Annotated in this window: 57 protein-coding genes and 3 other annotated features (2 of these 60 only partly in view); of the genes, 55 read left to right on the top strand and 2 right to left on the bottom strand. The window is 32.6% G+C overall.

Annotated features, from left to right (window positions below; genetic code table 11):
- The 43 genes from rlmD to HMPREF9943_RS04440 all read left to right on the top strand — a co-directional run.
- A protein-coding gene (gene rlmD, locus HMPREF9943_RS04640; RefSeq protein WP_004802499.1) for a 23S rRNA (uracil(1939)-C(5))-methyltransferase RlmD crosses the window boundary here: on the top strand, positions 1-786 show its 3' portion. 342 nt of this gene lie to the left of the window's left edge; only the last 786 of its 1,128 coding nucleotides appear in the window; its start codon lies beyond the left edge, outside the window; it ends in the stop codon at positions 784-786.
- Positions 787-855: 69 nt separating this feature from the next.
- A complete protein-coding gene (locus tag HMPREF9943_RS04635; protein ID WP_004802497.1) occupies positions 856-2,214 on the top strand; it encodes a sodium-dependent transporter in 1,359 nt (452 codons plus the stop codon).
- An 81-nt stretch (positions 2,215-2,295) separates the two neighbouring features.
- Complete coding sequence (trhA, locus tag HMPREF9943_RS04630; RefSeq protein ID WP_004802496.1) at positions 2,296-2,982, top strand: PAQR family membrane homeostasis protein TrhA; 687 nt, start codon at positions 2,296-2,298, stop codon at positions 2,980-2,982.
- A 49-nt stretch (positions 2,983-3,031) separates the two neighbouring features.
- Positions 3,032-3,538 (top strand): signal peptidase II, encoded by a 507-nt coding sequence (gene lspA / locus HMPREF9943_RS04625; protein ID WP_004802494.1) that lies wholly within the window; start codon positions 3,032-3,034, stop codon positions 3,536-3,538.
- Positions 3,511-4,419 (top strand): RluA family pseudouridine synthase, encoded by a 909-nt coding sequence (locus HMPREF9943_RS04620; RefSeq protein WP_004802493.1) that lies wholly within the window; start codon positions 3,511-3,513, stop codon positions 4,417-4,419. Before lspA ends, HMPREF9943_RS04620 begins: the two co-directional genes overlap by 28 nt.
- A 9-nt stretch (positions 4,420-4,428) precedes the next feature.
- Positions 4,429-4,905 (top strand): deoxycytidylate deaminase, encoded by a 477-nt coding sequence (locus tag HMPREF9943_RS04615; RefSeq protein ID WP_004802491.1) that lies wholly within the window; start codon positions 4,429-4,431, stop codon positions 4,903-4,905.
- Complete coding sequence (locus HMPREF9943_RS04610; protein WP_004802488.1) at positions 4,898-5,785, top strand: DegV family protein; 888 nt, start codon at positions 4,898-4,900, stop codon at positions 5,783-5,785. Before HMPREF9943_RS04615 ends, HMPREF9943_RS04610 begins: the two co-directional genes overlap by 8 nt.
- Positions 5,785-6,645: a PHP domain-containing protein gene (locus HMPREF9943_RS04605; RefSeq protein ID WP_004802486.1), complete on the top strand. Its 861-nt coding sequence runs from the start codon at positions 5,785-5,787 to the stop codon at positions 6,643-6,645. Before HMPREF9943_RS04610 ends, HMPREF9943_RS04605 begins: the two co-directional genes overlap by 1 nt.
- 43 nt (positions 6,646-6,688) lie before the next feature.
- Positions 6,689-6,964 carry a hypothetical protein gene (locus tag HMPREF9943_RS04600; RefSeq protein WP_004802485.1) on the top strand — a complete coding sequence of 92 codons (276 nt, stop codon included), beginning with the start codon at positions 6,689-6,691 and terminating at the stop codon, positions 6,962-6,964.
- Positions 6,965-6,979: 15 nt separating this feature from the next.
- Complete coding sequence (locus tag HMPREF9943_RS04595) at positions 6,980-7,237, top strand: hypothetical protein (RefSeq protein WP_004802483.1); 258 nt, start codon at positions 6,980-6,982, stop codon at positions 7,235-7,237.
- 15 nt (positions 7,238-7,252) lie between these two features.
- Complete coding sequence (locus HMPREF9943_RS09830) at positions 7,253-7,435, top strand: IS3 family transposase (RefSeq protein ID WP_026624510.1); 183 nt, start codon at positions 7,253-7,255, stop codon at positions 7,433-7,435.
- A gap of 191 nt (positions 7,436-7,626) precedes the next feature.
- Positions 7,627-7,835, top strand: a binding site (T-box leader).
- A 52-nt stretch (positions 7,836-7,887) separates the two neighbouring features.
- The gene (locus HMPREF9943_RS04590; RefSeq protein ID WP_004802481.1) at positions 7,888-8,655 is read left to right on the top strand and encodes a transporter substrate-binding domain-containing protein; all 768 of its coding nucleotides are present in this window, start codon (positions 7,888-7,890) and stop codon (positions 8,653-8,655) included.
- A gap of 18 nt (positions 8,656-8,673) precedes the next feature.
- Positions 8,674-9,357: an amino acid ABC transporter permease gene (locus HMPREF9943_RS04585; RefSeq protein WP_004802479.1), complete on the top strand. Its 684-nt coding sequence runs from the start codon at positions 8,674-8,676 to the stop codon at positions 9,355-9,357.
- 10 nt (positions 9,358-9,367) lie between these two features.
- Positions 9,368-10,096, top strand: coding sequence for an amino acid ABC transporter ATP-binding protein (locus tag HMPREF9943_RS04580; RefSeq protein ID WP_040402666.1), 729 nt, complete (start codon positions 9,368-9,370; stop codon positions 10,094-10,096).
- Positions 10,096-11,199: an aminotransferase class I/II-fold pyridoxal phosphate-dependent enzyme gene (locus HMPREF9943_RS04575; RefSeq protein ID WP_004802475.1), complete on the top strand. Its 1,104-nt coding sequence runs from the start codon at positions 10,096-10,098 to the stop codon at positions 11,197-11,199. The genes HMPREF9943_RS04580 and HMPREF9943_RS04575 overlap by 1 nt, the downstream gene beginning before the upstream one ends.
- An 80-nt stretch (positions 11,200-11,279) precedes the next feature.
- Positions 11,280-11,582, top strand: a complete 303-nt coding sequence (locus HMPREF9943_RS04570) for a post-transcriptional regulator (protein ID WP_241431579.1) — start codon at positions 11,280-11,282, stop codon at positions 11,580-11,582.
- A gap of 33 nt (positions 11,583-11,615) precedes the next feature.
- Positions 11,616-13,232, top strand: coding sequence for a single-stranded-DNA-specific exonuclease RecJ (gene recJ, locus HMPREF9943_RS04565; RefSeq protein WP_004802471.1), 1,617 nt, complete (start codon positions 11,616-11,618; stop codon positions 13,230-13,232).
- A 119-nt stretch (positions 13,233-13,351) separates the two neighbouring features.
- On the top strand, positions 13,352-14,545 hold the full coding sequence (locus HMPREF9943_RS04560; protein WP_004802469.1) for an SPFH domain-containing protein: 1,194 nt from the start codon (positions 13,352-13,354) through the stop codon (positions 14,543-14,545).
- A 1-nt stretch (position 14,546) separates the two neighbouring features.
- A complete protein-coding gene (locus HMPREF9943_RS04555) occupies positions 14,547-16,013 on the top strand; it encodes a TFIIB-type zinc ribbon-containing protein (protein WP_004802467.1) in 1,467 nt (488 codons plus the stop codon).
- Positions 16,014-16,124: 111 nt separating this feature from the next.
- Positions 16,125-17,624, top strand: coding sequence for an alpha-amylase family glycosyl hydrolase (locus HMPREF9943_RS04550; protein ID WP_004802465.1), 1,500 nt, complete (start codon positions 16,125-16,127; stop codon positions 17,622-17,624).
- A gap of 91 nt (positions 17,625-17,715) precedes the next feature.
- Positions 17,716-18,228: an adenine phosphoribosyltransferase gene (locus HMPREF9943_RS04545; protein ID WP_004802463.1), complete on the top strand. Its 513-nt coding sequence runs from the start codon at positions 17,716-17,718 to the stop codon at positions 18,226-18,228.
- Between the two features lie 154 nt (positions 18,229-18,382).
- On the top strand, positions 18,383-20,599 hold the full coding sequence (locus HMPREF9943_RS04540) for a RelA/SpoT family protein (RefSeq protein WP_004802461.1): 2,217 nt from the start codon (positions 18,383-18,385) through the stop codon (positions 20,597-20,599).
- A gap of 47 nt (positions 20,600-20,646) precedes the next feature.
- Positions 20,647-20,836 (top strand) — a binding site (T-box leader).
- A 37-nt stretch (positions 20,837-20,873) separates the two neighbouring features.
- The gene (hisS, locus tag HMPREF9943_RS04535; protein ID WP_004802459.1) at positions 20,874-22,142 is read left to right on the top strand and encodes a histidine--tRNA ligase; all 1,269 of its coding nucleotides are present in this window, start codon (positions 20,874-20,876) and stop codon (positions 22,140-22,142) included.
- A gap of 1 nt (position 22,143) precedes the next feature.
- On the top strand, positions 22,144-23,904 hold the full coding sequence (aspS, locus tag HMPREF9943_RS04530; protein WP_004802457.1) for an aspartate--tRNA ligase: 1,761 nt from the start codon (positions 22,144-22,146) through the stop codon (positions 23,902-23,904).
- On the top strand, positions 23,888-24,967 hold the full coding sequence (locus HMPREF9943_RS04525) for a M24 family metallopeptidase (RefSeq protein WP_004802455.1): 1,080 nt from the start codon (positions 23,888-23,890) through the stop codon (positions 24,965-24,967). The genes aspS and HMPREF9943_RS04525 overlap by 17 nt, the downstream gene beginning before the upstream one ends.
- Before the next feature lie 88 nt (positions 24,968-25,055).
- On the top strand, positions 25,056-26,357 hold the full coding sequence (locus tag HMPREF9943_RS04520) for a fused HPr family phosphocarrier protein/2-hydroxyacid dehydrogenase (RefSeq protein ID WP_004802453.1): 1,302 nt from the start codon (positions 25,056-25,058) through the stop codon (positions 26,355-26,357).
- 136 nt (positions 26,358-26,493) lie between these two features.
- Complete coding sequence (ald, locus tag HMPREF9943_RS04515; protein WP_004802452.1) at positions 26,494-27,612, top strand: alanine dehydrogenase; 1,119 nt, start codon at positions 26,494-26,496, stop codon at positions 27,610-27,612.
- 138 nt (positions 27,613-27,750) lie between these two features.
- Positions 27,751-29,067 (top strand): UDP-N-acetylmuramate--L-alanine ligase, encoded by a 1,317-nt coding sequence (locus HMPREF9943_RS04510; protein ID WP_004802449.1) that lies wholly within the window; start codon positions 27,751-27,753, stop codon positions 29,065-29,067.
- A 1-nt stretch (position 29,068) separates the two neighbouring features.
- On the top strand, positions 29,069-29,365 hold the full coding sequence (locus tag HMPREF9943_RS04505; protein ID WP_004802447.1) for a DUF948 domain-containing protein: 297 nt from the start codon (positions 29,069-29,071) through the stop codon (positions 29,363-29,365).
- Positions 29,366-29,379: 14 nt separating this feature from the next.
- Positions 29,380-29,853: a YtxH domain-containing protein gene (locus tag HMPREF9943_RS04500; protein WP_004802445.1), complete on the top strand. Its 474-nt coding sequence runs from the start codon at positions 29,380-29,382 to the stop codon at positions 29,851-29,853.
- A gap of 1 nt (position 29,854) precedes the next feature.
- Positions 29,855-30,862, top strand: coding sequence for a LacI family DNA-binding transcriptional regulator (locus HMPREF9943_RS04495; protein WP_004802443.1), 1,008 nt, complete (start codon positions 29,855-29,857; stop codon positions 30,860-30,862).
- Between the two features lie 53 nt (positions 30,863-30,915).
- Positions 30,916-32,199 (top strand): chloride channel protein, encoded by a 1,284-nt coding sequence (locus HMPREF9943_RS04490; protein ID WP_004802441.1) that lies wholly within the window; start codon positions 30,916-30,918, stop codon positions 32,197-32,199.
- A 49-nt stretch (positions 32,200-32,248) separates the two neighbouring features.
- Positions 32,249-32,941, top strand: coding sequence for a deoxynucleoside kinase (locus HMPREF9943_RS04485; RefSeq protein WP_196793790.1), 693 nt, complete (start codon positions 32,249-32,251; stop codon positions 32,939-32,941).
- A 14-nt stretch (positions 32,942-32,955) separates the two neighbouring features.
- Positions 32,956-33,155 (top strand) — a binding site (T-box leader).
- Between the two features lie 33 nt (positions 33,156-33,188).
- On the top strand, positions 33,189-34,415 hold the full coding sequence (gene tyrS / locus HMPREF9943_RS04480; RefSeq protein WP_004802438.1) for a tyrosine--tRNA ligase: 1,227 nt from the start codon (positions 33,189-33,191) through the stop codon (positions 34,413-34,415).
- Between the two features lie 69 nt (positions 34,416-34,484).
- Positions 34,485-35,321: a tRNA pseudouridine(55) synthase TruB gene (truB, locus tag HMPREF9943_RS04475; RefSeq protein ID WP_026624396.1), complete on the top strand. Its 837-nt coding sequence runs from the start codon at positions 34,485-34,487 to the stop codon at positions 35,319-35,321.
- Positions 35,321-36,262, top strand: coding sequence for a riboflavin biosynthesis protein RibF (gene ribF / locus HMPREF9943_RS04470; RefSeq protein ID WP_004802434.1), 942 nt, complete (start codon positions 35,321-35,323; stop codon positions 36,260-36,262). Before truB ends, ribF begins: the two co-directional genes overlap by 1 nt.
- 87 nt (positions 36,263-36,349) lie before the next feature.
- The gene (gene rpsO / locus HMPREF9943_RS04465) at positions 36,350-36,616 is read left to right on the top strand and encodes a 30S ribosomal protein S15 (RefSeq protein ID WP_004802432.1); all 267 of its coding nucleotides are present in this window, start codon (positions 36,350-36,352) and stop codon (positions 36,614-36,616) included.
- A 70-nt stretch (positions 36,617-36,686) separates the two neighbouring features.
- A complete protein-coding gene (gene pnp, locus HMPREF9943_RS04460) occupies positions 36,687-38,819 on the top strand; it encodes a polyribonucleotide nucleotidyltransferase (RefSeq protein ID WP_004802429.1) in 2,133 nt (710 codons plus the stop codon).
- Complete coding sequence (locus HMPREF9943_RS04455) at positions 38,812-39,372, top strand: Maf family protein (RefSeq protein ID WP_004802428.1); 561 nt, start codon at positions 38,812-38,814, stop codon at positions 39,370-39,372. The genes pnp and HMPREF9943_RS04455 overlap by 8 nt, the downstream gene beginning before the upstream one ends.
- A gap of 37 nt (positions 39,373-39,409) precedes the next feature.
- Positions 39,410-39,571 (top strand): hypothetical protein, encoded by a 162-nt coding sequence (locus tag HMPREF9943_RS10055; protein WP_004802425.1) that lies wholly within the window; start codon positions 39,410-39,412, stop codon positions 39,569-39,571.
- A gap of 60 nt (positions 39,572-39,631) precedes the next feature.
- Complete coding sequence (locus tag HMPREF9943_RS04450) at positions 39,632-40,354, top strand: D-2-hydroxyacid dehydrogenase (RefSeq protein ID WP_004802422.1); 723 nt, start codon at positions 39,632-39,634, stop codon at positions 40,352-40,354.
- A 66-nt stretch (positions 40,355-40,420) separates the two neighbouring features.
- Positions 40,421-41,599, top strand: a complete 1,179-nt coding sequence (locus HMPREF9943_RS04445) for an MFS transporter (protein ID WP_004802421.1) — start codon at positions 40,421-40,423, stop codon at positions 41,597-41,599.
- 68 nt (positions 41,600-41,667) lie between these two features.
- Positions 41,668-42,705, top strand: a complete 1,038-nt coding sequence (locus HMPREF9943_RS04440) for a 3-deoxy-7-phosphoheptulonate synthase (RefSeq protein WP_004802418.1) — start codon at positions 41,668-41,670, stop codon at positions 42,703-42,705.
- 7 nt (positions 42,706-42,712) lie between these two features.
- Here the strand turns inward: HMPREF9943_RS04440 and HMPREF9943_RS04435 are convergent, their stop codons facing one another.
- Complete coding sequence (locus HMPREF9943_RS04435; RefSeq protein ID WP_004802416.1) at positions 42,713-43,552, bottom strand: hypothetical protein; 840 nt, start codon at positions 43,550-43,552, stop codon at positions 42,713-42,715.
- 150 nt (positions 43,553-43,702) lie between these two features.
- On the opposite strand from HMPREF9943_RS04435, the gene HMPREF9943_RS04430 reads away from it, so the two are divergent.
- The 9 genes from HMPREF9943_RS04430 to HMPREF9943_RS04390 all read left to right on the top strand — a co-directional run bounded on the left by HMPREF9943_RS04430 (position 43,703) and on the right by HMPREF9943_RS04390 (position 53,025).
- The gene (locus tag HMPREF9943_RS04430; RefSeq protein WP_004802414.1) at positions 43,703-46,273 is read left to right on the top strand and encodes an ATP-dependent Clp protease ATP-binding subunit; all 2,571 of its coding nucleotides are present in this window, start codon (positions 43,703-43,705) and stop codon (positions 46,271-46,273) included.
- Positions 46,274-46,345: 72 nt separating this feature from the next.
- Positions 46,346-46,831: a hypothetical protein gene (locus HMPREF9943_RS04425; protein WP_004802413.1), complete on the top strand. Its 486-nt coding sequence runs from the start codon at positions 46,346-46,348 to the stop codon at positions 46,829-46,831.
- 62 nt (positions 46,832-46,893) lie between these two features.
- Positions 46,894-47,628 (top strand): RsmE family RNA methyltransferase, encoded by a 735-nt coding sequence (locus HMPREF9943_RS04420; RefSeq protein ID WP_004802410.1) that lies wholly within the window; start codon positions 46,894-46,896, stop codon positions 47,626-47,628.
- Positions 47,625-48,365, top strand: a complete 741-nt coding sequence (locus tag HMPREF9943_RS04415; protein WP_004802408.1) for a hypothetical protein — start codon at positions 47,625-47,627, stop codon at positions 48,363-48,365. The genes HMPREF9943_RS04420 and HMPREF9943_RS04415 overlap by 4 nt, the downstream gene beginning before the upstream one ends.
- 4 nt (positions 48,366-48,369) lie before the next feature.
- Positions 48,370-49,677: a tRNA (N(6)-L-threonylcarbamoyladenosine(37)-C(2))-methylthiotransferase MtaB gene (gene mtaB / locus HMPREF9943_RS04410; protein WP_004802407.1), complete on the top strand. Its 1,308-nt coding sequence runs from the start codon at positions 48,370-48,372 to the stop codon at positions 49,675-49,677.
- On the top strand, positions 49,661-51,130 hold the full coding sequence (locus HMPREF9943_RS04405) for a Mur ligase family protein (RefSeq protein WP_004802405.1): 1,470 nt from the start codon (positions 49,661-49,663) through the stop codon (positions 51,128-51,130). The genes mtaB and HMPREF9943_RS04405 overlap by 17 nt, the downstream gene beginning before the upstream one ends.
- Positions 51,120-51,758: a deoxyribose-phosphate aldolase gene (deoC, locus tag HMPREF9943_RS04400; RefSeq protein ID WP_004802402.1), complete on the top strand. Its 639-nt coding sequence runs from the start codon at positions 51,120-51,122 to the stop codon at positions 51,756-51,758. Before HMPREF9943_RS04405 ends, deoC begins: the two co-directional genes overlap by 11 nt.
- 88 nt (positions 51,759-51,846) lie before the next feature.
- Positions 51,847-52,032 (top strand): 30S ribosomal protein S21, encoded by a 186-nt coding sequence (gene rpsU / locus HMPREF9943_RS04395; protein ID WP_004802400.1) that lies wholly within the window; start codon positions 51,847-51,849, stop codon positions 52,030-52,032.
- A gap of 45 nt (positions 52,033-52,077) precedes the next feature.
- Entirely contained in the window at positions 52,078-53,025 is a 948-nt protein-coding gene (locus HMPREF9943_RS04390; protein ID WP_004802397.1) for a PhoH family protein, read from the top strand.
- A 13-nt stretch (positions 53,026-53,038) separates the two neighbouring features.
- Here the strand turns inward: HMPREF9943_RS04390 and HMPREF9943_RS04385 are convergent, their stop codons facing one another.
- Positions 53,039-54,043 (bottom strand): A/G-specific adenine glycosylase, encoded by a 1,005-nt coding sequence (locus HMPREF9943_RS04385; RefSeq protein ID WP_004802394.1) that lies wholly within the window; start codon positions 54,041-54,043, stop codon positions 53,039-53,041.
- Positions 54,044-54,157: 114 nt separating this feature from the next.
- On the opposite strand from HMPREF9943_RS04385, the gene HMPREF9943_RS04380 reads away from it, so the two are divergent.
- From HMPREF9943_RS04380 to HMPREF9943_RS04370, 3 genes are all read left to right on the top strand, one after another.
- Positions 54,158-54,484 carry a cyclic-di-AMP receptor gene (locus HMPREF9943_RS04380; protein ID WP_004802393.1) on the top strand — a complete coding sequence of 109 codons (327 nt, stop codon included), beginning with the start codon at positions 54,158-54,160 and terminating at the stop codon, positions 54,482-54,484.
- A gap of 35 nt (positions 54,485-54,519) precedes the next feature.
- Positions 54,520-56,085 carry a glutamate ligase domain-containing protein gene (locus HMPREF9943_RS04375; protein WP_004802391.1) on the top strand — a complete coding sequence of 522 codons (1,566 nt, stop codon included), beginning with the start codon at positions 54,520-54,522 and terminating at the stop codon, positions 56,083-56,085.
- A 64-nt stretch (positions 56,086-56,149) separates the two neighbouring features.
- Positions 56,150-57,671: the 5' portion of a DEAD/DEAH box helicase gene (locus HMPREF9943_RS04370; RefSeq protein WP_004802387.1), read on the top strand. Its footprint extends 38 nt past the window's final position; only the first 1,522 of its 1,560 coding nucleotides appear in the window; its start codon is at positions 56,150-56,152; its stop codon lies off the right edge, out of view.

The following is a 57,671-nucleotide window of genomic DNA, read 5'->3' as shown; positions in this document are numbered from 1 at the left end:
AAAGGTGAAATCAGACATGTTTTAATAAGACGATCGTATACTACAAAGCAATATATGATTGTCCTTGTTTCAACAAAGACTATGTTGAAAGGCTCAAGAAATTTTTCTAGAGAGATTGTTAAAGAGTTTCCTCAAGTCAAAACGATTGTTTTAAATACTAATACAAGAGATACTGTTGTTGTATTGGGAGAAAAAGAAACAGTGCTTTATGGAAAAGGATTTATTATTGATTATCTATGCGATTTGTCTTTTAAGATTTCAGCAAAATCTTTTTATCAGATTAATCATGAGCAATGTGAGATACTTTATAAGAAGGCTTTATCCCTTCTTTCTATTAGAAAAGAGGATATTATCTATGATACTTATTCCGGAATTGGAACAATTGGTATGATTGCTGCAAAATATGCTAAACGGGTTTATTCTATTGAAAAAAATAAACAAGCAGTCAAAGATGCGAAAATCAATCAGGCTTTTAATAATCTGATAAATGTATATCTGATTCAGGATGATGCTGGTGAATATATGATTCATCAAATAAAACAAAATGTTTCTGCAGATATAATCATTATGGATCCGCCACGAAGCGGTTCTTCTTTAGAGTTTATTCAGGCTTCCTGTCAATTGGGACCAAGAGAAATACTCTATATTTCATGTAATCCTGAAACACAGATAAGAGACTTAAAAAATTTTAAAAATTATGGATATTATTTTAGGGATATTTATAGCGTAGATATGTTTCCCTTTACAAATGGAATAGAAAGCATAACAGTTTTAAGAAAACACTAAGAAACACTACCTTTTTAAATTTGTTGTGATATAATATACTTCGTTTAACAAATTTTATGAGGGGGATTTATGGAAAGAGAAAAACTTGGGTCTAGATTAGGCTTTATTCTGCTGAGTGCAGGATGTGCGATAGGAATAGGAAATGTCTGGAAATTTCCATATATGACAGGACAGAATGGTGGGGGCTTCTTTGTCCTGTTTTATCTGCTTTTTTTAGTATTATTTGGTGTACCCATTATGGCTATGGAATTTTCAGTGGGGCGTGCTGCTCGGAAGAGTCCTGTAAAAATGTTTCAGAAACTAGAAAAGAAGGGAACATTCTGGCATTTTCATGGATATATCTGTATGCTTGGTAATTACCTTTTAATGATGTTTTATACTGTTGTTGCCGGCTGGATGCTTTATTATGTCTATGCTTCGATAACCGGTCTATATCATAGTATGAATAATAAGCAGATTGTAGATGTATTTAAGGGATTACTAAATAATCCGATGATTCTATTTATCTGTACATGTACAATTATTATTTCCGGCTTTTTTATTCTTTCTATTGGATTGGAGAATGGACTTGAAAAAGTAACAAAGATTATGATGCTTTTTTTGATTGTTTTAATTATTATTCTAGCTATTCATAGTCTGTTCTTAAAAGGCGGAATGAAAGGACTCGCCTTTTATTTAAAGCCGGATTTTAAAAAATTAGCCGAAATTGGTATTGGAAATGTTGTTATTGGTGCGTTAACACAAGCGTTTTTTACATTAAGTATAGGTATGGGTTCAATGGCTATTTTTGGAAGTTATATTAATAAGGAACATACATTATTAGGAGAATCTATTAATGTGGCATTTTTAGATACTTTTGTTGCTTTATGTTCAGGATTAATTATTTTTCCTGCCTGTGCAGCTTATGGTGTTGATGTAGATAGCGGACCCGGCTTATTGTTTATAACACTGCCGAATGTTTTTAATCACCTTCCACTAGGAAATATCTGGGGAAGTTTATTCTTTTTATTTATGCTTTTTGCAGCTTTTTCAACAGTTTTAGCCGTTTTTGAAACTATTACAGCCTGTTGTATGGATTTATTTCATTTAAATCGGAAGAAGGCCTGTATGATGAATATTATTTTAATGATTTTATTAGCATTGCCTTGTTTATTAGGTTTTAACATCTTATCAGGAATTCATCCTTTAGGAGCAGAAAGCAGTATTTTGGATTTAGAAGATTTCATTGTAAGTCATCTGATTCTTCCTATAGGATCAATGATATTCTTAATTTTTTGTGTTTCAAGGTATGGCTGGGGATGGAAGAATTTTATTAAAGAAGTCAATACAGGGGAAGGACTTCAATTTAAAAAATGGATGTATCCTTATTTGAAATATATTTTACCGATTATTATTTTTATTGTTTTTATAATAGGTATTATAAAATAGTATAATGATCTAGTATCAAAAACTAAATATATTGACATTTGTAACTAATAATGTTACCTTTTGGTTATGGAGGTGTCTAATATGCGAACGAAATTATCTGACAGAGAGCTGCCTCATTATACTAAAGGTGAAGAAATATTTAATATGGTAACTCATATTATTGGCGGTGCTTTAGGGGTTGCAGCATTAGTTTTATGCATTGTCTTTAGTGCTATGCATCATAATGGCTATGCTTTAGCTTCTTCTATTGTATATGGTATTTCAATGATTCTCTTATATACAATGAGTAGTCTTTATCATGGCTTATCGCCGCGCTTTGACAAAGCCAAGAAAATTTTCCAGATTATGGATCATTGTACAATTTTTATTTTAATTGCCGGTACATATACACCTATTTTATTATGCTCTATTAGACCTGTTTCACCGATATGGGCTTGGACTTTATTTGGAATTGTTTGGGGAGTATGTATAGTTGGCATTATCTTAAATGCAATTGATATTTCCTCATTTTCTAAATTATCCATGTTTTTATATTTAACATTGGGATGGTGTATTATCTTTAAATTTAATCTGCTTCCCGGAACAGTAGGAATGAAAGGTGTTTTACTGCTTGTTGGTGGTGGAATTGCTTATACAATAGGAACGATTTTTTACAAACTAGAGGATAAATATAGATATATGCATTCAATCTGGCACATATGGATTCTTGTTGGCAGCATTCTGCATTTTCTTTGTATTTTTCTTTATGTTATAAACTCAATTCAATGAATTGAGTTTTTTCTGTTTTATGGGTATAATAGCACATAGAGGTTAATATATGAAATTGAAAATATCTATTAAATATCTATTATTTTATATCATTACTTTTATAGTGGTGATAGCAGGAGATCTGCTTACCAAAGAAATTATAAATACTCAAATGCAGCTAGGCAGCAGTTATGAAATTATCCCGGGATTTTTTAATTTTACCAATGTTCATAACACCGGGGCAGCCTGGGGATTATTGTCGGGACATATAGAATTGTTTTTGTTTGTTGCTTTACTTGCAGGAGGTGTTATTATTTATTATTTTGTCCGTTCAAAGCCGGAAGAACAGCTATTAAGGTTTGGTCTTGTTCTGGTCTTTGCAGGAATGCTGGGGAATGTGTATGACCGTGCTGTTTTTCAGTATGTGAGAGATTTTATTGATTTTATTATATTGGGTTATGATTTCCCCATTTTTAATATTGCGGATATGGGAGTAGTGATTGGTATGTTTTGCATTATAGCCGAAGTGGGAATAGGAGAGTATAAACAGTGGAAATTCAATCAATTGAACTCATAGAACAAGATTTTTATCAGCGTCTTGACAAGGTGATTTTAAATCATCATGAGAATGAAAGCAGAACATCTGTTCAAGGATGGATAAAAGCCGGTTGTGTATTTGTGAATGATAAAAATGAAAAATCAAGCTATAAGGTGCAGCCCGGTGATTATATTAGAGTTGAATATCCTAAGCCGGTAAATACTGATATTCTTCCTGAAGATATCCCTTTAGATATTGTTTATGAAGATAAAGATGTTATTGTGGTTAATAAGCCATCAGGAATGATTGTTCATCCGTCATCCGGTATTTATAGTGGAACATTAGTCAATGCTCTTCTTTATCATTGTCATGATTTATCAGCCATTAATGGCGTGACAAGACCCGGAATTGTTCATCGTATTGATAAAGAGACCAGCGGACTGATTATGGCTGCTAAAAATGATTTATCTCATCAATCTTTATCAAAACAGCTTGAAGAACATACTGTTATCAGGAGATATATAGCTTTAGTCCATGGTGAGATTCCTCATACTAAAGGTCGTATTGTTGCACCTATCGGCAGAGATCAACGTGATCGCCAGAAGATGAATGTAACATCTCATAATGGAAAAGAGGCTATTACTAATTTTACTGTATTGGAGCGGTTTAAAAATATGACATTGGTAGAATGTCGTTTAGAAACCGGACGTACACATCAGATTCGTGTTCATATGAATTATATTGGTTATCCGGTTTATGGTGATCCTAAGTATGGATACAGAAATGATGATATATCTCATGGTCAGTATTTGCATGCAAAACTATTAGGTTTTAAGCATCCGGTTACAGGAAAAGAATTATTATTTGAATGTAAGCTTCCTGACTGGTTTGAGAATAAACTCAATGAATTGAGAGGATAGATAGGTTAAATGAATAGAATAATTAGTTGGGATCAGTATTTTATGGGAGTAGCAAAGCTTTCTTCTTATCGTTCTAAAGATCCTAATACACAAGTCGGGGCCTGTATAGTTAATAAGGAAAATAAAATTGTTGGTGTAGGATATAATGGAATGCCTTGGGGATGTCAAGATAATCAGTTTCCCTGGCAGCAAAGAACAGGAGAATTAAATGAAACAAAATATGCTTATGTAGTACATGCAGAACTTAATGCTATTTTAAATTCAACAGCTTCATTAGATAATTGTCGTATTTATGTTTCATTATTTCCTTGCAATGAATGTGCTAAAGCCATTGTTCAGTCAGGCATTAAAGAAATTATCTATGAGGATGATAAATATAAGGGAACAGCAATGGATATTGCCAGCAAGCGTATTTTGCATGCTGCGGGAGTAACTTACAGGAAAGTACCATATTTTGGGATTAAAGTGGAGGATGAACATGTATAAGATTATGAGCGATACGTCATGTGAAATGACATTAGCACAAGCACAAGAAAGAAATATAGAATTGATAAGCTTTTATATGTCGGCAAATAAGAAAGATTATAAAAAAGAAGTCCGAGAATGGGCAGTTAGAGATTTTTATCAATTTATGGTGGACCATCCTCGTATTTTTCCAACCACATCTATGCCAAGTACTGATGATTATTATAGTGCTTTTAAAGAAGTGCTAGATCAGAATATGGATATTATTTGTATCTGTACCAATGCTCAATTTTCAGGCTCTTATAATGCGGCCAGATTAGCTGGAGAAATGGCTTTAGAAGAATATCCTGATAGAAGGATTGAAGTTATTGATGCTACTTTTAATACTGTTTGTCATCGTTTACTTTTAGAAGAAGTGGTTAGATTAAGAAATGAAAATACAGATTATGATGAATTGATCGATAGAATAAAGATTGCCCTGCCTACAGGTCATATTTATTTTACAGCCGGTAATATGGATTATTTAATTGCCGGCGGCAGACTGAATAAAACTGTAGGAAAGGCAGCCAACGGATTATCTATTAAGCCTATGCTTCATTTAAACAGCGGTAAGCTAAGTCTTACCGGAATTGCCAGAGGAAGAAAAGGTTCAATGAATAAAGCTTTAAAACAATGCATTGAGTATTTTAAAAAAGAGAACCTGAATACTGATGACTATTTGTTTATTATAGGATATGGTTATGATATCAAAGAAGGAGAAGATTACTGCTCTTTTGTACATGATGCTTTCTTATCTGAACTCAATCATAATATTACAATTACTACAGGACAGATTGGAGCTACAATTGCGGTTCATACAGGACCATATCCTATTGGTATTGCTTTTTTGAGGAAATTGTAATGAATTCAGATATTGATTTGCATATTCATACAGCGGCCAGTGATGGAACAGATCAACCTCTAGAATTAATTGAAAGAATAAAGAATGCTCATATTCATATCTTTTCAATTACTGATCACGATACTATTCAAGGTGTTATGCAAGTTAAGGATCAGATACCAAAAGATTTAACATTTATAAAAGGGATAGAATTTTCTACAATTACTCCTATTAGACAAGCTCACATTCTAGGTTATGACTATGATGAGAATAATGCTTTGTTTCAAGCTATAATCAAAGAGGGTAATATTTTAAGAAAAAATAAAATGCTTCAAAGATTAGATTATCTTAAGGATATTCATCATATTATCTTTAATAATTATGAATTAAACTATCTTTATTCATTAAACAGTGTTGCTAAGCCACATCTTGCTTCTTTAATTGTTAAAAAAGGCTATGCTTCTACAATCAGTGAAGCTATTGAAAAATATATCAATGGAATTCCGGGAGAAACTGAACGAATAGATGCTAAAGCGGCTATTGAGGCTATTAAAGAATCCGGAGGCATTGCAATATGGGCACATCCCTTAGGAGGAGAAAATGTTAAAAGACTGTCAGAAGAGGACTTTATGAAACAATTTCATTATCTTTTAAATGCCGGTATACAAGGTTTAGAAGTCTATTATTCACGTTATGATGATAATGAACAGAAATATTTATCAGATCTTGCTTTAAAATATCATCTTTTGATAAGCGGAGGCAGTGACTATCATGGACAAACAAAAAATATTGAATTAGGGACTTTAAATAAGAATCATCATTTTATTGATACTGAAAATCTTAGTCTTCTTAAATTATTAAAAAAGAGGAATAAAAATTAGTCAAATAGCTTTTTATTTTGTATAATGAGAAAGAGGAGCAATTATGAGTGGTTTAGATAGATTTGATGATGAAATTTATGATTTTGCAAGGGAAGAGGGTAAAGAAATAGGTTTTGTTATGGGTGCATCAGCGATGTATGACTTTATTTTTAACAATTTAGAAAATGCTGAATTTAAAGATAATCCGGATGCTCTTTATGAAGATTTCTTAAAGAAAATAAATAATGATCCCGACTTCCTGAGCTTTTATTTAGATGTTTCCGAATTTGTTGATGATTTTTCATCATATCTTGATGAAGAAAATGAATTATTTAACTAAAGGAGTGGTAAAATAATGGATACAGTAAGGTGTATTATTTTTATACTAGCCGGGTTATTATGTCTTTTCGTAGCAGTTAAAATAATATTTGTGATGCAGGAGATTAATCTAAAAAAGAAACAGACAATGTTTAATCTGAATAATCAGATAGATCAGATTAATGGATTAGTAGAACAATTCAGACAGACACTGACTAAAAGTGAATCAGCAATAAAAGCTCTTCATAAAACGAGTGAGAAAATCTTGTCATTTTTTAATAAATATAATAATTAAAAAGAGACATTTATTGTGGGTTTATTGGAAAAAAAGAATGAGATGTATTATGGTTGCGAGAAGGATTATGATTCATTTGAGAATTTCTCCAATGCCATTGATGAATATATAAGTTATTACAACAATGAAAGAATTCAGAGCAAAACAAAATGGATGCCACCTGTAAAGTACAGGATAGCATCCATGTGTTCAGCTTAATTCGCTAATGAATGTGTCCAGGATTCCGGGTACATATCAAGATGATATTAAAAATCGGAATAAAGAAAATTAGAAGATATAGGTGAGAAAAGATAAAATTACTATTTGGGAAATATAATTTATTTTTTTATATATTTTTTTAAAAAATATTGACAATTGCAGAAATACATATTAATATATTTGTCAATAACATAAACTTGATGACAAAGAGAGTAGTCTTATCAGATTTCAAGAAGCGAGCTGAAAGAATGGTGAAAGTTTAGCAAAGAAGATAAGATGAAGCGCACTTTCGAGAGGATTGTCTGAATTCATAGGACAAAAGGTTGGATCCGCCTTAAGGATGAGAGAGGGTAATTCTATTATCAAGAAGAGTGGTACCGCGTAAATATACGTCTCTTGCATATGCAAGAGACGTTTTTGTTTTCAAGATGTTATAAAAGGAGGAATGGATTATGAAGAAATTTTTAAGTATGGTTCTAGCAGGCATTGTGGCAGTAGGGTTAGCAGGATGTGGCAGCAACACAAAAAAAGATGGCAAGAAAGTTGTAGAAATCAATGTTGCGGTTTCACCGGATTATGCACCTTATGAATCTAAGGATAAAGACGGAAACATTATTGGTTTTGATGCTGATATGGTGAAGTTATTCCCATCTTATTTAAATACTGATACAACAACATATAAGTTTAAATGGAATTCTATGTCTTTTGACAATATTGTAACTCAGGTCCAGGCAGGACAGGTAGATTTAGGAATTTCTGGCTTTACTTATGATGAGAAGAGACAAGTAGAGTGGTCTAAGCCTTATACTGCATCAGCACAGGTTGCTGTTGTTAATAAAGATAGTAATATTAAAACTGTTAAAGATTTAGAGGGAAAGAAACTGTTGGCACAAAGTGGAGCAACCGGTGAAGCGGCAGCTAAGGCGGTAAAGAATGCTAATGTAACAACAGTTAAAAATGTTCAGCAGATTTTCTCGGCATTAACAGCAAAACAGTATGATGCTGTCATTGTTGATTTAGCAGTTGCTAATAATTATGCAAAAGCACAGGGATTTAAAGTACTAAGTGAATCATTATTAGATGAGAAGAATTATATTATTGCTAAAAAAGGAAACAAAGAAATGATTGACCTTGTTAATAAGGCATTGGAAAAGTTCTTAGCTAGTGATGATTATAAAAAATTAACTGATAAATATGGATTAAAGAAGTTAGAAAAATAATGTTTAGGAGGGGTACATATGTATGCAGGTTTAAATAAAATACTGACAGCAGAGAATCTCTTATTTCTATTAAAATTTGCAATTGTATCATTAGGTCTGGCAGGTGTATCTCTTTTACTGGGCTTGGTTATTGGTGTAATCTTTGCATCTTTTAAAATATCTCAGTCAAAAATTTTAAGAATTATAGCTAATATCTATATTGAATTAGTACGTGGTACACCAATGTTACTACAGATTATGATTATCTTTACGGTTATACCAATGTTTATTAGCAGGATAGTAGGCTTTGTCGTAAGACCGGATTATTATCTGATTGGTATTATTGCAATGAGCATGAATAGCGGAGCATATCAGGCTGAATATATTCGAGGTGGAATTAATGGAGTTGACAAGGGACAATGGGAAGCATCAGCTGCCTTAGGCTTATCAAGATGGCAGATGATGAAATTTGTTATTTTGCCACAGGCATTTAAATTAATTGTTCCTACTGTTGTCAGTGAGTTTGTCACTCTTATTAAAGATTCTTCTCTTATTTCGACTATTGGTGCCAGTGAATTATTATTCGCTGCCAGTCAGCTTGGAAATGAGAATTATGATTATATGTCAGCCTATACATTAGCGGCAGTTTTTTATCTTATTATGACTTTAACTATCTCATACTTAGATAAAAAGCTAGAAAGGAAGTTAGCAAGCAGTGATTAATCAAGAACTTATGATCAAGGCTGATCATGTCACAAAAAAATTCGGAAGCTTAAAAGCTTGTAATGACGTTTCATTGGAAATAAAAAAAGGTGAAATAGTTTGTCTGATAGGACCGTCAGGATCGGGTAAGTCAACTTTTATTCGCTGTCTTGACGGCTTAGAAAAGCCTGAAAAGGGAGATATTTATATTGAAGGAGTTAAGCTGGATAAGAAGGATAAAGAAAACTATGCATTATTAAGAAGAAAAATGGGATTTGTATTTCAGCATTTCAATCTTTTTCCTAATATGACAGTATTAAAAAATCTTACTCTAGCTCCTGTTAATGTCTTAAAAAAGAGTGAAGAAGAGGCAAAGGAACACGCTATTAAATATTTAAAGATTGTTGGTTTGGAAGATAAAAAAGATGAATATCCTAATAATCTTTCAGGCGGACAGAAACAAAGAGTAGCAATCGCAAGAGCATTATGCCTAGAACCGGAAGTAATGCTTTTCGATGAACCTACAAGCGCTCTTGATCCGGAAATGGTTGAAGAGGTTTTACTGGTCATGCAAAGATTAGCTAAAGAGGGAATGACAATGATTATTGTTACTCATGAAATGGGATTTGCTAAAACGGTAGCTGATCGTGTTGTTTTTTTAGAAGATGGAAAAATAGTAGAGGAAAATAGTTCTGAAGAATTCTTTGATCATCCTAAAACAGATCGAGCAAAGCTATTCTTAAGCAAAGTAATGCACTAATGAATATTAAAGAGTTTATAGTAGAAAAATGGATGACAAATCATGAAAATGATTGTCTTTATAATCTTACAGATACATGTATATCTCCTCTTACTATTAAGCAGATAGAGGAAATAAGTCAAACAGATATTATCGGTGAGTTAAGTCAGATTAAGCTTGATTATGGACCAATTACTGGAAGTATCAGATTAAAAAGAGCTATTCTTTCTCTTTATCAGCAGGGTGATATGGAGAATATCTCTATTACTAATGGAGCCTCAAGCGCCAATGAACATGTCATGAAAGCTTTACTTTCTTCCAATGATCATATCATCACTTTTTTTCCTTCCTATCAGCAGTTTTATAGCTATCCTGAAATGTTGGAATGTAAATGTGATTTAATTGAACTTAAAGAAGAAAATCGTTGGCAGACTTCTGTTGATGAGATTGTTTCTCATATTGTTCCAGAAACAAAAATGATTATCATGAATTCTCCTAATAACCCGACAGGAACTTTGTTAGACAAGAATTTTCTATTAAAACTCATAGATGTATGTAAAGAACGTCATATTTATATATTAATAGATGAGATTTATCAGGGATTATATGAAATAAACAGTATTAGTGACCTTTATGAATATGGTATCAGTACATCTTCATTATCTAAGATTTATGCCTGTGCAGGATTAAGATTAGGATGGATCAAAGCATCTAAGGATGTTATTCAAATTATTGATAAGTGGAGGGATTATACACTGATTTCAACAGGCATGATAGATGATTATCTGGCATCTTTTATATTAGAACATAAAGAACTGATTATTGAGAGATCAAGAAAGATCTGTGAGGCTAATAAGAAAATTTTAGCTGATTATTTAAAAAAAGAAAAAAGAGTCAGCTGTATTATTCCTAAAGATGGAACTGTTTCTTTTTTAAAATATTATTTGCCTATTCATAGTATTCAGTTATGTGAAGGACTGCAAAAGGAATATGGTGTATTCTTTGTTCCGGGTGAAGCTTTTGGGTGTGATTATCATTTAAGAATGACTTTTACCGGCTCTCCGGAGAAAACCAAAAAAGGTTTGGAATTATTAAGTAAATATTTTAATAAGTTTAATTTTTGAAGTCTCACTATGAGACTTTTTTGATATAATTTAAAGAATTTTATCTTTTCATTTATCGCATACTCCTATATAATGAGTAAATGAAAGAGAAGTGTGAGAATATGTATAGTATTAATCGATTACCAAAAGATATTCATTTTTTGATTCATTCTAAAGCTTTTGAATTTGGCAATGAAGGTATTCAGAAAATTGATGCTCAGGATATTAAAGATTATTTATATAACGTGACTTGGAAGAATAAATCAGAACTTGAATACTGTGATATAATTGATGATATTATGTCATTAAGTTTTTCTGTTGTGTTTGACTATTTAAAGACAAAAGTTATTATTGAGGCAAAAAATAAGAATATATCTGATTTTAATGATCTGATTTTTAAATAACTGATTCCAGTTATTTTTTATTAAGGAGAAAATATGTTATATCATAAAATATATTTGGAACATACTGATGATATTATGCATGACTATCATGTGAATCCATTACTTGCAAAAGTAATAGAAGCAAAAAAAATGGATATTGATACCTATCAGCAGATGATCAGTCATCGGCTGATTTATCATCAGTATGATTTATTTTCTGAAGCAGAAATGGCTTTAGAACGTATCCATGAAGCATTGGATAATGATGAAAAAATATGTATATATGGTGATTATGACTGCGATGGCATACTAGCAACAGCAATTATGGTACAAGCGTTTAAAGATTTAGGCAAAGATGTCGGTTATCACATTCCTAATCGTTTTATAGATGGCTATGGTCTTAATAGTATGCGTGTCAAACAGATGGCTGAAAAAGGATATACACTAATTATTACTGTAGATAATGGGGTTAAAGCTCATGAAGCAGTGGAAGAAGCCAATCGTTTAGGAATAGATGTTATTATTACTGATCATCATACCTTTAATGAAGAAGAGGATCTCCCTGATGCTGCCAGTATTATTCATACCAAGCTATCTGCTGATTATCCTTTTAAAGAAATATGTGGAGGATTTGTAGCTTTTAAGCTGGCAAGCGCTTTAACCGGTATGAATGATAAATATCTTTATTCACTTGCTGCCATAACAACAATTTCAGATATGATGCCTTTATTAGATGAGAATAGAAGTATTGTTGAAAAAGGATTGGAATTTATGTCTGAGAATCATTATCGCTCTATAGAATTATTAAAAGGAGAAAAACAGCCATATAATGTTACAACAATAGGATTTACCATAGCTCCTAAGATTAATTCATTTGGCAGGCTTCCGGAGAATGTTAATCCTAATCATTTAGTTAAGTATTTCCTGAAGGATACAGATCCATCTTATCAGAATAAAATAGCTGCCTATGCTTCTAAAATCAATAGTCTTCGTCAGACAATGAGTGATCAGGCTTATCGTAAAGCATTAGAGATTGAACATGAAAAATGTCTTTATTATGCATCTAAAGATGTTCATGAAGGTATTATCGGACTAATTGCGGGCAAATATACCAGGGAATATGAAAGACCTGCTTTAGTAATGCATTATGATGAAACAAAACAAATCTATCGGGGCAGTGCCAGAGGTATTGAAGGCTTTAATATTTATAAATTTTTTTTGAAACATGATAATCTTTTAGAACAGTTTGGCGGTCATGCTATGGCAGGAGGATTTAGCGTATCAAAAGAGCATTTTAAATCACTTCATCAGGCTTTATTGGAAGAACTTAAAGATCAGGAATTTAATTCTTCACAGGATGTTATTGTGATTCAGAAAGAAGATCTGACAATAGATAATGTAGAATCACTTTCTCAGCTTGAACCTTATGGAAAGTCTAATGAAGAACCCCTATTTATGATTGAAAATCTAACAATTGATCATTTTATTGAATTAAGCGGAGGCAAGCATTTAAAAATGACTGTCGGTAATTTATCATTACTTTACTTTTTTAATGGTGATAAGAAATCTATTATTGCTTCTTCTCCTACACATACATTTGTCGGCACTCTTTCTATTAATGAATTTAGAGGTGTTAAGAGTATAAATATGATTATAAAAGATATCTTATGATGTCTTTTATATTGTGAAAATATTGACTCATGGTTTAAAGACATGATAAACTTATACTATAAAATAGGCAGTTATGCCAAGAAAGGAAAATTGAACAAATTGTTCAATGAAGGGAAACTATGGGTTTTATTCAAGCAGCAGCTGGTGCAATAGGTGGCACTTTAGCTGATCAATGGGTTGATTTTTATGCTCCTGTAGGGAATGTTTCTCCTACAGCAGCCATTTTTCCAGGTGTTCTGATGGGACAGAATAGCGGGAGAGGATCAAATGTACGTGGAAGTCAGAATATTATTACAAATGGAAGTAAAATAATTGTTCCTGAAGGTACTGCTTTAGTAACAATTCAGGAGGGAGCTATTACCGGTATTATTACTCAGCCGGGAGGATATGAATATCGTAGTAATGATCCTCATTCACAATCTATCTTTACAGGCGGCGGTCTTATTGATTCTCTTGTAAAACAGTCTTGGGAGAGATTCAAATATGGTGGAATTCCAGCTGCTCAGCAGCTTATTTTCTATGTGAATTTGAAAGAAATTCCAAATAACAGATTTGGAACACAATCAGAAATTTATTGGGATGATGCTTATTTTGGAACACAGGTAGGCGCACTTACCAGAGGAACTTATACTTTACAGATTACTGATCCGATTATGTTTATTAAAAATTTTGTACCAGTAAAGTATGTATCAGCAAATGCTCCTCAATTTGATTTTGCTGATATGGATAATTCAGCAGGAGAGCAGCTTTTTAATGAAGTTGTTGGCTGTCTTTCAGCAGCTTTCTCACAATATACAAATGATCCATCAAAAGGCAATAGAATGTCTAAGATTCAGTCTGATCAGATTGGTTTTGCTGCCTGTCTTTCACAGGCTGTAGAAACAGCTTATCAGTGGAAAACTTCTAGAGGATTAGAAATTGTTAAAACAGCTATTTTATCAATTGAATATGATGAAGATACAAAGGTATTAATGAGCGATGTCAAAAAAGCAGATGCTCTTTCCGGTGCCAGAGGAAATGCTTTCTTCCAGCAGTCAGTAGCTCGAGGCATGCAAGCGGCTGGTGAAAATGGAGGCGGTACAGGAATGGCTTTCATGGGAATGGGCATGAATGCTGCCGGCGGTATGATGCAGGGAATGCAACAACCAAATGTTCAGGGTGCTTATACACCTAATTTTAATCAACAACAGACTGCTCAGCAAAGCACTGAAGATCCGACAGAAAAATTATTAAATGCTAAAAAATTGCTTGATGCCGGTGTTATCACACAGGAAGAATTTGATCAGATGAAGAAGAATCTGTTAGGGTTGTAGTATGGATGACGTATCACTTTTTGAAATTTATAAGGATGCTAAAGATGGACAAATAAAATGTCCTAAATGTGGAGCTACTGATATTGTATCAAATCCTAAAACCGGTAAACTGATTTGTCAGTTTTGTCGTCATGAATTTTTATTAGATGTGATTGAAGATGATGAAGATATCAGTCAGTTAGAAGGCGTTAAGGCAGCTACCGGAGCCGCTGATATAGACAGAGAAGCTGATAATACTGTAACTTTAAAATGTGAGAGTTGTGGAGCTGAAGTTGTTGTTAATACTGAAGCAGCAACACAATCACGCTGTCCGTGGTGTCGTAATATTTTATCTATTAACAGGAAGATTCCTAATGGTGCAGTATGTGATGCGGTTTTACCATTTCATTTGTCTAAGGATGATGCCAGAAGTGCAATTGAAGATTTTGTTAATAAAAGGAAATTTTTTGCCCATCCAACATTTGTTAGAGAATTTACAACAGAAAATATTTGTGGTGTTTATTTTCCTTATATGATTGTAGATATTAATGCACATCATAATTTAACAGGTATTGGAGAACATCTTGTACATAGCTATACAGAAAAAAACGGTAAAGACTCAGAGACTTATTATGATGCAGATGCCTATTATGTAGGAAGAGATTTTGATATTATAATTGATGATCTCACAATTGAAGCAAGTGCTGATAAATTAGATGTTTCTAATACTACAAAGACGACGAATATTATAAATTCCATCATGCCTTTTGATACAAAGAACTGTGTCAAATTTAATGCCAATTATCTTAGAGGGTATACATCTCAGAAAAGAGATATTGATATTAAAGATATTCAGTCTATTGTGAATGTACAGGCAGCTGATATTTCTAGAATAGCTATTAATAAAACTCTTACTAATTATGATAGAGGGGTCGCTTGGCAAAATGAAAATTTTGAAATTAAGGGATCAAAATGGATTTCTGCTTATCTTCCGGTATGGCTTTATAGTTATCTTCAGACAAGCGGGGGTAAAAAGCAGCTTCATTATGTAGCAGTCAATGCTCGTACTAGAGAAACAATGGGAAGTATTCCTATTAATATGACGAAGCTGATTCTTGTTTCCATTTTAGTTGAATTATTTGGAGCATTGCTGCTGATGTTTGTGAATGATCGTGTTCATTCTCATATTAAATGGCTTCTTTTATTACCTGGTATTGTGTTCTTTGGTATTATGTATGCCAGATATCGTAATGCCGGGGCAAGACATACTTATGAAAGTGAAACTATGCATCAGATGTCAGATATCAAGGGATATGATAATTTTATGGAGCATCGTAGAAGACTGAGAAGCTCCACAATTGAAGGAATGAATAATACTTCATTAAAGGGTACAAATACTTCACTTACAAATAGTGTTATTGAGCATTTAAAGGATAATGGATTACCAATTGATTTTCTTCAAGAACAAGCAAAACGCTTAGATGAATAACCGATATATTTTGTATCGGTTATTTTTTAATAAATGTGAAATAAAACGAAAGGATCTTATCTTTTTAATAATCCGATATTTGATAAAATAGATATGAAAGGAGTATTGTCAATGAAAAGGAAAATTATTGTTTTTTTACTCAGTTCTTTTATATTAATAGGATGTACATCAGAAACTAAGCCAAAAGAAGTCTCATTTTATGAAAATACTGAGGAAACAAAACTAAAGAAGTCGGGAACATACTATGAGATATTTGTAAGATCTTATGCTGACAGTGATGGAGATGGTATTGGTGATCTTAATGGGATCAGAGAAAATCTTAAGGAGCTTTCAGAATTAGGAGTTGAAGGCATATGGCTGACACCTATTTTTCAATCACCAAGCTATCATAAATATGATGTAACTGATTATTATAAAATAGATAAGGAATATGGAACTATAGAAGATCTTAAAAATCTTGTTAAAGAGGCTCATGATAAAAAGATTAAGGTTATTATTGATATGCCTATTAATCATACCAGTCATCAGCATTCATGGTTTAAAGATGTTTTAAAAAATAAAGATAGCCAGTATAAGTCATATTATCGTATTACTGATAAAGATAATAAGAAGATTAATACAAAGTCTATTGAGATGGGACATAAATCATGGAATAAGCTTAATGATCAAGAGCTCTATTATGCTTTATTTTCTGAAAGTATGCCCGATCTGAACTTCAGCAATCAGAAAGTTAGAGATGAGATGAAAAAAATAGGGCAGTATTGGCTTAAGGAGACAGGACTGGATGGATACAGATTAGATGCAGCAGCACATATCTATGGAAAAGCTGAATATTCCAGTGAAATTGATTCATCAAAAGAGAATATTAACTGGTGGGCTGAATATAGAGAAGCTATGAGGAAGACAAATAAGGATGTATATCTTGTAGGCGAAGTATGGATGAACAGTAATATTGTCTCACAATATTATAAAGTTTTTGATTCTAATTTTAATTTTGATTTATCAGAAAATGGTATTACTAAAGCTATTCTAATGCAAAGTGCCGGCGGTCTTTCAACAAAGATACCACTCATTTATGATAGCTATAAACAAGAAACAAAGAATTATATTGATGCTCCGTTTTTAAGTAATCATGATCAGAATAGAATTGCCCAAACATTAGAGAGTCTTTCTCAACAAAAACTTGCAGCTTCAATACTGCTGACATTACCCGGCAATCCTTTTATTTATTATGGTGAAGAATTAGGTATGAAAGGGCAGAAGCCTGATGAAAATATTAGAGAAGGATATGTATGGGGGAATAAGTACCAGACTAAATGGCAGGCTTCTTTATATAATAAGCAGACAACCTCTTTATTAGCACAGAAAAAGAATGCCCAGTCATTATATAATCATTATAAAAAAATGATTCAATTGAGAAAATCAAATAGCGCTTTAAAATATGGTGATTTTTTAATTGCTGAGACAAAAGATGACCAAGTACTGGCATTTTATAGACAGTACAAAGATAAAAAATCTTTAGTTGTCCATAATCTTTCTGATAAAGAAAAGAGTATTGAAATTGATAATAAAAATATTAAGCTTTCTGCTTATTCAACTCATATTTTATAAAATACAGATATCTTTATAGACTTCCTATAAAGATATCTTTTTTTTATAAATAAAATTTGATATAATGACTTATGTTATAGGAGGAATCGTTATGGATTTAAAAAAATATGTAGCAGATATTCCTGATTTCCCACAGAAAGGAATTATATTCAGAGATGTAACGCCGATGCTACAGGATGGAGAAGCTTTTGCTGAATCTATTCGTCAGATTACTGACTTTGCGAAAAATAAAAATATTGATATTGTTGTTGGACCTGAAGCTAGAGGCTTTTTGTATGGCTGTCCTACGGCTATTAGCTTAAATGCCGGCTTTGCTCCTGTCAGAAAACCCGGTAAGCTGCCTAGAGAAACAGTAAGTCGTACTTATGATTTAGAATATGGTTCAAATGAAATATTTATGCATAAAGATTCAATTAAACCGGGACAGAAAGTTTTACTGGTAGATGATTTACTTGCTACCGGCGGAACTGTTAAAGCGGCAATTGAACTTGTTGAAGAAATGGGCGGAGAAGTTGCTGGCTGTGCTTTTGTGATTGAATTGCTAGATTTACATGGCAGAGATCTTTTAGAAGGCTACGACATTTTTTCTATTTTAACTTATTAAAAAGAGACACCTGTCTCTTTTTTCTTAAATGACTTAAGATTATTCCTCAGGTATAACATCAAAAAATTTATTTAGTGTAGTAAAATAGAATTTCTTTTTAAATAGTATTATAATATTTGTTATAAATAAATTATGTAAAGGAGGTGCTATAGATATGGATACTATTAAAGGTGCACATGACCAGGTAAGCTATGAAGACGTATTAATGCTTGCTAAACAATATATCACAAATAAAGATGATTTGGATCTAATGAGAGGCGCTTATGATTTTATTATGATAAAACATGCGACTCAGAAAAGAAGAAGCGGAGAACCTTATACTGTTCATTTAATCTGGGTGGCTTATATTCTTGCAACCTTACAGACTGGTCCTAAAACTATAGCTGCCGGCTTCTTACATGATGTAATGGAAGACTGTAATGTTCCTCATGATGAGATGGTGGAACGGTTTGGTGAAGAAATCACAACTTTAGTAGAAGGTGTTACTAAAATTAATAAGATGCCTTATATGGAAGAAAGTGAAATTTATGCTGAAAATCATCGTAAGATTTATATTGCGATGGCTAAGGATATTCGTGTGATTCTGATTAAGCTTGCTGACAGGCTTCATAATATGAGAACTCTTCAGTTTATGCCTTCTGAAAAGCAGCAGAGAATTTCTCGTGAAACACTGGAAGTCTATGCTCCTATTGCTCATAGATTAGGTATAAATGATATACGTATTGAATTAGAAGATTTATGTCTTTCTTATTTAGATCCAAAAGCTTATAAAGAAATAGCTGATTTACTGGAACAGAAAAGAAGCGAAAGAAAAGAAGCTGTTGATCATATGCGTGAATCAGTTGAAAAACTATTACAGGAACATCATATTGAATATCGTATTAAAGGAAGAGCAAAGCATATTTATTCTATATATAAGAAAATGGTTATTAAGCATAAGAGATTTGATGAATTGTATGACTTAAATGCTTTAAGAATTATTTTGAAAAATAAAGTGGAATGCTATGAAGTATTGGGTATTATTCATGAAAAATATCGTCCATTGCCAGGACGTTTTAAAGATTATATTGCGATGCCTAAACCTAATATGTACCAGTCTTTGCATACCGCAGTTATTGGTGAAGGCGGACAGATCTTTGAAATACAGATACGTACTGAGGAGATGGATGAACTTGCTGAAAGAGGTGTTGCCTCTCACTGGCGTTATAAAGAAGGCAGTAAGTATTCAGCTAAAGAAGAACAAAGAGAAATTGGCGAGAAGTTACAATGGCTTTCTGATTTTATTACTATTTCTGATGAGGTTAAGGATGAAAAAGCTCAGGAATACTATGACACTTTAAAAAGAGATATCTTTGAAGCTAATGTTTATATTTTAACTCCGCAGGGCAAAATAGTAGAACTTCCTAATGGATCTACACCAATTGATTTTGCTTACCGCATTCATACTGAAGTAGGACATCATGCTACCGGAGCAATTGTTAATAATGTCATGGTGCCTATTGATACAAAACTGAAAACAGGAGATGTCTGTAAGATTCTGACTCAGAATAATGCACATCCTAGTGAAGACTGGCTGAAGTTTGTCCGTACAGGAAGTGCTAGAAATAAGATTAAAGCTTATCTTACTAAAAAAGAAAATGAAAACAATAAGGAAATTATTGAAGAAGGATATCGTATTTTGAAGGCGGAAGTGACAAGACGCAGTCTTGATGAAAAAGTTTACTTAGATAGTGAAGTTTATAAACCGTTCTTTAATACTTTAGGAGTTAAAAATTTTGATGAGATTCTGATGGTTATCGGTAAGAAATCAGCGACACCATCTGCTTTGCTTGACAAGGTTATTCCTCAAAAGAAAAGTATTTTTGATAATCTATCAAAAATGTTAAAGAAAAATAATAATGCGATTGCTCATCAGAATAAGAAAAAGAGTATTGGCATAAGCGTAAAGAATGTTTCAGGATTAAAAATGTCCATTTCTAAATGCTGTTCACCAATACCGGGTGATCAGGTGGCAGGCTTTGTATCTAAAGGACAGGGAATTAAAGTTCATCGTATTGATTGTCCCAATATAGTGAATGCTGATCCGGCTAGACTGATAGATGTCTATTGGGATTATACAAATCTTGATAATAAGCGTTATACTGTTGATTTACAGATACTGGGATTGGATAGGCCTAATTTATTAAATGATGTTGTAACAATACTTGGAACAAGTAATGTTAGTATTTTAAATATTAATGCCTCTGTTAATGATCTGGATGCAGATATTAAGGTAAGTGTATCTGTTGAAAATGCTGAAATACTTCAAGTAACGATTGATAATTTAAATAAGATTCAAGGAATATCAAATGTAAAGAGAGTTATTCATTAACTCTCTTTTATAGCTTGAAATATTTCGTATTTTGATTTATAATCACATCATATTCAGTGAAAAAGATTAAATAGTAAATCTTTTATAGAGACATTATGGCTGGTGGAAATAATGATAGAAATACTATGGGACACTTTGGAGAATGCTCTAAACAAGCACGTTATCTCGCGTTAAGAGAATAAAGTGTGTATTGAAAAATACAAACTAAGGTGGTACCGCGTGAATGACGTCCTTAGAGGATGTCTTTTTTTATTTAAAAATAAGGAGGAAGTATATGAAATATATTGCACCAAGAGGAACTGTAGATATTCTTCCGGATAAGATTGATGGATGGATCGGATTGGAGAATATTTTACGTACAATTGCTGAAAATTATAATGTAAAAGAGATGAGAACACCAATTTTTGAACATACAGAACTATTTAACAGGGCGGTTGGTGATACTACAGATGTTGTTTCCAAAGAAATGTATTCTTTTGAAGATAAAAAGGGAAGAAGTATAACTTTAAGACCTGAAGGAACAGCCGGCATAGCTAGGAGTTATGTGGAAAATAAGATGTACGCCTTACCTGAAAAGCTTCAGAAAGTTTTTTATATGGGACCAATGTTCAGATACGAAAGACCGCAAAGCGGACGGCAAAGACAGTTTCATCAGTTTGGAGTAGAAATGCTTGGTATTGAATCACCGTATGTTGATGTAGAATGTATGATGATGGCATTAAATATTGTTCAGGCATTAAATATTAGAGATGTTACACTACATATTAACTCATTAGGTGATGAAGCATCAAGAGATGCATATAGAGAAGCTTTGAAAGACCATTTTAGACCTCATCTAAAGGAATTATGTTATGACTGTAATACACGATTTGAGAAGAATCCTTTACGTATTCTTGATTGCAAGACTGATAAGGATCATCCTGCTATGAAAAGTGCACCATGTACAATTGACTATCTGACAGAAACAGCAAAAGCACATTTTGATAAAGTGTGTGAATTATTAGATGCTTTGGAAGTCAAATATGTAATAGACCCTAATATGGTTAGAGGACTTGACTATTATTCACATACGATATTTGAACTTATATCTGACGCTTCCGTGCTTGGTGCCGGAAGTACTATCGGTGGCGGTGGTCGTTATAATGGCTTAGTAGAAGAACTGGGAGGACCTGCTACTCCCGGTGTCGGATTTGCATTTGGTATGGAAAGACTGATCATTGCAATGAACAATAATCATTTAGAGAGTCAGCATATAGATGTTTATGTTATGCCTTTGGGAGAAGAGTCAAAAGATTATTCTATGCAGCTGATGGCGGCTTTACGAGCAAATGGCTATTGTGCAGATATGGATTTTGCTGATCGAGGATTAAAAGGACAATTTAAATCTGCTGATCGTTTTGTTGCCCGCTTCTCATTTATTATTGGTGAAGATGAAGTAGAAAATGAAACAATTACTGTAAAGGATAATATAACAAAGGAACAAAAACAAATAAAAGTAGAAGAAATTATTGATTTTTTAGATAGTAAATTAGGAGTAAGATAAAATGGAAAGAACGCATAATAATGGAGAATTGAGATTAACGGATGTCGGCAAGAAGGTTACATTAATAGGATGGGTCGCTAAAAAAAGAAATATGGGAGCTATTGTATTTATAGACTTAAGAGATCGTTATGGCATGACTCAGATTGTTTTTAATGATCAATTTGCTGAGAGCTTAAAAGATGTTAAAAATGAGTATATTTTACAAATAAAAGGGGAAGTTGCTGAAAGAAGCTCCAAGAATCCTAAAATGCCAACAGGGGACATTGAAATCAATGCAGAATCTTTTAAAGTTATTAATACAGCTAAAATTCCTCCTATTATCATTGCTGATGAAACAGATGCTAGCGAAGAGACAAGATTAAAGTATCGATATCTTGATTTAAGAAGACCTGTTTTACAGAATAAAATAATAACTCGTGCAAAGATTGTTAAGGCAATTCATGAATTCTTGGATAATGAAGATTTTATTGAGATAGAAACACCGTACTTAAATAGATCAACACCGGAAGGAGCAAGAGATTTCTTGGTTCCATCAAGAGTTCATCGTGGTAAATTTTATGCTCTTCCTCAATCTCCTCAGCTTTTTAAGCAGTTATTAATGATTTCAGGATTTGAAAAATATTATCAGATTGCCCGATGTTTTAGAGATGAAGATTTACGTGCAGACAGACAGCCTGAATTCACACAGGTAGATGTTGAGATGTCATTTATGTCAACTGATCAGATTCTTTCTCTTGGCGAGAGATTAGCTGCAAAGATAATGAAAGATGTAAAAAACATTGATATTACTCTACCATTGCGTCGCTTAACATGGCATGATGCTATGGAAACATATGGAACTGATAAGCCGGATACACGCTTTGACTTAAAACTTGTTAATTTGAATGAAACAGTTAAAGATGTCGATTTTGCAGTATTCAAGAATGTTTTAGAAACTAATGGATATGTCAAAGGAATAAATGTGAGAAATAAAGCAGACTATTTTTCTAGAAAGAAAATAGATGCATTAACTGAGATAGCTAAGAAGTATAAAGCAAAAGGATTATCTTGGTTAAAAGTGAATGAAGAAGGTATTCAGGGTCCGATTGCTAAATTTTTTGATGATCAGCAAAGTGAAACTTTATTAAAGGTAATGGATGCTCATAATGGTGATTTACTGTTATTTGCAGCGGATTCTCATTATATGATTGTCTGCAATGCATTATCAGCAATTAGAAATTATTTAGGTAAGGAATTGCATTTGTATGATCCTTCTACATTTGATTTCTTATGGGTTATTGATTTTCCAATGTTTGAATATGATGAAGAAGAAGGGCGATACTATGCTATGCATCATCCATTCACAAGACCAAGAGAATCAGATTTAGATAAGATTGATACAGATCCGGCACATTGTCTTGCTGATGCATATGATATTGTTTTAAATGGTTTTGAACTTGGCGGAGGAAGTCAGAGAATATATGATGAAAAGCTGCAGGAACGTGCTTTCAATGCATTAGGATTTACTAAAGAAGCTATCAGAAGTCAGTTTGGATGGTTTGTTGATGCATTCCAATATGGTGCTCCTCCTCATGGCGGCTTTGCTTTAGGACTTGATCGTATTGTTATGATTCTCACTGAAAGTGATTCATTAAGAGATGTTATTGCTTTTCCTAAGAATACCAGTGCGTCTGATCCTGTAACGGATGCACCCGGCACTGTTTATGTAAAACAGCTGGATGAGCTGGGAATAGAGGTAAAAGATAATGCTTCACAGGAATAGAATAGAAAAAATCACTGATAAAATGATAAAGTCAGGCTGTGATTATTTATTAATCACAGATCCTGCTTCTATTGATTATTTATTAGATTATTATAATGACCCTCATGAAAGAACCTATATGATGGTTCTTGCTAAAAATCATCATCACAAACTTTTTTTAAACAAACTGTTTTATCTAAAAGAAGATTTAGATCTATCAATTGAATGGTTTAGTGATACAGATGATTCTTTAGGAATGATTGCTGATTTTATTAAAGAAGGAAAGTTAATTGGTGTAGACAAGAATATGCCGGCAAGATGGCTGATTCCATTAATGAATACTTGTCAATTATCACATTTTATTGTTGGTAGTTATATACTTGATGAAGTAAGAGGAATAAAGGATCATGAAGAGCAGAAATTAATGATTCAGTCATCAAAAATTAATGATAAGGCTATGGATCAGATGAAGCATTGTTTATCACTAAATTATTCAGAAAAAGAAATGGAGCCTCTTTTGCTTGATACTTATCTATCAATGGGAGCTTCCGGTCATTCTTTTGAGCCGATATTTGGATATGGCAAGAATGGAGCTGATCCTCATCATATAGGAGATGATACACATTTAAAAGCAGGAGATTCTATTATTGTAGATATGGGCTGTATTTATAAAGGATATTGTTCTGATATGACAAGAACATTCTTTTATAAAGAAGTATCCGATAAGCAAAGAGAAGTTTATGAGCTTGTTTTAAAAGCACAAACAGCAGCAGAAGCTGCTGTTAGACCGGGAATAAAATTAAAAGATATTGATCAGATAGCAAGAGATATTATTACTGAGGGCGGATATGGTGCTGAATTTAATCATAGACTTGGTCATTTTATTGGACGATTATGTCATGAAGCAGGAGAAGTATCCGGCTCTTCTGAGATTATTGCTAAAGAAGGTATGATTTTTTCTATTGAACCAGGAATTTATATTAAAGGTGAATTTGGTGTAAGAATTGAAGATCTTGTGATGGTTACAAGAGATGGCTGCCGGGTTTTAAATTCTTATCCTAAAGAATTGACGGTTATAGATTAAATAATTTTTTAGAAAACAATCATATTTTTACATATATTCAGTGATTTTGTGATAGACTATAATTATAAATGAGGAGGAATGATTAGAAATGAAAGAAATTAGTTATGTTGTTGAGAATCAAATGGGGATTCATGCACGTCCAGCCGGTTTACTAGCCAATTTATGTGTTAATTTTAGGAGTGCAGTTTCTATCAAATTAGGTGATAAGACTGCTGCCGGTAATAATGTATTACAAATTTTAGCTTTGGGGGCTCAGAAAGGTGATACACTTATTGTAACAGCTGAAGGTGCTGATGAAGAAGAAGCAATTGTAAAAGTAGAAGAATTACTAAAAGGAGAATTTGCTGAGAAAGCTCCTACAAAGATATTAAAGATTGCTTTCTTTGGAACAAAGGATTATGATCGTACATTCTTTAGTGAATTAGTAAAGGATAAAGGTCCTGGCACATATAATTCAGATATTAGATATTTTACAGTAAGATTAACTCCAGAAACAGCTTCATTAGCTAAAGGATATGATGCCGTATGTATCTTTGTAAATGATGAAGCACCTAGAAGTGTTGTAGAGGAATTAGCAAGAGGCGGGGTTAAGTTGATCTTATTACGCTGTGCCGGATTTAATAATGTTGATTTACAGGCTGCTAAGGAATGCAATATTAAAGTGGCTCGTGTACCTGCTTATTCTCCATATGCAGTAGCTGAACATGCAATGGCAATTATTCAGGAAGCAAACAGAAGACTTGGAAAAGCTTATAATAAAGTAAGAGATAATAACTTTGCTTTATCTGGGTTGCTTGGCTTAGACTTACATAATAAGGTTTGTGGTGTTATGGGGACCGGTAAGATTGGTCAGTGCTTTGCTAGAATTGCTAAGGGATATGGCATGACTGTTATTGGATGGGATGCTTATCCTAATCAGTCTTTAGTTGATGAAGGTTTATTAACTTATGTAAGCAAAGATGAATTACTAGAAAAAGCTGATCTTATTTCTTTACATGCACCATTAATTATGGGAGAAGGTGGAACTTATCATTTAATTGATAGTGAAGCTATTTCTAAGATGAAAAATAATGTTATGCTGGTTAATACAGCACGTGGTCCATTAATTGATGCAGAAGCATTAATTGCCGGCTTAAGAGCTGATAAGTTCCATGCAGTAGCTTTAGATGTTTATGAAGGAGAAGATGAGAATGTCTATACTGATAGATCTGATGAAGCACTTCATAGTTCTATTACAGCTCGTTTACAAATGTTCCCTAATTTAGTCTTAACTTCACATCAGGCTTTCTTTACAAGAGAAGCTTTACAGGCTATTGCAGTTGTTACAATGGAAAATGCTCGTAATTTTAATGAAGGAAATGACTTAGGATTTGCTGAGGTAAAAGCATAATAAGAGTAAAAGAGAGGTGAGTATCATCTCTCTTTTATGCTTATATAATCAAATGAATTATGTTTGCATTCATATTCATTTTATTTTATAATATGATCATATTTTTTGTATAAAAAAGAAAAATGGAGGAAATATAATGATTATAGGATGTGTTAAAGAAATAAAAAATAATGAATACAGAGTAGGATTAACACCTGATAATGTTAAAGAGTATGTCAGCAAAGGCCATATTGTTTATATTCAAAAGGATGCCGGAATAGGTTCGGGATTCAGCAATGAAGAATATAATAGTGCTGGAGCACAAATTATTGAGGATGCCTCATTAATTTGGGAAAAATCAGAAATGATGGTAAAAGTTAAAGAACCTTTAGAAGAAGAATATAATTATTTCCATGAAGGATTGATCTTATATACTTATTTTCATTTAGCAGCTGATAAACCTTTAATAGATGCTCTTTTAAAGGCAAAAGTAACAGCAGTTGCTTATGAGACGCTGATTGAAAAAGATGGCAGCATTCCTTTGCTTGCTCCAATGAGTCAGATTGCCGGTCGCTTATCAGTTCAGGAAGGTGCTAAATATCTTGAAAAGAAATATGGTGGTGAAGGAATTCTTTTAGCCGGAGTACCCGGGACAGTTAGAGGCCATGTTGTTATTTTAGGAGGCGGAACAGTAGGACTTAATGCCTGCAAAATTGCAGTAGGTATGGGAGCAAATGTGACTATTCTAGATATTAATTTAAAGCGATTAGAATATATTGATGAATTATATGGAACACAGGTACAGACATTAGTTTCTAATAATATTAATATCGAAAAATCAGTCAGAGAAGCAGACTTGGTAATAGGTGCTGTTTTAATTCCCGGTAAATCAACACCTAAGATTTTTAAAAGAGAATATTTAAAAATCATGAAAAAAGGTTCAGTTTATGTAGATGTAGCAGTAGATCAGGGAGGATGCGGTGAATCAACACGAGTAACAACTCATGATGATCCGATCTATGTAGAAGAAGGAGTTGTTCACTATTGTGTAGGTAATATGCCTGGTGCTGTCTCAAGAACATCAACAATTGCACTAACAAGTGCGACTATCCATTATGGCTTACAGATTGCTAACAAGGGATTTTCTCAAGCGTGTCAAGAGAATGATGTTATTTATTCAGCAATCAATACATATAATGGCGAATTAACTTGTCTTAATGTCGCAAATAGCTTTGATGATTATAACTATCATGATATCAAAGAATTAATTTTATAGGATGAAAAAACAGCTATTAAGCTGTTTTTTAAAAAAGAATATCATTTTTCTTATATTTATGAAAATATTTTCAAAATGTATGAAAATAAATGAATACTTGTGAAGAATATGTTAGAATAGTACAAGAGGTGAAAGCTTATGTATTATTTTATTGGAATTAAAGGATCCGGAATGTCAAGCTTAGCTAGAATACTTTATGATTTAGGGTATGAAGTAGCCGGCAGTGATATTGATAAATACATATTTGTAGAAGATGGACTAAGACAAAGAGGGATTCCTATTTATTCTTGGAATCCGAATAATATTAAAGATGGCTATGATGTTATTATTGGAAATGATTTTCATAGAGAAACAAATGAAGAGGTAGCTGCTGCTTTAGATAATCCCAATGTTAAAACACATACATATTTTGGATTCTTAGGTGAATTTATGAATAAGTTTATATCTATGGGGATTGCCGGTACACATGGTAAAACGACTACAACGGGGATGGCTTATCATTTATTTAAAGAGTATAAGCCTACATCTGTACTTATTGGTGATGGTACCGGCTTTGCTGTAAAAGATGCTCACTATTTTATTTTTGAAAGCGATGAATATATGGATCATTTCCTATCTTATTATCCTGATTATGCCTATATTAATAATATTGAATTAGATCATGTTGATTATTTTAAAAGTCAGCAGGATTATGATCACTCATTTGAAGAATATGCCAATCATGCTAAAAAGGCTGTTGTTGTATGGGGAGATGATAAACGTCTTTCTAAACTACACTATAATAAGCCTGTTTATAAGTTTGGCTTGAATGATGATAATGATATACAGGCTAGAAATGTAATCAATAGTGAAAAGGGCTTATCATTTGATGTTTATATTCATAATGATTTATTTGGTCATTTTTCGTTACCGTTATATGGTATGCATACTCTTTATAACCTTCTTGGTGTTATTACATTAGGTTATCTGGAAGGTATGAATGCTTCTTATATTGAAGAAAGAATGAGCAGTTTTGAGGGTGTTAAGAGAAGGTATACTGTTCAGGAGATAGGCAATAATATTTATGTAGATGACTATGCTCATCATCCAACAGCTATTAAGTATGTATTGGAGGAGACACGTATTCGTTATCCTCATAAAAAGATTGTAGCGGTTTATCAACCCGATCGCTTTTCTAGAGCTAAGAGATTTGCGAAAGAATTTGCTGAAGTTATGAATTTAGCTGATTATCCATTCTTTGTGGACTTCCCTGAGAATGCTCATAAAGAGAAAGGAATAGATATTGATGTTACTGAAATTACGCAATATATACCTAGAGCAAATGTTATTAAAGAGGATTTACAGGGAGCGCAGCTTTTAGCTGAATATGATCATGTTGTTTATGTCTTTATGAGTCCTAAAGATATATATAAGTTAAAAGATTTAGTAATTAAAGCGAAAGGAGATAAAAAATAATATGAAAGCAATAGATATTTGTCTTTGTTTTTTAACTGTTTCTGGAGCATTTGCTTTAATCAGTCTTGGTGTTCTGTTTATTAGAATTGCCGGGACATTAAAGGAGGTCAATGTTTTATTTCCGCGTGTTGATGAGACAATTACGAAGATTAATTCAACTATTGATGATGTAAATTATAAGCTGGATCAGCTCAATGCACCTGTTGAGCTTATCAATAGAACATTTTCTAAAAGACATACATCAGGTGGTATTTTAGGTTTTATTACAAAATTATTAGGATTAAGAAAGAACAAATAGGAGGAGAGCAGACAATGAAATTAGGAAAGTTTATTTTTGGCTTAGGATTAGGAGCATTAGCCGGTGTTTTAATGGCACCAAAGAAAGGCAGTGAAACAAGAGAAGATATTAAAAACACTGCTACAAAGACATATGAAAAAGTAAAGAATATGTCAAAAGAAGATGTTCAGGCAATGATTGGTGAAACAATCGAAAATGTAAAGAAAACTGTTGACGAATTTGACAGCGAAGCTTTTAAAGCTTCTACTAAAGAGAAGATCGTTCAGCTACAGGAGAAGCTGACTGTTTTGGCTAATAAAGTTAAAGAATCAGAACAATATGAGAAAGTAGCTGAAAGTGTAACTCAGGCAGCTGATACTTTAAATGCCAAAATTGAGGACGTTAGAAAAAGCTTAAATAATAAGACAACAAACTCTGATAAGATTGAAGCTGAAATTGATGATGTTGAAAATGAACTTGATGAAATGATTGATGAAATAAGCGATTAATATGAAAAAGACCACTATTTATGATGTTGCTGAAGAAGCGGAAGTTTCACTGGCAACTGTATCAAGAGTAATTAATAATTCAAACGTCGTCAAAAAAGAAACTAGAGAAAGAGTTCTAGCAGCTATTGCCAGATTGGATTTTAAGCCTAATCAGGTAGCCAGAGGTTTGGCTACCAGCAAATCAACTACGATTGCAGTTATTTTCCCACAGTCTATCTTTGCCAGAGTGAAAGATATGATTAGCGGTATTGGAGATACCGGGAGAACATTAGATTATAATCTGATGATGTATACAACGGATGAACTGGGGGATGAAGACCCGGTTGATGATGTTATTGAAAGAGTTGTTAAAGCAAGGGCAGATGGAGTCATATTGTTTAATAATGATAAGATCATCCAGGAATTAGAACTGATGAAAAAATATAACATGCCTACAGCTGTAATTGGCTATAAAGCATCAGATGAACATCTTTGCAGTGTTTTTGTAGATGCACATAATATCGGATATACTCTAACAAAGAATTATCTTGATAAAGGGATAGATGATATTGTTTTCTTAAAGCCAAGACAGAATCTTTTAAGTCTTGATGATGCTATCAGCGGTATTAAGGATGCTTTTAAAGATGCAGGTAAGAAGTTTGATGATAAGAAGGTATTAAGCGTATCAACACATTTTTCTCAGAATTATCCTTTCTTTATGGACTATTTGAAGGAAAATAAGCCTAGAGTTGTTATAGCAGGATATGATAAAGAAGCTGTTTCTATGATGTATGCTGCTCAGGATTCACATTTAAGTGTTCCTGATGATATAGAAATTATTGGTATGGTTGATACAACTTATGCTAAGATGGCTAGACCATCATTGACATCGGTTTATCTGCCTGTATATGATATGGGAGCTATTGCTGTTAGACTGATCACTAAAATGCTGAATGGAGAAGGCATTGATAATCGTGAAGTCAATATGCAGTATAGTATCAATATTAGAAATACTACAAAACTATTATAGAGGTCTTAATTGACCTCTATTTTTATGCTATAATAGCTAAAGGAGGAGAATTTATGATTGAGACTGTAAAAAGACAAGCTGCCAGTTCTAAATGGTATATAAAAACGGCTTTTAAATGGAGTCTGATTGCTTTATTGATAGGGATAATATGCGGAGCTGTAGGAGCAGTATTCTCTATTTCTATTTCAAAGGTTACTGTTTTACGTATAAGCTATCCGTATCTGTTATATATGCTTCCATTAGCCGGTATAACAATTGTTTTTATTTATAAGAAGTTTAATGTATCAGGGTTAGGAACAGATGAAGTTATTGTAGCTGCAAGAGAAGGCAGTAATATGCAATTTTTACAGGTTCCGGCTATTTTTATTGGTACGATTTTGACACATTTATGTGGCGGTTCTGCCGGTCGAGAAGGAGCAGCTCTACAGATAGGGGGAGGCATTGCAAATAAGCTTAGCAGGATTCTAAAACTTAATCAGAATGATACTAAGATTCTAACTCGTGTAGGCATGGCAGCTTTTTTTAGTGCTCTATTCGGAACACCGGTAGCAGCCACTGCTTTTGGAACAATGGTTGTTAATGTCGGAACCATTCCTTATAGTGCAATTTTCCCCGGTCTTTTAGCTTCTATTATCAGTGCTGATCTTGCTGCTTTTTTAGGTGCTTCTCCAGAAAGATTTCATGTAGCTGCTCCTGTATTTTCTCATGTTATGCTATTAAAAGTTGCAGTATTAAGTGTTTTATGTGCTGTGGTTTCTGTATTATTTATTAATATTCTCCATTTTGTTGGAGAATTATATAAGAAATATTTTAATAATGCCTACTATAAGGTTATCTTTGGTGGATTTTTGATTATTATACTAACGATAATATTGCAGACAGGAGATTACAATGGGGCAGGTGTTAATGTCATTGAAAGGGCGATTGAGCATGGGCAGGCTAACCCTTTTGCTTTTCTTATCAAAATTCTTTTCACTGCGATTACTTTAGAAGCAGGATTTAAAGGTGGAGAAGTTGTTCCTTCATTCTTTATTGGAGCAACCTTTGGCTGCTGGATTGCACCTCTGCTTGGTATTCCTGCAGGATTTGGTGCTGCTATCGGTATGATTGGTGTTTTTGGTGGAGCTACAAACAGTTTTCTTTCACCGTTATTTCTATCAGTGGAAGTCTTTCAGTCAGCAGGATTTTTATATTTTGCTGTTGTCAGTATTATTTGCTATTTATTTTCCGGTTATTCTGGTCTTTATTCAAGTCAGAAAATTGTTTATTCAAAATTAGGTATTGAACAGATTGATGCTCATCCTAATCATTATCATGAAAGTGAAAATAAAAGATAAATCTTTTATATTATATATGTTATGATTTTAAAGCTAAAAGGAGAAAACAATGATGATTATAATGAGTGGAAGTATTGGCGCCGGAAAATCTGAACTAACAAAAATAGTAGCTGATCATTTGGGAACAGTTCCTTTCTATGAACCGGTTGAAGAAAATCCTATTCTGCCTTTATTTTATAAAGATCCTAATAGATATGCTTTCTTGCTACAGATTTATTTCTTAAATAAGAGATTTAAGTCTATCAAACAAGCTATGCAGGATGATAATAATGTCTTGGATCGTTCTATTTATGAGGATAGTTTATTCTTTCATATGAATGCAGAGATGGGACGTGCTAATATGCAGGAAGTTCAGGTCTATGATGATTTGTTTAAGAATATGATGGAGGAGCTGCCTTATGCAGCACATAAGAAGGCACCGGATTTATTAATACATATTGAAGTGTCTATTGATACTATGCTAGATCATATCTCAAAAAGAGGAAGAAGCTATGAACAGGTGGATCAGGATCCGTCATTGATTGCTTATTATCAGAATCTGATTGATCATTACATACCTTGGTATGAAGCGTATGATGTTTCACCAAAGATTAAAATAGATGGTGATTCTGCAGATTTTGTAAATGATATTGAAGATCGTAAGAAGGTATTGAAACAGATAGATGATAAGTTACGGGAGATAGGTAAACTTACTCAAAGTGATTATGATGAATTAATGATTAAGCTTGACAACTTAAAATGAATCATGTAGTTTATAGTAAAGCGTTGAAGAAGATAAGTAATTATTATGTTTTATAAAGAGAGATTCTGATTGGTGGAAAGAATTTAAAAGATAATAATGAATACACTTTGGAGCAGCTAAGTGCAAAGCTTAGACGGTGCATCACATCGTTAAAATAATGAGTGTGTATAGAAATATACAAATAAAGGTGGTACCGCGAGAATTCGTCCTTTAGTGATGGATTCTTTTTTTGTAGGAGGATATATGAATGGGTATTTATGAAGAATTAGAATGGAGAGGCTTGATTAAGGATATTTCTTCTCCGGAATTAAAAGATAAACTGAATAATGGAGGAATGACTTTTTATATTGGCACTGATCCAACTGGGGATAGTCTGCATATTGGTCATTTTTCATCATTTTTAATTTCTAAGAGATTAAAAGATGCCGGACATTATCCGATACTGCTGGTTGGCGGAGGGACAGGATTAATTGGTGATCCTAAACCAACTGCTGAAAGACCTATGATTACTTATGAACAGGTTAATCATAATTTTGAATGCTTAAAAGCACAGGCAGAAAGAATATTCGGTTTTGAAGTCGTAAATAATTATGACTGGTATAAGGATATGAATTTTATTGATTATTTAAGAGACTACGGTAAGTATTTTAATATTAATTATATGTTAAATAAGGATGTAGTAAGAAGAAGACTTGATGAAGGAATTACTTACTGTGAATTTTCTTATATGATTATGCAAGCTATGGATTTCTATGTTCTTCATCAAAATAAAGGTGTTAATTTACAGGTTGCAGGACAGGATCAGTGGGGCAATATTACTGCCGGTATAGAATTAACAAGAAAGAAGAGCGGAGAAGAGCTTTATGGCATTACAATGCCTTTACTTACTAAGTCCGATGGGACAAAGTTTGGTAAAAGTGAAGGAAAAGCTATCTGGCTTGATCGAGAAAAAACATCTCCATATGAGATGTATCAATTCTTCTTAAATAGCGAAGACAGTAAAGTTATAGATTATCTTAAATTTCTGACATTCTTATCAAAAGAAGAAATAGAAGAATTGGAAGAATCTAATAGAAATGAACCTCATTTAAGAAAAGCTCATAAAGCGCTTGCGAGAGAAGTTATTACCTTCCTTCATGGTAAAGAGGCTTATGATGAAGCTCTTGAAATATCAGAAATGCTTTTTAGTGGTCATATTGAGAATTTGACTTATGAACAAGTTAAAGCATGTTTTAATGGTGTTGAGTCTATTGATACTGATGAAGATCTTCAGATTTTAAATGCTCTAGTTAAAGCTGGAGCAGCTTCATCCAATAGAGAGGCAAGACAGTTTGTGAAGGGTGGATCTGTACTTGTGAATGGAGTTAAGATTACCGATGAAAAGTTCCTTGTTTCTAAAAAGAATGCCTATGGTCATAAAGCAACTGTTATCAGAAGAGGAAAGAAAAAATATTTTGTTATTAATCATAAGTAAGGTATCATCAGATACCTTTTCTTATGGTGCTTAAACTGATAATCTGATAAGGTAAAGATGGTGATGAAAATGGATGGAATAATTGTTGTTAATAAAGAAAAGGGAATGACTAGTCACGATGTTGTTAATATTGCAAGAAAAGCTTTGCATACTAAAAAAGTAGGGCATGCAGGAACTTTAGATCCTGATGCTACCGGAGTTTTGGTTTTAGCAGTTAATAAAGCTACTAAGGCATTACAGTTTTTAGCAGCAGATATTAAAGAATATAAGGCGGTATTATCGCTTGGTATAGCAACTGACAGCTATGATAGGTCCGGTAGAATTATTGATCAGAAAGAATTTATCGGATATACGAATTTAGAGAAAACTATTAAAAGTTTTAAAGGGGATTCTATGCAGATGCCGCCTATTTATTCTGCTATTAAAGTCAATGGAAAAAAGCTTTATGAATATGCCAGAAATAATGAATATGTTAGAATAGAGCCAAGACCTATTAAAATATATGAAATAGAGATTCTTAAGACATATGATCATTATATAGAATTAAGAGTTCTTTGTTCTAAAGGAACATATATACGTTCTTTATGTTTTGATATTGCTAAAAAGCTTGGCTATCCGGGACACATGTATGCTCTGGAAAGAACATGTTCAGGTCATTTTACTATTGCTCAGGCATGCAGTATTGAACAGCTTAAAAATAATGATTTTCAGTTAATATCTTTAGAAGATGCTTTCAGCTCTATGGATTCGCTTATATTAGAGGATAGATCTATCGCAATTCATGGAAAGAAGATCTTAAGTACAATAGATCATAATGTTGCTGTTTATGATACATCTCATCATTTACTCGCTATTTATGGGCCTGATGGAGAGGGGCACTTAAAAAGCTTAAGGGGGCTTTTTTAATGAATACTTATCTATTAAAGCATAATGAGAAGCTTTTGCTTAAAGGAAAATATGTTATAGGAATAGGATTTTTTGATGGATTACATTTAGGACATCAGGCTTTAGTTAAGGAAACTGTTAAAATTTCTAAAGAAACAAATCTTATTCCGGCAATTATGACTTTTGATCATTACCCATTATCGGTTATAAAAGGAGTCTCTGAAACTTATCTATTATCAAAAAAAGAACGTAATTTTTTATTAGAAAAGATGGGAATAGAGACTATCTTTGAAATAGAGTTTACTGAAGTTGTATCAAGGTTAAATCCTGAAGATTTTATTAGAGAATATATTATAGCTAATCAGATAAAACATGTAGTTGCGGGATATGATTTTCATTTTGGATATAAAAATAGCGGTGATATTGATACTTTAAAGAATGACATGTTCTCATTAAGCATTATTGCTCCTGTATTATATAATCAGCATCAGAAGATATCTTCTACGCTTATTAGAAATTTATTGAAGAATGGAAAAATAGAAGAAGCTTCATGTCTTTTAGGCAGACCCTACAGCATTAGAGGAAAGGTTATTCATGGAAAACATCGAGGGACAGTTTTAGGTTTTCCTACAGCTAATATTAATATAGATAAATATTTAATTCCACAAAGAGGTGTTTATGGAGTTGTTTTAGAGATGGATCATAAAGCTTATTATGGAATGGCTAATATAGGTGTTAATCCTACTTTTAATGATTTATTATCTGATTCCTTAGAGGTTTATATTTTTGATTTTGATAAAAATATATATAATAAGACTGTTAAAGTAAACTTTTTATTTTTTACAAGACCGGAAATAACTTTTAAATCATTGGATGATCTGATTAAAAAGATGCATCAGGATAAAGAAGAAATCAGTGGAAAACTTAAAAATAGTTTGACAAATACATATAAACTTTTATAATAGAGTTTGCGGCAAGTACTAGGAGGTTTGTACCTCTTACAGCTTTCTTGGTTTTTGCTAAGTTAGGATTTAGGAGGAAAATAAAAGATGTTAACTAAAGAAGAAAAAGCAGCTATCATGAAGAAATATGCACGCGGAGAAAATGATACAGGATCTCCGGAAGTACAGATTGCTTTACTGACAGCAGACATTAATAAGTTAAATGATCATTTCAAGGCTCATCCAAAGGATAATCATTCTAACCGCGGATTATTAATGAAAATCGGTAGAAGAAGAGATTTATTAAGATATTTAAGAAGAGAAAATCTTGAAAGATATTCTGCTTTAGTAGAATCATTAGGCTTAAGAAGATAATGACTAAGGAACATTGATTTTCAATGTTCCTTTATCATTATAAAATAAATATACAGGTAGGAGTGAAAAAATGGTAAAACAAGTTTTTGAAATGGATTTTTATGGGAGACATCTTTCTGTTGAGACGGGAGAACTTGCTAAACAGGCTAATGGCAGTGCTTTGATTAGATATGATGATACTGTTGTCTTATCAACCGTTTGTGCTGGAAAGACACCAAAAGATGTTGATTTTTTCCCGTTAACAGTCACTTATGAAGAAAAGCTTTATTCAGTAGGAAAGATACCGGGCGGTTTCTTAAAGAGAGAGGGCAGACCGTCAGAGCATGGGACATTAACTGCTCGTATGATTGATAGACCAATCAGACCATTATTTGCAGATGGGTTTAGAAATGAAGTACAGGTTGTTAATACAGTTATGTCAGTAGATCAGCAGGCTACACCGGAGATGACAGCAATGCTGGGTGCATCTATTGCTTTATGTATTTCAGATATTCCATTTAACGGACCTATTGCAGGGGTTAATGTAGGACTTATTGATGGTGAGTTTGTGATTAATCCCGGACCTGAAGATAAAGAAAAATCTTTAATTAATTTAGAGGTTGCAGGCACAAAAGATGCTATTAATATGGTAGAAGCAGATGCTAAAGAAGTGGATGAAGAAACTATGCTAAAGGCATTAATGTTTGGCCATGAAAAGATTAAAGAATTAATTGCTTTCCAGGAAACTATTGTAGCTGCCTGTGGTAAAGAAAAAATGGAAATTCCTTTATTTGAGATTGATCAGAATATTGTAGATGCAGTTACAGAGACAGCTGATGAAAAAATGAAAGCAGCTATCTCTATTCCCGGCAAATTGGAAAGATATGCTGCAATTGATGCTATCAAAGAGGAAGTTGTAAACAGCTACGAAGAAAAGGAATATGATGATTTAGGGCAGCATGATCAGACGCTTAAAGAAGTAAAGATGGTTCTGGATGATTTGGAAAGAAATGAAGTCAGAAGACTTATTACTGATGAAAAGATTAGACCTGATGGGCGTCAAGTTGATGAGATCAGACCATTGGATGCTCAGGTAGACTTACTTCCTAGAGTTCATGGCAGCGCCTTATTTACACGTGGAGAAACACAGGTTATGTCAGCAGTAACCTTAGGTGCACTGGGTGAAGTACAAAAAATAGACGGACTGGATGATACAACAGAAAAGAGATGGATGCATCATTATAATTTTCCGCCATATAGTGTTGGTGAAACAGGAAGAATGGGGGCACCCGGACGTAGAGAGATTGGACATGGTGCTTTAGGAGAAAGAGCCTTAAAGCAGGTGCTTCCTTCAGAAACTGATTTTCCATATACAATCAGAGCTGTTGCTGAAGTATTAGAATCAAATGGATCTTCTTCACAAGCTTCAATTTGTGCATCTTGTATGGCTTTAATGGCTGCCGGTGTTCCTATTTCTGCACCTGTTGCCGGAGTAGCTATGGGATTAGTTAAAAAAGGTGATAATTATACGATTTTAACTGATATTCAGGGAATGGAAGACCATTTAGGAGATATGGATTTTAAGGTAGCCGGTACGCCTAAAGGAATCTGTGCTTTACAGATGGATATTAAAATTGATGGTATTACAGAAGAGATTTTAAGTGAAGCTCTGACACAGGCTAAAAAAGCAAGAGCTGAGATTATGAGTGTTATGCTAGGAGCTATCAGTGAGCCAAGAGATCATTTAAGTGAGTATGCGCCTAAATATGCAACACTAAAGATTGAACCGGATCAGATTAAAGATGTAATTGGTAAAGGCGGAGAAACGATCAATGATATTATTGCTCAGTGTGATAATATTAAGATTGATATTGATGATGAGGGGAATGTTGCTATTTACCATTTCAATCAGGAAGTCATTGATAAGGCTATTGAAATCATTAAGGCTATTACTAGAAAAGCAGAAGTCGGTCAGATTTATGATGCAAAAGCGGTTCGCGTAGAAGATAAATATGCTTTTGTAGAGTTATTCCCCGGTACTAATGGATTCCTGCATATTAAGGATATTGCCTGGGATCATACTAATAAAGTATCTGATGTAATTAAATTAGGAGATATTGTAAAAGTTAAAGTTACACAGATTACGGATAAAGGAGTCAATGTATCTAGAAAAGCCTTACTTCCTAAACCGGTTATAAAAAAAGAAGAAGATAAAGGTGAGTAAGATTATTCTTGCCAGTACATCTCCAAGAAGAAAAGAATTATTAGAAAGAGAAAGCATCGACTTTATAATCGATGCTTCTTGTCTTGATGAAGTTCTTGATGAGTCTTTAGAAATAAAAAAAAGACTTGAGAAACTGGCTTTTGAAAAAGGTAACCCCATTCATCAAAAATATCCTTTAGATACTGTTATATCTGCTGATACTGTAGTTTATCACCATGGAAAAGTTATTGGAAAACCTAAAGATTCCAGTGAAGCTATAAAAATACTTAATGAATTATCTGATGAAACTCATATTGTATATACAGCTGTTTCTATCTGGTCAAAAGATAGATATACAGTCTTTACTGATGAAACATCAGTAACATTTAAGAATATAGAAACAATGATACCGGACTATATTCATTCCTATGAATGGGAAGGAAAAGCAGGAGCTTATGCTATTCAAGGCATTGCTTCAATTTTTATTGATGAGATAGAGGGAGATATTGATACAGTTATTGGTCTTCCTGTAAAGAAAGTGAAGGCGATTCTTGAGGAGTGGAAGATTATTTAACAATAATCTTTTTTATATTTTATAAGAGGAGAAAACCATGAAAAGAGTATTAATAGAAGGACCATTTGATGAAAAAATCCAAGCGGAAATTAAAGCTTTGGATTCAAATACAGAGTTTATATCTAAAAAAAGAGATGAAATCAGCTTAGAAGATTTACAGAATATTCAGGCTTTAGTGGGGAATGTTAATCCTTCGTAGCTTCAATCATGCCCAAATTTAGAATGGATACAATTAGTCAGTGCCGGAGTCCATCAGTATATGGACGGTATAATTCCTGAACATACGATTTTAACCTGTATGTCAGGAGCATATGGTGTTGCAGTTGCAGAGTATCTGATTACTTATATGTTGATGATTATGAAGAAAATCCCTTCTTATATGGATAATCAAAGAGAAGGTCTGTGGCATAATGAAGGAACTGTCATTTCACCGATAGGAAAAAGAATACTTGTCTTAGGAACGGGTAATATTGGCAAGGAATTTGCGATACGAGCAAAGTCTTTAGGCGGCTATTTAGTAGGTATGCGAAGACGAAGCGGTCATCTTGAATACTTTGATGAGGTTCACTCTATTAAAAATTTAAAAGAAGAAGTAAGTAAAGCAGATGTGATTGTTATTGTATTGCCTGGGACTAAAGAAACATATCATTTGTTTGATGATCATATTCTTTCATCATGTAAGCAGGGAAGTATTTTAATGAATGCAGGAAGAGGAAATATTATTGATAGAGGTGCTTTGGTAAAGAATGCATCACGCTTTAAGGGTGTTTATTTGGATGTTGAAGAAAATGAACCGTTAAAATCAGATGATCTATTATGGTCTATAAAAAATATTTATATTACTCCTCATATTACAGGAGGCTATCAGCTTGATTTTACTGTTAATAAGATTACTGATATCACAAAACACAATATTAAGGCATGGCTTGGCGAAGGTGAGTTTATCAGTGTGGTTGATTTAAAAAGTGGCTATGCAAAATAATTTTCATAAACAGAATATTTATTTTAGAAAACATTTTTCATGATAAGATGATTTCCGGAGGAAATTATGAAACATTTACAATTACGTTATAATCTGTTGCAAATTTTTTATTGGCTGACTTCATGTACTATTTATGGATATACTGCTGTTTTTTTACAGTATAAAGGATTAAACAATACACAGATAGGAATAGTGACTGGATTAGGTGCATTTCTATCTATTTTTAGCAGTCCATATATTTCATCATTAGTTACAAGAATTAAAATGCTGACAATCAGAAAACTAATGCTTGTTACGTATATTATTATGTTCTGTATATGGATTATAATGATTGTTGTTCCTTTACCTTCATATGTATTAATAGGATTATTTATTCTGATTATTAATATGATTGTTTCCAATGTTCCTTTATTATCAATGATTTGTATGGATTATTTAAAATCAGGACATTACTTAAACTTTGGGCTGGCTAGAGGGGCGGGTTCTGTATCTTATGCTGTTTCTGCAGTCCTGTTGGGACAATTTATTGATTTGCTGAATCCATCGGTATTAGCTATTGCTCATACAATAGGTGCTATATTTTTATTCACTGATCTTTTTACGATGCCTGATATCAGTATTTCTTCTGCTAAAGATAATCAGAAGGATTCTATTTCTATGTATCATTTTATTCTAAAATATAAGAGATTTTTTATGATTTTATTGGCTTTTGGATTTCTTTTCGGTGCTTCTTCAACCTTGGCTACTTTTCTGGTTAATATTGTAAAAAAATTGGGAGGAAATACATCTGTTTATGGTATAGCCATCTTTTGTATGGCAGCCAGTGAAATGCCTTTTATGGCAATTGCTCATTCTCTAATGAAAAGAATAAGAACAGAATCAATATTACTATTTGCTTCATTGATGTATATCTTTAGAAATTTTTTGATATGTTTTGCTCCATCATTATCTGTCTTACTGATAGGATTAGCTTTTCAAGGTATCTCTTATGGTCTTTTTACTGCTGCTATTACTTATTATGTGAATGAAGCGGTTGAAGAAAAGGATACGATGATGGGACAGACAATGATTGGTGTTCTGACGACAGGAATGGGAGCAACTATTGGAAATTTTTTAGGAGGTTATCTTCAGGATTGTTTCGGTCTTCCTGTGATGCTTGCTTTTGCCTTAGTATTAACGGTGATTGGTGTTTTATTGATGATAATAATTATTGCAGTTAAGAGACAAAAAGATACTGCTTTTTAAATATTTTATTGATATTTTAAGGATTTAAGGTATTATATAGGAAAATTATACTTTAGGGGGATCTATATATGGAAATGCAAATGGAATTCATTAGAAAACTGCCTATACCGGCAGAAGTAAAAAAACAATTTCCTTTAGATGATCATTTAAAAACTATCAAAGAAAGAAATGATCAGGAAATTATAGATATTTTAACTGGAAAAAGCAATAAGCTTTTATTAATTATTGGACCATGTTCAGCGGATAATGAAGATGCTGTATTAGAGTATATGCATCGTTTAAGAAAAGTAGCTGATTTAGTAAAGGATAAAATATTTATTGTGCCAAGAGTCTATACTAATAAGCCAAGAACTATTGGTAAAGGCTATAAAGGAATGTTACATCAGCCGGATCCCGAAAAACCGGAGGATATGCTTTCAGGTTTACTGGCTATCAGGCATATGCATACAAGAGTCATTAGGGAAACAGGATTTACATGTGCGGAAGAAATGCTCTATCCTGAAAATCATCGTTATTTATCTGATCTGCTTTCTTATGTGGCAGTAGGAGCAAGGTCAGTAGAAAACCAAGAGCATCGTTTGGTTGCCGGTGGAATAGGCATACCGGCCGGTATGAAAAATCCAACTGGTGGTGATCTAAGTGTTATGATGAATTCTATTATAGCAGCACAGTCTCCGTCAACTTTTATTTACCGAGGATGGGAAGTTAAATCACCGGGAAATCCATATGCTCATGCGATTTTACGTGGCTATGTAGATAAATTTGGGAATTCACATCCTAATTATCATTATGAAGATTTAAAAATTGTCTATAATCTTTATCAGAAACTGGGTTTACAGAATCCGGCAGCTATTGTTGACTGCAATCATAATAATTCAGGAAAGAAATATCAGGAACAGATTAGAATAGCTAAAGATATTATGCATTCAAGACATCAGTCAAGAAGAATCCGCAGTCTTGTAAAAGGTTTAATGATAGAGTCTTATTTGGTTGATGGATGTCAAAAAATTGATGAAGGAATTTACGGCAAGTCTATTACTGATCCATGTCTTGGCTGGGAAAAAACAGAAAAGCTTATCTTTGATCTTGCCAATCAGATAGATTAAAAGGGCATCAGTTCAGCTGATGCCCTTTTCTTTGCTTATAAAAATAATTAATAAAAGATATACTCAGAAATATTATTCCACATATTATAAATTGTAAGCCAATCATCTGTGTTTTAGAGATATTAAGATCAGGTGTCATTCCTATATACATATTAGTATATATATCACTATAATGACTGATAAGAAATGGAAATAATAATGCCTGAATCATACCGCTTATTAATAATAGAAAACCTTCATTTTTTAAAAGAATGCTAAGTTTTTTAGAAATCATAAATAAGATAAAACTAAAAAGTAAAATGAAAACAATACAAATAAGACTTAAATATCTAATCAGTATACCGTATATCAATATAAGCAATTTTAATTGTGAATTTTCCTGTAAAGCATAGTCAATAGCTGTTCCTATCTGATTATTAAGAATAGTTCCCCATGTATATATGTCAGTTATGATTTTTTCTTTTTGAGTCAGCAATAAAGGAGCACTATATTTCTCAATTAATGATATAACTTCATCAGCATATTCTTTGATTTCCTGTTGCATAGAAATTTTTGTGACAGCCTTATTGAATAGCAAGGAATCACTTATTTTATAAAGTGTATGATCAGTAAAATTATAGATTATTTTAGACTGTGTTAATTCTTTTTGAAATAGAATCATGTCATCATTACTCATATCAGGAAGATCGTTTTCAATCACTGTCAGAACACCTTGTGTAGTTACCTGCCCAATAATTCCTTCGGAGATAATCTGAGTTATAATAGGGCGAATGGAGAGACTTAATCCAAGGATTAAAGAGACTGAGAAAATAAAAAATCCAATAAGTAAAGAAAGTATTTTTTTCATAATTATTCACCTGTGATCTATATTAACATTGATTATTAAAAAAATCTATGATAAACATAAATAATTAGCACTCATCTATTGACAGTGCTAGAAATAATGATATACTGGTTTTAGCACAAAGATTAAAGGAGTGCTAAAGGAGTGATGTTTATGAATGATAAATTTACAGAAGCTATGCAGAAAGCTTTTAGTCAGGCTGCCAGTCAGGCAATGAATCTTAACCATCAAGTTATTGATATTGATGATCTGCTTTATGCCTGTCTTGAAGATTCTTCGGGAATATTTTATCGGATTCTTACGAAATTGAATATAAGTATCAATGATGTAAGAGATTATTTAAATGCTCATATTAATCAGAAACCTTCAGTTTCTCATGTCAATGAAGAAGAATTAAGAATCAGCTATGACCTTAATACATTACTTTCTAATGCTCGTAAGATTATGAATGATTATAAAGATAGCTATTTATCTGTTGAACATTTGATTCTTTCTTTGTTTGATACAAATAGTGCTTTTCTTAAAGAGTTTAATAATCACTTTCATTTGGATAAGAAACAAATCAAAGATATTATTGATACAATGAGAGGCGGTCATACTATCGATAATCCAACACCGGAAAACAATTATGAAGTACTGGAAAAATATGGACGTGATCTTATTAAAGACGTAAGAGATGGAAAGCTTGATCCAATAATTGGCAGAGATGATGAGATCAGAAGAGTTATTCAGATACTTTCTCGTAAAACAAAAAATAATCCTATCTTAATTGGTGAACCGGGGGTTGGTAAAACCGCAATTGTTGAGGGTTTGGCATGGCGTATCTATAAGAATGATGTTCCTGAAACTTTAAAGGATAAAACATTATTTGAATTAGATCTTGGATCACTTGTTGCCGGAGCAAAATATCGCGGGGAATTTGAGGAAAGATTAAAAGCTGTTTTAAATGAAATTAATAAATCAGAAGGACATATTATTTTGTTTATTGATGAAATCCATCAGCTTGTTGGTGCCGGTAAAACTGATGGAGCAATGGATGCAGCCAATCTGTTGAAGCCAATGCTTGCTCGTGGTGAGTTACATTGTATTGGCGCAACGACACTTAATGAATATCGTGAATATATTGAGAAGGATGCTGCCTTAGAAAGACGTTTTCAAAAGGTTTTAGTTGCTCAGCCGGATATTGATGATACAATCGCAATTTTAAGAGGGCTAAAAGAATCTTTTGAAACACACCATGGCGTACAGATTACTGATAATGCTATTATTGCAGCTGCTCATATGAGTGATCGTTATATTACTGATCGTTTTTTACCTGATAAGGCTATTGATTTGATCGATGAAGCCTGTGCTTCTATTAGAATGGAAATTGACTCTTTGCCGGAAGAACTGGATACTTTAACACGTGATAAGAATAGACTTGAAATGGAAAGAATTTCTATTGAAAAAGAGGATCAGACTAATGAAACAAGAAATCGATTAGAAGATATTAGAGCTCATATTGCTTCATTGGATGAAAAAATTCAGGGTCTTACTGATAAGTGGAAAACAGAGAAATCTTCATTAGATCATGTTAAAGAATTAAAGCATCAGAAACAAAGATTGGAGCAGGAAATGGCTCAGGCTGAAACAGAAGGTAATCTAGAAATAGCTTCTCGTATAAAATATGAGACTCTTCCTCATATAAGCAAGGAAATAGAAACATTGCAGGCACAGGAAAAAGAGGATGCATTATTACAGGAAAAAGTAACTGCTGATACAATCAGCGAAGTTATTTCCAGATGGACACATATTCCGGTATCAAAGCTTGTTCAATCAGAAAAAGAGAAGCTTTTAGGACTGGAAGCGGCTATTAAAGAACGAGTAATTGGTCAGGATATGGCTGTAAGTAAAGTTGCTGATGCTATTTTAAGGAGCAGAGCAGGAATTAATGATGTGAATAGACCAATTGGTTCTTTCTTATTCCTCGGTCCTACCGGTGTTGGTAAAACTGAAGTAGCTAAGAGTCTTGCAGAACAGCTTTTTGACAGTGAAAAGAATATTGTACGTATTGATATGAGCGAATACATGGAAAAATTCAGTGTCTCAAGGCTTATTGGTGCACCGCCAGGATATGTTGGATATGATCAAGGCGGTCAGCTTACTGAAGCAGTAAGAAGAGCTCCTTATTCTATTGTTCTTTTAGATGAAATAGAAAAAGCTCATCCGGATGTTTTCAATATTCTGCTTCAATTATTAGATGATGGACGTTTAACTGATTCAAAGGGAAATGTTGTTTCATTTAAAAATACAATTATTATTATGACATCTAATATCGGCTCACAGTATCTTCTTCAAGGTAATAATGATGAGACAAGAACAATGGCAGAAAATGATTTGAAAGCGCATTTTAAACCGGAATTTTTAAATCGAATTGATGAAATTATTATGTTTAATTCTCTTGATAACAGAGTTATTTATAAAATTATTGATAAGTTTATAAAAGAATTAGAGAATAGATTGGAAGAACAGAAGATAACTGTTGAAATTACTGAACAGGCTAAAAGTCAGATTGCTAATGATGCCTTTGATATAACCTTTGGAGCAAGACCTATTAAGAGATATATTCAGTCTCATATCGAAACTATGCTGGCTAAAGAAATTATTAAAGGTACTATTAAAGCAAATAGTCATATTATTGTTGATTATGATCATGGGTTTGTGATTCATGATGGATTGAATTAGGATGAAGAATATTCTTCATCCTTTCTTATTTTATTAAATGTTATTCTTTAGCTTTTTGTGTATAATAGAGATATGAATAAATATATATATGTGAACAAAGATCAGAAGAATCTTTATTATTATGATTCACAGCACAAAAGAATTTTACAATTGAATAATAAATACTTAAAAGCAATGATTCCTTTATTTATCTTATCTTTTCTTTATTGTATGATTATTGTAAGTATTATTCAGATTAATCTTCATAATACTTATTTTTCATCAATTATCAGAACACTTATTTTCATTATTGGTGAGATGATAGGAATAGGAGGATGTTATCTTATTTTTAGTGATAAACTTCATACTCTTATTCATACATATAGTAATGTTATAAGTGAGCCTATGAAAAGGAAAACAAATATTTTTATGTATCTTTCAATTGCTTTTATTGTGTTATTATGTATTACAACAGGTTGCTATTTATTTATTTTTCATGGCATTTGTTATGTTTTACTCACTGTAATAGCATTAGTTCTCTATTTGTTTGGTGTGTTTCTCTCTTTTCTTATAGTTTAAATAACTTGCAGCAAAAGAGAAATAGATTATAATATTTGAAGAAAGAATTAAAGGGTTTTAAAATGCAGAGATATTTTATTAAAAACGATAGCCATAAAGATGGTGTTATTCAGTCAACTGATAATATGATTAGACATATGAAAAAAGTTTTGAGATATAGTAATGGTGATCAGGTTATCTGTGTTGATGAGAATGCAAATGTTTATTTATGTACGATTGCAGACATTGATAAGGGGATTCTCATTCGTGAAAAAGGACTGCAGGAGTATAATGAATTAGATGTTGATGTAACATTGGTTTATGGACTTCCTAAAGGTGATAAATTTGAGTTTATTCTACAAAAAGCTACAGAACTAGGTGTTAAGAGAATAGTGCCTTTACGTACAAAAAGGAGTATTATTCGTATTGATGATAAAAGATTTTTAAAAAAGTATGAACGATATAATCGTATTATTACAGAAGCCTGTGAACAATGTGAAAGAGAGACTAAGCCGATCTTAGAACCGCTAACAGTTATTAGCAAGCTTGGTCAATATAGAAGTGATGTTAATCTAGTGGCTTATGAAGAATCTTCAAGAGAAGGAGAAAAAAGTGTACTAAAGAAGGCTTTAGATAGAATAAAAACCTCTATCACGATTGTGGTAGGTCCTGAAGGAGGATTTGATCCGTTAGAAATTAAAGAGATGAATAAATTAGGTTTTGAATCATGTTCTTTAGGAAAGCGAATATTGCGTACAGAAACTGCACCATTGTATATGCTGAGTGTTATCGGATTTGAAAGAGAGCTTAGTAAATGAAAAAATTAAGTCAGCTATTAAAGAAATACAATAAGATTAATTTAGAAAAAAATAGTATTTATGATAAGCTTTTAGAATATCATCAATTATTTGAGGATAATCATTTAAAAATAAAAATAAAATCAGATTTAGATCTATTTGATTATGAAATACTTCTTCATTCTTTATATAATGAGTGGGCAATCAGACATTTTTATGATGAATTTAGCGGATTATATTCTGATGCTTTTGCTTATTTAAGTTATGAAGAGAAAAGAAATATGTTTAATAATGATCTGAAGCCATTATTAGAGGTTCTTCCTCATATTCAGTCACATGGTCATATGATTTATATGCCTCATTTTGAAAGCTTTGTGAATGATTGGTATATTATGGATTATAGTATTACAAGATTAAAAAATCATAGATATTATTTATCGAATCAGAAAATTACTTTAGATTTGCCTTTAAAAAATTATGGAGATTTATTTAATACAGATTTTTCATCTTTAATTAATATTAAAGAAAATTATTATTTTTCAAAAGATCTTAATACCCTTTATTTGATTAAGGAACATAAAATTTTAGAAACATATTATTTAAAAACATTAAAATCCGATGCTGTATTAAAAAAAGAAGATGCTAAAGAACTCATAGGATATTTATTGAGTGAAGATGATATAGCTTTTATTTCTTGTTTAAAGAATAAGGGATGCATTGATGAAAAAATATATAAGAAATTATTAAAGAAAGGATGAATACATGTCAAAGGTAGCTTTTCAAACACTGGGCTGTAAGGTTAACAGCTATGAATCTGAAGGAATGTTAGAATTATTTAAAAAAAAAGGATATGAAAGCGTAGATTTTAAAGAAAAATCAGATATCTATGTTATAAATACATGTACAGTGACTAATACCGGTGATGCTAAGAGTCGGCAGATGATCAGACGAGCAAGGAAGAGGAATCCTAATAGTATTATTGCGGTAGTAGGGTGCTATGCCCAGATTGCAAGTGCTGCGGTTGCTGATATTGATGGTGTTGATATTGTTATAGGAACACAGAATAAAAATAAGATAGTAGAGTATGTAGAGGATTATTTAAAAAATAAGCAGCAGATTATTGATGTTCATGATGTTATGAAATTAAAGTCATTTGAAGATTTAAATATTGCTTCATTTGAGAATCGTACAAGAGCATTTATGAAAATACAGGATGGCTGTAATAATTTTTGTACTTTCTGTATTATTCCTTATGCCAGAGGAGCTATCCGTTCAAGAGACAAAGAGGATGTTATTAGACAGGCACAGGAGCTTGTTGATAAAGGCTTTGTAGAGATTGTTTTGACAGGTATTCATACTGCGGGATATGGTATAGATTTAGAAGATTATAGTTTTTATGATTTATTGAAAGATCTGACTAATAAAGTGAAGGGATTAAAAAGACTGAGGATATCTTCTATTGAGATGAGTCAAGTTACTCCGGATATTATTAATTTAATGGCTCATAGTTCTATTATTGTAGATCATCTTCATATCCCTATTCAGTCGGGCAATGATAAAATATTAAAGAAAATGGCAAGACATTATACAACATCTGAATTTGAAGAAAAACTTAATAAACTTAAAGAAGCACTCCCTAATTTGAGTGTTACTACAGATGTTATTGTAGGATTTCCCGGGGAAACGGAAGAAGATTTTGAAAGTACTTATCAATGGATTAAGAAGAATCACTTTAATCAATTACATGTCTTTCCTTATTCCGCCAGAACCGGAACACCCGCTGCTCGTATGCCTTATCAGATACCTGGTGATATTAAGAAGAAGAGAGTAAAAAGACTGCTTCAGCTTTCTGATAGCCTGAAAGCTGAATTTGCTTCATGGCAGATAGGAAAATATTTGGATGTCTTATTTGAAGAAGAGAAGGATGGTTATAAAATAGGTCATGCTTCTAACTATTTAAAGGTTAAAGTTAGAGATCAAGATATTATTCTTAATCAGATTTATTCTATTCATATTAAAGAACAGAACGGTGTTGATTTAATAGGAGAAAGAAATGAAAAAAATCAATGAGCTTTTTGATGTTAAAGAGGATTTTAAAATTGTATCCTTACATAGTGATTCTAGATATGTCGGAAAAGATTCTGTCTTTTTCTGTATTGAAGGATTAAGTACGGATGGTCATAAGTATGCAGATGATGCTGTTTTTCAGGGAGCAAAATGCATAGTCCATTCAAAGCCTTTTAAAAGAGAATATCCGGGTGTTCTTTATATTAAGGTTAATAATGTGTTGGATGAGCTCAATAGAGTTGCAAATATCTTTTATGATTATCCATCTTATAAGATGACTATCATTGGGGTGACAGGGACAAGCGGTAAGACCCTTGTTTCATTAATGGTCAAAGATGTTTTGAATCATTATATTAAAATGGGATATATTGGTACAAATGATTCTCAGTTTGGCTCATCATCTATTCATACTGCTTTTACAACACCGGAAACAATTTTTCTACATAAAACATTTGCTAGAATGGTTGAAGAAGGAGTTAAAGGTGTTTCACTTGAGGTGTCATCTTATGGACTGGTTTTAAAGCGTGTAGATAGTGTAGATTTTGATATTGCAGTTATGACAAATATCTATGAGGAGCATTTAGATTTTCATGGAACTATGGAAAATTTAATGAAAGCAAAACTAAAGCTTTTAGAACTTGTAAGTGATAAGGGATATGCTGTATTAAATGCTGATCAGGTAAGATTTATGCATTTTATCGAACAGAATGGTAAAATAAATGCTCAAAAAATCACTTATGGTATTGAACATCATGCAGATGTTATGGCTAGAAATATTAGTGTATTTTTTGATCATACAGAATTTGATTTATATCTGCCTGGCGGCTTTTTTCATGTTTCTGTGCCAATTTTAGGAAGATTTAACGTTCCTCATGTATTGGCTGTAATCAGTTCTTTAATTGCATTGGAGATGACAACGGAGCAGATTATTGAATCTATTGGCTATATCATTCCTATTGATGGCAGAATGGAACTTATAGAAGACATTGATGATTTTCATGTAATTGTAGATTATTGCAGTTATTTACATAATTATGAAGATGCTTTTTTGTTTGCTAGAGAAGTGAAAGGTAATGGACGTATTATTGCGGTTTTTGGTCCCGGTAGCAGAGATGATCAGGAAAAAATTAGAAAGCTGGGATTATTAGCTGATAAGTACTGTGATCAGGTAATTTTGACTCAGCAGGATGCTGATGAAGATGATATTGAAGAGAACTGTATACAGCTTCAGCAATATATTACAAGACCTGTTTCTGTTATTCTTACTAATCGTCGCATTGCGATTAGACAGGCAGTTGAATTGGCTTGTAAAAATGATATAATACTAGTGTTGGGTAAAGGTCATGAACAGTTTATGATATCATCAATGGGAAACATCCCTTATCCAGGTGATAAATTTGTTGTTAAACAAGCGATCAAAGATGTATTTAAAGGAGGTAATGTATATGAAATATAATAAATATATCGATCATACAAACTTAAAACAGGATGCTACAGAAAAAGATATTAAAAAGCTTTGTGATGAAGCAAAAGAATATGATTTTGCTTCTGTCTGTGTAAATCCTGCGTGGGTAAAATTTTGTGCAAAAGAGCTTCAGAACAGTAATGTTAATGTTTGTACTGTTATCGGGTTTCCGTTAGGTGCTACAACTTCTGCTTCAAAGGCATATGAAGCTAAAAATGCTGTCGATAATGGAGCAGTTGAGGTAGATATGGTTATTAATGTAGGTGCTTTAAAAGATGGCAATAATCAGCTTGTTCTTGAGGATATTAAAGCAGTTGTTGAAGCTGCTAAAGGTGCTCTAACAAAGGTTATCATAGAAGCATGTCTTTTAACTGATGAAGAAAAAATCAGAGCCTGTCAGCTTTCTGTTGAGGCAGGAGCGGATTTTGTTAAAACATCTACCGGCTTTTCTAATGGCGGAGCAACAATTGCTGATGTGAAGCTTATGAAAGATACAGTAGCTAATAAGGCTTTAGTAAAAGCAAGTGGCGGTATTCATACTCATGAAGAAATGATAGCAATGATTGAAGCAGGGGCTTCAAGAATTGGAGCCAGTGCCGGTGTTGCTTTATTAGACTAAGATTTCTAATTTTAAAAACATGGTTGCATTTACTGAACAAATAATATATAATCAGGTAGAAAATTAAAAGCAAAGGGGGGAATGTCCGATGGCTAAGACTGTAGTGAGAGAAAATGAATCTTTAGATGATGCTTTACGTCGTTTTAAAAGACAAGTTTCTAGAACAGGAACCCTTGCTGAAGCTCGTAAGAGAGAGTTTTATGTAAAACCTGGCTTAAAGAGAAAAATGAAATCTGAAGCTGCAAGAAAAAATCAGCGTAAAAGAAGAAAATAAAGAAAGGAGTCTATGGACTCTTTTTTTCATACAGAGGTGAGATAATTGGAGAAAGTTATAAAACTAGATAATTACACAATGGAAGAAATACAGCTTTTTTGTGGTGTCAATGAAGAGAATATTACCTTACTTGGTGATGAATTCCAGACAGATATTAATGTTCGAGGAGATCAGATTATTCTGAAACAGGGTAATAAAGAACTTGAACAAGTTATTGAGCATTTATTGAATCTATCAAAAAAACATATTTTAATTACGGATAAAGAAATCTTATATGCTATTTCTTTGGGTAGATCCGGATCTCTGGCTGCTATGGATCAGCTTTATAATATACATATTGCTCGTACTTATTCAGGAAAGCTGATTACTCCCAAGACTATTGGACAGAAAGTCTATTATCAGTCGTTAAAAAAGAATGATATTGTTTTTGCGATTGGACCTGCCGGGACAGGAAAGACATATCTTGCAGTAATATTTGCGGTCCAGGCTTTAAAAAATAATGAGGTCAAAAAGATAATTCTTACTAGACCTGCTGTTGAAGCAGGAGAGTCTTTAGGATTTCTTCCGGGGGATTTAAAAGAGAAAGCTGATCCGTATCTAAGACCTTTATATGATGCTTTGTATGATATGCTGGGAGCTGAGAAAACAGAAAGAATGATCGAAAAAGAGATTATTGAAATTGCTCCACTAGCTTATATGAGAGGACGCACATTAGAAGATGCTTATATTATTTTAGATGAAGCGCAGAATACAACAAATAATCAGATGAAGATGTTTTTAACAAGACTCGGCTTTAATTCAAAAATGATTATTACTGGTGATATTACACAGATAGATTTACCTCATCAGTCTGAATCGGGATTAAAGAAAGCTTCTTGTTTATTGACTGATGTAAAAGGTATACAGTTTGTCTATTTAAATGCAGCAGATGTTATTAGACATCCGGTAGTAGCAAGAATTATTGAAAAATACAATAATGAAAAACAGGATTGATTGTAATCCTGTTTTATGTTTTATTTATATAATCTAATATTTTTTTATGAGCAGTAGGGATAGTGAGAGTATCATATGAAGAAAAAAGTGCAGGAATATCTTTGTTTAGGGTAAAATGATAAACATGCATATACCATGTACGATGAGTAAAGATATGTTTAAAATCTTTGATAAATGCATTAACAGTTAAATCAGCATGGTATTCATTGTAAAAATATTCTATAAATGTATAAGGACTTTCTGCTTCATATTGAAGGAGACCGTACATATTTTCTAATAATCCTGATTTATTTTTAATCAGCATAATCTTATTTTGATAAGTAATATATCCAGTAATATAACTTGTTTCTGTCTTTTTGATTTTCTTGATATTAATAGGAAGAACTTTTTCTTCATGATAATGATAAGCTTTACAAACCTTATTTAAGGGACACTCTTTACATAAAGGATTTAAAGGTTTACATATTGCATTTGCTAAATCCATGAGACCCTGATTAAAGGAACTGGAATCATAGCCAACAATTAATTGATTAGCCAAATTTCTGATTGTATTAACGGTCTTATTTAAAGCAATGTTATCAGATATTCTATAGACTCTTGATAGTACTCTTAAAGCATTGCCGTCAATAGCTCCATAGCTTTGATTAAAAGCAAAACTGCAGATAGCACCGGCAGTATAAGGTCCAATTCCTTTTAATGATAAAATAGTATTATAATCATCAGGAAAGGTATCATGATACTTTATATGAATAATCTGTGCTGTTTCATAGATATGTTTAGCTCGGCGATAGTATCCCAGACCTTCCCAACACTTATAGACATCATCTAATGAAGCTTTTGCCAGTGTTTTAATATCCGGAAAGACTTCAATAAAATGAAGATAATAAGGAATAACTGCCTGAACAGTTGTCTGTTGAAGCATAATTTCTGAAATCCATATTTTATAGGGATCTCTAATATCTCTAAAAGGCAGCTTTCTTTTATTGTGTATATACCAACGTATTAATTCTGATTGCATAGAGTTCTCCTTGATTTCACATTATACTATATTTAAAAAGAAATATCACGGTTAAGACTTCCTAGCTTTTTTTATGCTTGTATGCTAGAATGTTTTTCTAGGAGGTAGACGAATATGAAATTGATTATGGCTATTGTAAATAATGATGATAGTTCTCTCGTTCAGACTTCTTTAACAGAAGGCGGTTTCTTTGTTACTAAATTAGCAACAAGTGGCGGTTTTCTAAAAAAAGGAAATACAACTTTTTTTATTGGAACTAATGATGACAGAGTGGATGCTGCTATTGAAATAATAAAGAATCATGCAAAAAAGAGGGTAGAAAAAGAACCTACTGTACCACCTACTGAAATGGGTGAATTTTTTACTCCTATCATGGTTGATATTTTAGTAGGCGGAGCTACAATTTTTGTATTGGATATTGATAGATTTGAAAAAATCTAAAGGATGGGGAACCATCCTTTTTTTAGGAGATTTATATGCATATAGAATTACTTAATAATAGTACTGAGCCTAAAGTTCTTCATTTAGGTGATATGCTTCATATAACAATAAGATTACATCAGCCGGGAACTGTAACTTTATGTGCCATTGAAAATAACAATCTGGTAGGATTTATTCAGCTTTATAAAATGGAAAAAGTAACATATCTTTATGCTGCTCCGGGGGCTATTCAAGAAGAAATATTTAGAGAACTGTTAACAGCTGCTGAAACAATAGGGTTTTCTAGGATAGTTCTTCATGTTTCTTTTTCTTCCATTCCGTTTTTTAAAAAATTGGGCTATCTTGTATCTTCAGAAAATACTATGGTAAAAATCCTTCCTTTATCGGCCTCTTTTAAGAATTATGAAAAAGCAAGAGAATTTATTGAAAAGCTGCCCCATCGTGTTTACTCGCTAGATCATTTTAAAGAATGTATGATTTCCTTTTTTGACTTTCAAAAAGCATTAACATGCATTCATGTTGGCGGGACTAATGGAAAAGGATCAACAATTAATTATATTAAGGAAGTATTGAAGACATCGGGATATACAGTAGGTATGTTTACTTCACCGGCTCTTATTAATCGTCTGGAAATTATAAAAAGTGATGATCATTCTATTGATGAAAAAATATTTATCAAAATCATAAATAGGTATATGAATGTATTTTTATATTACCATCTTTCTATGTTTGAAATAGAAGTATTTGTATCTGTTGTTTATTTTCTTTATAGGGCAACTGATATTGTTTTATATGAAGTAGGATTAGGCGGATTGCTGGATGCTACCAATATTATTATGCCTATTTTGGCTGTTAATACAAATATAGGATTAGATCATACCGATTATCTTGGCTCATCATATAAAGAGATAGCATTCAATAAAGCCGGTATTGTTAAAGAGGGAATTGATTATATGACCGGAGAAGTTCGAGAAGACTGTTTAGAAGTTTTTAGAGATACCTGCCAAAAATATCATTCTCATTTGATATGTATTAACAAAGCATACAATATAAAAGGATATACTCCTATTGTTTATGACTATCATCATTATCATATTGAATTAAATACAAATGCTTTCTATCAGATTAATAACAGTCTTTTAGCTATTAACGTCTTAGAATATATCAGAGATAGATTTCCTTTTGATAATGATGATTTAGAGAGAGGATTTAAACAAGCTGAATGGGCAGGACGTTTTGAATGCATTTATGATAATCCTGTGATTATAATTGATGGAGCACATAATAAAGAAGGAATGAATGCTTTTTATGAAACTGCAAAAAATTATGTTGGATTTGGAATTATTTATTCGGCATTAAGAGATAAAGATACACATGAAATGATAAAGACATTATTAAAATTAACTGATGATGTTACAGTCTGTACCTTTGATCATCCCCGAGCTGCTTCTTATGATCAGCTGGCTGAGGATTTTCCTGTTAAAAAAGAAGACTGGAAAACTGCTGTTGATAATGCCATAAAATATAAAAAGAATATGTTTATTACAGGCTCATTATATTTTATTTCGTTAGTTAGAGCGTATATATTACATAATTATTAAATTTTACTTGTGGATAGCTAGAAAACATGATAAACTCATTTGACTAAAAGAAACGAGGAAAGAAATGAATTTTAAAGAATTAAACTTATCAGATGATATTCAAAAAGGAATAGAAAAAATGGGGTTTGTTTCCCCATCACCTATTCAGGAGAAATCTATTCCGGTTTTATTAACCGGGAAGGATGTAATTGGTCAGGCACAGACTGGAACCGGAAAAACATTGGCTTTTGGCAGTGTGCTTCTTTCTAAGATTCAACCCGGAGAAAGAGTTCAGGCAATTATCCTTTCACCTACCAGAGAGTTAGCTTTGCAGATTTATGAGGAACTGACAAGGATTGGTCATTTCACAGGATTAAGATATACCTGTGTTTATGGAGGAAGTAATATTGAAAAACAGATTCGTACAATCAAAAGCGGTGTTGATATTGTGATTGGAACACCGGGAAGAGTTATGGATCTGATGAGAAGAAAAGTTTTGAAACTTGATGGTATTCATTACTTTGTGCTAGATGAAGCTGATGAAATGCTTAATATGGGATTTATTGAAGATATTGAAACAATTTTATCTTCAGTACCGTTAGAACGTCAAACTATTTTGTTTTCAGCCACTATGCCGGAGGGTATAAAAAAGATTGCCTCTTCATATATGAAAGAAGATTATGAACATATTCAGATCAAATCTGTTCAGAAAACTGCAACAACTGTTAAACAGTATTTCTATGTTGTTAAAAACAATGTTAAGTTTGAAGCAGTATGCCGAGTATTGGATTCTATTGAAAAAGAGTCTATTATTATTTTTTGTCGTACGAAGAGAAGTGTTGATGAGTTGACTAATCAGCTGGCTACTCATAAATTTCATGTAGCCAGTATTCATGGAGATATTGATCAGGATGCAAGAATGCGTACATTAAGACGTTTTAAGGAAAAACAGATTCCGATACTGATTGCTACTGATGTGGCTGCTAGAGGAATTGATGTTGATCATGTCTCCCATGTTATTAATTATGAACTTCCACAGGAAGATGAACTTTATATTCACCGTATTGGACGTACCGGAAGAGCAGGGCAAACCGGTATTGCTTATAGCTTTGTATCACCAAGAGAAATCAATTATTTAAGATCAATTGAGCGTAAAACAAAATCACATTTTGAAGAGCTTAAGATTCCATCTGTTGATGATATTTTTAATCAAAAAATCAAAGAATTATTAGAGGATGTACAACATATTTTAGATGCTGGAAAATATCAGGAGTTCATGGATGTTGTCAAAGACGTTCCTAACCGTTTAAAGGACGATGTTTTAGCCGCTTTACTTAAAATGAATTATTCTTCAAGACTTGCATTTGAGTATAAAGATGATGATTTTAATAAGTCTTCAAAAAAATATGATCGTATTTTCTTAAATGCTGGAAGCAATGAAAAACTCAATAAAACAAAAGTTAAGGATTTTCTTATTGAATTTGGTAAGATTAGAAAAGATGATATCGGAGAAATTGTTATTAAGAGAAAATTTACTTTTGTAGATATTAATAGTAAGGTTTCAAAGAAAACTGTTAAGAACTGTTTTAATAAAAAAATAAAAGGAA

It is taken from the genome of Eggerthia catenaformis OT 569 = DSM 20559 (genome assembly GCF_000340375.1).
GTDB classification, from domain to species: domain Bacteria; phylum Bacillota_I; class Bacilli_A; order Erysipelotrichales; family Coprobacillaceae; genus Eggerthia; species Eggerthia catenaformis.
This window is presented reverse-complemented; position numbering and strand designations above follow the sequence as displayed.

What these genes read in the sequence shown, in the direction of transcription:
- HMPREF9943_RS04580 (WP_040402666.1), top strand. Translation starts at nt 9,368, where the DNA reads ATGATCAAGGCTGATCATGTCACAAAAAAATTCGGAAGCTTAAAAGCT.
- HMPREF9943_RS04595 (WP_004802483.1), top strand. Translation starts at nt 6,980, where the DNA reads ATGGATACAGTAAGGTGTATTATTTTTATACTAGCCGGGTTATTATGT.
- HMPREF9943_RS04610 (WP_004802488.1), top strand. Translation starts at nt 4,898, where the DNA reads ATGTATAAGATTATGAGCGATACGTCATGTGAAATGACATTAGCACAA.
- HMPREF9943_RS04550 (WP_004802465.1), top strand. Translation starts at nt 16,125, where the DNA reads ATGAAAAGGAAAATTATTGTTTTTTTACTCAGTTCTTTTATATTAATA.
- HMPREF9943_RS04520 (WP_004802453.1), top strand. Translation starts at nt 25,056, where the DNA reads ATGAAAGAAATTAGTTATGTTGTTGAGAATCAAATGGGGATTCATGCA.
- HMPREF9943_RS04635 (WP_004802497.1), top strand. Translation starts at nt 856, where the DNA reads ATGGAAAGAGAAAAACTTGGGTCTAGATTAGGCTTTATTCTGCTGAGT.
- HMPREF9943_RS04570 (WP_241431579.1), top strand. Translation starts at nt 11,280, where the DNA reads ATGAAAGAGAAGTGTGAGAATATGTATAGTATTAATCGATTACCAAAA.
- tyrS (WP_004802438.1), top strand. Translation starts at nt 33,189, where the DNA reads ATGGGTATTTATGAAGAATTAGAATGGAGAGGCTTGATTAAGGATATT.
- HMPREF9943_RS04585 (WP_004802479.1), top strand. Translation starts at nt 8,674, where the DNA reads ATGTATGCAGGTTTAAATAAAATACTGACAGCAGAGAATCTCTTATTT.
- HMPREF9943_RS04510 (WP_004802449.1), top strand. Translation starts at nt 27,751, where the DNA reads ATGTATTATTTTATTGGAATTAAAGGATCCGGAATGTCAAGCTTAGCT.
- HMPREF9943_RS04590 (WP_004802481.1), top strand. Translation starts at nt 7,888, where the DNA reads ATGAAGAAATTTTTAAGTATGGTTCTAGCAGGCATTGTGGCAGTAGGG.
- HMPREF9943_RS04495 (WP_004802443.1), top strand. Translation starts at nt 29,855, where the DNA reads ATGAAAAAGACCACTATTTATGATGTTGCTGAAGAAGCGGAAGTTTCA.
- HMPREF9943_RS04525 (WP_004802455.1), top strand. Translation starts at nt 23,888, where the DNA reads ATGCTTCACAGGAATAGAATAGAAAAAATCACTGATAAAATGATAAAG.
- rpsO (WP_004802432.1), top strand. Translation starts at nt 36,350, where the DNA reads ATGTTAACTAAAGAAGAAAAAGCAGCTATCATGAAGAAATATGCACGC.
- deoC (WP_004802402.1), top strand. Translation starts at nt 51,120, where the DNA reads ATGAAATATAATAAATATATCGATCATACAAACTTAAAACAGGATGCT.
- HMPREF9943_RS04555 (WP_004802467.1), top strand. Translation starts at nt 14,547, where the DNA reads ATGGATGACGTATCACTTTTTGAAATTTATAAGGATGCTAAAGATGGA.
- HMPREF9943_RS04415 (WP_004802408.1), top strand. Translation starts at nt 47,625, where the DNA reads ATGAAAAAATTAAGTCAGCTATTAAAGAAATACAATAAGATTAATTTA.
- HMPREF9943_RS04440 (WP_004802418.1), top strand. Translation starts at nt 41,668, where the DNA reads ATGGAAATGCAAATGGAATTCATTAGAAAACTGCCTATACCGGCAGAA.
- HMPREF9943_RS04380 (WP_004802393.1), top strand. Translation starts at nt 54,158, where the DNA reads ATGAAATTGATTATGGCTATTGTAAATAATGATGATAGTTCTCTCGTT.
- HMPREF9943_RS04560 (WP_004802469.1), top strand. Translation starts at nt 13,352, where the DNA reads ATGGGTTTTATTCAAGCAGCAGCTGGTGCAATAGGTGGCACTTTAGCT.
- HMPREF9943_RS04445 (WP_004802421.1), top strand. Translation starts at nt 40,421, where the DNA reads ATGAAACATTTACAATTACGTTATAATCTGTTGCAAATTTTTTATTGG.
- rpsU (WP_004802400.1), top strand. Translation starts at nt 51,847, where the DNA reads ATGGCTAAGACTGTAGTGAGAGAAAATGAATCTTTAGATGATGCTTTA.
- aspS (WP_004802457.1), top strand. Translation starts at nt 22,144, where the DNA reads ATGGAAAGAACGCATAATAATGGAGAATTGAGATTAACGGATGTCGGC.
- mtaB (WP_004802407.1), top strand. Translation starts at nt 48,370, where the DNA reads ATGTCAAAGGTAGCTTTTCAAACACTGGGCTGTAAGGTTAACAGCTAT.
- HMPREF9943_RS04490 (WP_004802441.1), top strand. Translation starts at nt 30,916, where the DNA reads ATGATTGAGACTGTAAAAAGACAAGCTGCCAGTTCTAAATGGTATATA.
- lspA (WP_004802494.1), top strand. Translation starts at nt 3,032, where the DNA reads ATGAAATTGAAAATATCTATTAAATATCTATTATTTTATATCATTACT.
- HMPREF9943_RS04435 (WP_004802416.1), bottom strand. Translation starts at nt 43,552, where the DNA reads ATGAAAAAAATACTTTCTTTACTTATTGGATTTTTTATTTTCTCAGTC.
- HMPREF9943_RS04500 (WP_004802445.1), top strand. Translation starts at nt 29,380, where the DNA reads ATGAAATTAGGAAAGTTTATTTTTGGCTTAGGATTAGGAGCATTAGCC.
- HMPREF9943_RS04375 (WP_004802391.1), top strand. Translation starts at nt 54,520, where the DNA reads ATGCATATAGAATTACTTAATAATAGTACTGAGCCTAAAGTTCTTCAT.
- pnp (WP_004802429.1), top strand. Translation starts at nt 36,687, where the DNA reads ATGGTAAAACAAGTTTTTGAAATGGATTTTTATGGGAGACATCTTTCT.
- HMPREF9943_RS04420 (WP_004802410.1), top strand. Translation starts at nt 46,894, where the DNA reads ATGCAGAGATATTTTATTAAAAACGATAGCCATAAAGATGGTGTTATT.
- hisS (WP_004802459.1), top strand. Translation starts at nt 20,874, where the DNA reads ATGAAATATATTGCACCAAGAGGAACTGTAGATATTCTTCCGGATAAG.
- HMPREF9943_RS04605 (WP_004802486.1), top strand. Translation starts at nt 5,785, where the DNA reads ATGAATTCAGATATTGATTTGCATATTCATACAGCGGCCAGTGATGGA.
- ald (WP_004802452.1), top strand. Translation starts at nt 26,494, where the DNA reads ATGATTATAGGATGTGTTAAAGAAATAAAAAATAATGAATACAGAGTA.
- HMPREF9943_RS04485 (WP_196793790.1), top strand. Translation starts at nt 32,249, where the DNA reads ATGATGATTATAATGAGTGGAAGTATTGGCGCCGGAAAATCTGAACTA.
- HMPREF9943_RS04575 (WP_004802475.1), top strand. Translation starts at nt 10,096, where the DNA reads ATGAATATTAAAGAGTTTATAGTAGAAAAATGGATGACAAATCATGAA.
- HMPREF9943_RS10055 (WP_004802425.1), top strand. Translation starts at nt 39,410, where the DNA reads ATGAAAAGAGTATTAATAGAAGGACCATTTGATGAAAAAATCCAAGCG.
- HMPREF9943_RS04450 (WP_004802422.1), top strand. Translation starts at nt 39,632, where the DNA reads ATGGACGGTATAATTCCTGAACATACGATTTTAACCTGTATGTCAGGA.
- HMPREF9943_RS04425 (WP_004802413.1), top strand. Translation starts at nt 46,346, where the DNA reads ATGAATAAATATATATATGTGAACAAAGATCAGAAGAATCTTTATTAT.
- HMPREF9943_RS04385 (WP_004802394.1), bottom strand. Translation starts at nt 54,043, where the DNA reads ATGCAATCAGAATTAATACGTTGGTATATACACAATAAAAGAAAGCTG.
- HMPREF9943_RS04600 (WP_004802485.1), top strand. Translation starts at nt 6,689, where the DNA reads ATGAGTGGTTTAGATAGATTTGATGATGAAATTTATGATTTTGCAAGG.
- HMPREF9943_RS04545 (WP_004802463.1), top strand. Translation starts at nt 17,716, where the DNA reads ATGGATTTAAAAAAATATGTAGCAGATATTCCTGATTTCCCACAGAAA.
- trhA (WP_004802496.1), top strand. Translation starts at nt 2,296, where the DNA reads ATGCGAACGAAATTATCTGACAGAGAGCTGCCTCATTATACTAAAGGT.
- HMPREF9943_RS04405 (WP_004802405.1), top strand. Translation starts at nt 49,661, where the DNA reads ATGAAAAAAATCAATGAGCTTTTTGATGTTAAAGAGGATTTTAAAATT.
- HMPREF9943_RS04505 (WP_004802447.1), top strand. Translation starts at nt 29,069, where the DNA reads ATGAAAGCAATAGATATTTGTCTTTGTTTTTTAACTGTTTCTGGAGCA.
- HMPREF9943_RS04430 (WP_004802414.1), top strand. Translation starts at nt 43,703, where the DNA reads ATGAATGATAAATTTACAGAAGCTATGCAGAAAGCTTTTAGTCAGGCT.
- HMPREF9943_RS04615 (WP_004802491.1), top strand. Translation starts at nt 4,429, where the DNA reads ATGAATAGAATAATTAGTTGGGATCAGTATTTTATGGGAGTAGCAAAG.
- ribF (WP_004802434.1), top strand. Translation starts at nt 35,321, where the DNA reads ATGAATACTTATCTATTAAAGCATAATGAGAAGCTTTTGCTTAAAGGA.
- HMPREF9943_RS04540 (WP_004802461.1), top strand. Translation starts at nt 18,383, where the DNA reads ATGGATACTATTAAAGGTGCACATGACCAGGTAAGCTATGAAGACGTA.
- recJ (WP_004802471.1), top strand. Translation starts at nt 11,616, where the DNA reads ATGTTATATCATAAAATATATTTGGAACATACTGATGATATTATGCAT.
- truB (WP_026624396.1), top strand. Translation starts at nt 34,485, where the DNA reads ATGGATGGAATAATTGTTGTTAATAAAGAAAAGGGAATGACTAGTCAC.